Raw genomic sequence first — 57,671 nt, forward strand, 5'->3', positions numbered from 1 at the left:
TTTTCTCATATTCTTTTATTTAGCGTATGTGATAGCGTATGTCATACTAAGTGCAAGGAGAAAAGCAATGCTTCTCACTTGCACGAATAGTATGATTTTTCTAATCGTTTATTTTTGTTTTTAAACTAACGTTTATAGAAATACATTATCCTTCCATTAAATAATTGTAATTCTCCTTCTAATTTCTTCGCTAGAAAACGGCAAAATTCATTTGCTTTCCCTTTATCACCAAATGTTGCATTAGAGGGTAAAGAAATTTGAATGAAAGATTGTTCATTTTCTATTCCAACACCGACATAAATTGAGTCATATCGATCATGACTGGATTGAAGCTTTAATGTTGTTGCTGATGTATCTAAAATTTCATAAGGAAAAGCGGTATTTGTATAAGCGTAATTAATTTGAACTCCGGTTTGGGAAGTAACTGTTTTATAGTACTGAAAAAGTTGTTTTATATCATCTGTTGAAACAGAGTGTTGATTGGATTTAGGTACAAGCGTAATAAAGGCATGTTGCATATAAGTTCCCCCTAGCTTAGTAGAATAATATCATTCTACAACCTACTGAATTTTTTGACAATTAAAAGGAGTATTGCTTTTTTTGTTTAATATTATGTATGAGTAGGAAAGGTGATGTAGAGAGGTGGAAACCAATGTTTGAAAAATTGTATGATGAGCATGAAAGTGTGAAGGTACGATTTTTAGGATTTATGACACATGATACTCGTTATGACTTTGGGATTGTTTATACAAATATGTTTTTTGGAAAGCCACTCATTGTTTGTATGCAAACGGGAAGGTCTACTTTACTGGGACAAGATGATGTAGAGAATGTGCAATATATGCAGGAAATTTTCAAGTTAGGATCTCAAGAGGAAGCAGCGGAGTTAGCTCAGTTTTTTAAATTTCTCGTTCCATCTACTTCATTGCATGCAGAATATGAAGAATAATTAATTTGAAACAGTCGTACGTATAAATATGGCTGTTTTTTTGTGTTAATATCGCATACTAATTTAAAATTAAAATATTTAATGTGTTATACTAAAAACCTATTGACGTAAAAAGTATAACATATTAAAATGAAGACAGAAAGTTAAGCGGTTACAAAAGTTTTTGGGATTATAAACTTAGGGGGAAATGAAAAATGGGAACAATCGTATGTCAAGATTGTGAAGGTACAATTGCACACTTCGAGGATGAGAAAGTAACGGTACTTTACGGGAAATGTGGATCTTGCGGATGTGATCACACAGAGCATACAAAAGCCCAATAATTGATAGGACATGGACAACTGAAAGTTTTTAGGACCATAAACTTAGGGGGAAATGAAAAATGGGAACAATCGTATGTCAAGTATGCGAAGGAACAATCGCACATTTTGAAGATGAGAAAACGACAGTACTTTACGGGAAATGTGGTACAAATTGTGATTGTGCTAATAGAGATAATGCGAAAGCTTAATGATAAATAAGTAGATTACTATTAAAAATCAGGGGGAAATGAAAAATGGGAACAATCGTATGCCAAGTATGTGAAGGAACAATCGCACATTTTGAAGATGAAAAATCAACAGTATTATATGGGAAATGTGGATCTCATTGCGAATGTGACCATAAAGAACATACAAAAGCTTAATTATTAAAAAAAGCGCCTACATGTGTAGGCGCTTTTTTTAATAAATTGTAGTTGTATGGCCAACTGTAGCAACGATTGCATCATCTCTAATCGGAATAAACCCTATGGCTGTTTGTGGTGTGTTTGGAGAGGCGTATTGACTCATTATACGGCTATCAATACGAGTAATAGTATCGGTCAAAAAAGCTGAAATAAAAGCGTAAGGGACGCGTCGTTCATTTAATGAGTAGATAATTTCTTCTTTTGTTTTTACACCTACGCCATGTCCGTAAAAAAAGAAATTTCCTAGATAGATTGTGTTTTCTCCTTGCCACTCAATCGTAGCTGGATTCACTTGTGGGTTTTTAAAGTAAACGAGATCGCCAGGAACAAGGTCGCCACCTGTTTTTGTTATGAGTTTTAAATCTTGATCGTAGTCCCAAGTATAAAGTAAAAGATTTGCAAAGAGGCGATTGAAGGTTTCTTCCTCATACAATGATAGTAAAGCTTTGTAAAAAATAATTATCATAGCGGTTGCGCATTCAGTCCCATATAGTTTCCCGTTTTTGAAAATATCTTGTATGGCAATAGAAGGTGGTATATTTGGAAGTAGTTGGAATCCCCCTAAAGATGTTCTTTTCCAAAACTGGGGGTTGCAAAAGGATTGTTGAAACGTACGAAACTGAAATCCACTTTGAAAAAGTTCTAATGCAGAAATAATAATATTAACTCGCAAATTTAAATCAAAGCTGAGTTCGTCAGCAGTTCGGAAGGAATAAACTTCTTGATTTCCTGCCATTATGGATAAAATTTGTTGCTTCTCAGCTGCAAATGGCTCATATTCATTTGTGATATAAGGGTGTACAATAGAACGACCTATTACAATCATAATGGTATCCCCACCTATACGTTACATTCTTTAGTAGCGTATGAAGAAAGGGAAAAAAGGTGAAAGAAAAGCCTATCAACTGATAGGCTTGTACTCTTTAATAACACGTAATGTTTGTAATGTCATATCTTCAGGACCTTGTACAGGTAAACCTGCTTCTAAATTTTTACGAATATACTCTAAGTTATCTTGTGTAATAATTTCCCCCGGAGTAAAGATTGGAATCCCTGGTGGATAAACCATAACAAAATCAGCTATAATACGACCTGCCGCATTTTCAAATGGAATGACTTCTGTTTCTGAATAAAAAGCATCTCGTGGAGAAAGTGCTAGCACCGGTATTTCTGGAATTTCTACTTGTACTTGAACACCTTTATCTGCCCTATTTCTAAATGTTTCCGCTAAATCTTGTAATGCTGCAATAAGCGTATTTGTATCGCTTTCTGTATCTCCAAAAGTGATAAGACATAGTATGTTGTATAAATCGGAGAGTTCTACTTCAATGTTATATTGCTCTCTAAGCCATACTTCAGCCTGATGGCCGGTAATACCTAAATCTTTCACAGACACAATTATCTTTGTAGGATCATAGTTAAAAGTAGCGTCTGTACCTAACATTTCTTTTCCAGGACAGTAAAGGTGCTCAATAGCATTTATAGCATCACGAACATGTTCAGCTAATTGTATTGTTTGTTCTATGAGCGCTGTTCCTTCTGTAGCAAGACGTTTTCTTGCTACATCAAGAGATGCTAATAAGATGTAAGAAGTTGATGTAGTCGTAAGCATGCTAATAATAGATTGAACATGTTTTACGTTCACAAGACCTTCTTTCACATTAAGAATAGAACTTTGAGTTAAAGAGCCTCCTAATTTGTGAACACTTGTTGCTGCCATATCTGCACCAGCTTGCATCGCTGACATCGGTAATTCATCGTGAAAATGAATATGAACACCATGAGCCTCATCGACTAGTACAGGGATATCGTACGAATGTGCTAATTGTACAATCTGTTCTAAGTCTGCAGCAAAGCCAAAGTAGGTTGGATTAATAACAAGTAAGCCTTTGGCATCTGAGTGTTCTTCAAGTGCTTTTTTGACAGATTGAATTGTAATTCCATGAGAAATACCAAGTTTTGGATCGATTTCAGGATGCATGAAAATAGGTTTTGCACCTGAGAAAATAATAGCTGACATTACTGATTTATGCACGTTTCGTGGTACTAGGATTTTGTCACCAGGACCACAAACGCTCATCACCATTGTCATAATAGCGCCACTTGTACCTTGAATAGAAAAGAAAGTATGATCTGCACCAAATGCAGCAGCAGCTAAATCCTGTGCTTCTTTAATCATACCCTTTGGATGATGTAAATCATCGAGTGGCGCAATATTAATTAAATCAATTGCTAATGCGTTATGCCCAATAAATTCGCGAAATTCAGGATCCATGCCCTGTCCTTTTTTATGACCAGGAATATGGAATTGGATTGGATTTCGCTTACTGTGCTCAACTAAAGCGGTAAACAATGGTGTTTCGTATTGGGACAATCTATACACCCCTTCTTTTTTGTAATATTTATTAGAATTTGTTTTATATGATTTCATCTCATTCTAAAAGGAAAGTAAGGTAATTAACTTTTAAAACGAGACTTGTTTTCCTGCCATTCACAAAATCCTTTTGGATGGTAGTCACACTTTATTTTCTATAAAACAAAAGCATTATATCACCAATAATTATAGATGTATATAAAAAAATATTTTTATGGTGAGTATGTGTAATAGTTATTTCCAAGTCAACTCATAGAGGAAGACAATTCCATTAAAATGAATAAATAGTGTATAATGCAGAGTGGCTATAATGAAGAATAAAAAATTTTCTTTAAGATAGCATAATGAAACACGTAGAAATGATAAATGAGGTGCAAAATGGAATATCAATATCCGTTAGATTACGATTGGTCAAATGAAGAAATGGTTGCCATTGTGAAGTTTTATGAAGCAATTGAGAAGGCATATGAAAAAGGAATTAGAAGAGAAGAATTAATGGGATTATATCGTCGTTTTAAAGAGATTGTTCCATCAAAAGCAGAAGAAAAGAAAATTGATAAAGAGTTTCAAGAAGTAAGTGGATATTCTATATATCGTACTATTCAAAGGGCGAAAGAAGTCGAAGAACAAAAGCTTGTAAAAATGTAAAAATATTTTGAAAAATAAAAACTGAAGTGATATAATGTGATAACAACTAAAAACGGACAATATAAATTGTCCGTTTTCTACTATCGATTACAAAGTGCATATAAAGGAAGGAGTGATTGCATCGTAGATTCAATCTTAGCAAGGAATTGTTCGTTGGTCATTGCTGAAAACTCCTCTGGTGATATATGAATACCAACTAATAGTTCTGCTTTTTTCACAGTAGCTAAACGTTCAATCATCTTTTGTAAGTCTTCTGTTTCAAGCGTTTTATGCAATTTTACACTTGGTTTAGTATGGTCAATGGACCAAACGAAGTCATTTGGAATATTTGTTTTTAAATCATTTAAATGTTCTAAGAAGGCGTGAGCCGTCTCCACTTTTTGTGGACACTCATAGATTAAACCAAAGTATATGAAGGCGTGAGTACCCCATAAACCAATTTGAAAATGTGGTAGCATTTTATATCCTCGTTTATTTGTTGAAAAAGCAACCCAAGTATCGTTTGGTGGATTGACTTTGCGGCGTGCATGTTTTGCGACATGATAAAAAAAGTTCTCATCAGTTTGTTTGGATAAATACTCTGCAAACTGTTCCCCTAAAGCTTCTAGCTTAGGATGAATGTTCGTTTTAATTGCAATCATTCGTTCTTCGAGACCATCAACTGTAAAGACATCAAAATCAGTTGATTTGAATGTTTGTAGTGTCATGATTGTTCCTCCAACTCCTATTTTGTTTTTATTTTAGCATAGCTTGTACTATTCATAAAAAAAACAGCACAAAAAAATTTAAATAAAAAAATATAATTTTGTTGCATAGATGATTTATCCAACATAGTATAGTATAAAACAAAAAATCAGAAAATTGAATTAATTCTAGTCCGAGGGCAGACGAATATTGGGAGGAGGCAAATAATATGAGACAGGTGATTAATGCGTTAAAGAGAACAGATGCTGAAAAGAGAATACCGGTGCTACGTTTGGAGCTAGATTATGAATTAGCAACTTTATATGATGCAATGATGGAGGATGACAAACAGAAAAAAGAAGAGTGCGTACAAAAATTAGAAGTGTTGAGACTTGAAATGATTCGTTTAGAAGCGTAATAATAGTATATGTATAAAAAATTAGTTGGTGCGAACCTTATAAAGGGTTCGTTTTTTCTGTGAACAGTATAGATCGGAGTGTTTAAACATGCAAGAGGTATGGAAAGATATCGATGCACACGCCAAACGGTGGATTCGAGATGCAGGAGAGCGCTTAATGGCATCACTGAAACAAGCACTTATTATAGAAACGAAATCAAATGCAGCTGATTTAGTAACAAACATGGACCGGGAAATAGAACAGTATTTAATTGGGAAAATTAAAGAAACATTCCCAACCCATAATATTTTAGGAGAAGAAGGCTATGGAGATGAGATAACTTCTTCTGACGGGGTTGTTTGGTTAATTGATCCAATTGATGGTACAATGAATTTTGTACATCAAAAAAGAAATTTCGCAATTTCAATTGGAATTTATGAGAACGGTATCGGAAAAATTGGTCTTATTTATGATCCTGTTCATGATGAATTATATCATGCGGTAAAGGGAGTTGGAGCGTTTTGTAATGATACGCCAATTCCTCTATTGGAAAAAGGAACAGTAGAGAATGGTATTATAGCTTTAAATGCGATATGGCTTACCGACAATCCATTGCTTAATATGGAAAGTATGATGGCACTTGTTAAGAAAGCAAGGGGTACGAGATCATATGGCTGTGCAGCATTAGAAATGGTATACGTTGCAACGGGAAGAATAGATGCATATGTAACGCCGAGATTATCACCATGGGATTTTGGTGGGGGGCAGATCATAGTTGAGGAAGTTGGAGGAAAGGTGACAACATTCTCCGGAGCTCCGCTGTCTATTATAGAGAAAAGCAGTGTATTAGTTGCAAAACCGGGAGTATATGAGGAAGTATTATCATTTATATCGCAGTAACAAAAAAAGTAAGAGGCTATATACAAGCTTCTTACTTTTTAACATTATTGCGATTTACGCATTTTTCTTTTTGTTACAAAACCATATCCAACTGTAACAAATGTGCCGATAATGCAAATAATAATACCAATGGGACTATTTTCAGCAACCATAATGCCGATACCGATTAAGAAAATAACACCGATAATTGCAGTTAATAAAAAGCGATATTGAATGTGTTCCATTTCTTCACCCTCCAATCTCATTTTACTTTCACAAAAGTAAGAATACAACTATATTTTCATTCTTGATTTTATTTTGATTGCCATTGTATCCCCTTCGCTCTTATAATAGAGAAGGATTAAAAAGACATTAGGAGTTGGACATGTTGAAAAAACGACAAGATTTACGAAATATAGCAATTATTGCCCACGTTGACCATGGTAAAACAACACTTGTTGACCAGTTATTACGTCAAGCGGGGACGTTCCGTGCGAATGAACATATTGAAGAACGCGCAATGGACTCAAATGATCTAGAAAGAGAACGCGGTATTACAATTTTAGCGAAAAATACTGCGATTCACTATGAAGATAAAAGAATTAACATTTTAGATACACCTGGTCATGCGGACTTCGGTGGAGAAGTAGAACGTATCATGAAAATGGTTGATGGTGTTCTACTTGTTGTTGATGCATATGAAGGTTGTATGCCACAAACACGATTTGTTTTAAAGAAAGCTCTTGAGCAAAACTTAACACCAATCGTAGTTGTAAACAAAATTGACCGTGACTTTGCTCGCCCTGACGAAGTAGTTGATGAAGTTGTTGACTTATTCATCGAGCTTGGTGCAAACGAAGATCAATTAGAGTTCCCAGTTGTATTTGCATCAGCAATGAACGGAACAGCAAGCTTAGATTCAAATCCAGCAAATCAAGAAGAGAATATGAAATCATTGTTTGACACAATTATTGAACATATTCCAGCACCAGTGGATAACAGTGAAGAGCCACTTCAATTCCAAGTAGCACTTCTTGATTACAATGACTATGTTGGTCGTATCGGAGTTGGACGCGTATTCCGCGGTACTATGAAAGTAGGACAACAAGTTGCATTAATGAAGGTTGACGGAAGTGTAAAACAATTCCGTGTAACGAAATTATTTGGTTACATTGGATTAAAACGTCAAGAAATTGAAGAAGCAAAAGCTGGAGATTTAGTAGCTGTTTCAGGTATGGAAGACATTAACGTTGGTGAAACAATATGCCCAGTTGAGCATGAAGAGGCTTTACCATTATTACGTATTGATGAGCCAACACTACAAATGACATTCCTTGTAAATAACAGCCCATTTGCAGGTCGTGAAGGTAAATACATTACATCTCGTAAAATTGAAGAGCGTCTTCGTTCACAATTAGAAACAGATGTAAGTTTACGTGTAGATAATACAGATTCTCCTGATGCGTGGATCGTATCTGGACGTGGTGAGTTACATTTATCTATCCTAATTGAAAACATGCGTCGTGAAGGTTATGAACTACAAGTATCTAAACCTGAAGTAATTATTAAAGATGTTGATGGCGTAAGATGTGAGCCTGTAGAGCGCGTACAAATCGATGTGCCTGAAGAATACACTGGTTCTATTATGGAATCAATGGGTGCACGTAAAGGTGAAATGTTAGATATGGTGAATAACGGAAACGGTCAAGTTCGCCTTACTTTCATGGTTCCAGCACGTGGTTTAATTGGTTACACAACAGAATTCTTAACATTAACTCGTGGTTACGGTATTTTAAACCATACATTCGATTGCTACCAACCAGTACACGCTGGACAAGTAGGTGGACGTCGTCAAGGTGTTCTAGTTTCACTTGAAACAGGAAAAGCATCACAATACGGTATTATGCAAGTTGAAGATCGCGGTGTAATCTTCGTTGAACCAGGTACAGAAGTATATGCTGGTATGATTGTTGGAGAACATACACGTGAAAATGATTTAACAGTTAACGTTGTAAAAATGAAACAACAAACTAACATTCGTTCTGCAACGAAAGACCAAACTTCAACAATGAAAAAACCACGCTTAATGACTTTAGAAGAGTCATTAGAGTACTTAAACGATGACGAGTTCTGTGAAGTGACTCCGGAATCAATCCGTCTACGTAAAAAGATTCTTGATAAGAGCGAGCGCGAAAGAGCTGCTAAGAAAAAGAAATCTGTAGAAGCGTAAAAACAAAAAAACAACTACCTTTCCAAAAGGTAGTTGTTTTTTTGTTTTATTTATTTTTAGAATATTTATTCTTTTTTGTGGACAGTATTTTTTTTGCGAGTTACTCTTGTATTAAGTGTATAAAGAAAACTTGTTTTTATAGCTAGGGGGGAAGAGTGTGTTAGAAAGGATGTCTTTTTTGGCTAAATTATGTAAGGTGGATGAAAATCCAGAGTTAGGAATGTGGTTACTTTATGGAACGATTATTATATTAAGTGCTCTCGTTTATAATTTAGGATTTGCTAGAAAATTATCTGTACTAAAAAATATCGTGATATATATTTCTTTAGCAATTGGATGTACAGTGTTAACCTTTTTTGCTGTATTTTTACCTGTTGGGGAGGGGCTTGTTGTAGCAGCAATTGTACTAGGAATTTATAGATTGCGCTTACGTCAAGCAAAACAAGAAAAAGTAGGATGAGGGGGAATTAATGACATGCGTTCAGTACAAGATGCACTATATAATTGGTTAACGATTAAAACAGTTGCGGAAGCACGCCCCGATGATAGTGCTGCGAAAGAAACGTATTTGTTATTTCAAAATATGATATATGAAGAACATAAATTAAGGGATGTGGAAGTTAAAAAGAATGAGGAAATGTATTTGATTACATATGAAATTGATGGGGAAAGAAAATCTGTGAGATTTCCATTAGAAGCTATTGATTGTTTTTTGGATCAGATGAATCGTGAACCTGAAAAATATAAATAAGTCCTTATCGATATGATTAAGGACTTATTTATATTTTACCAATCGTCTTCAACTTTTTTATCACGGTATAATCGGAAATTACCACTTGCATGACGTTCCATCGTACGCTCTGCAATTCGTTCCGAACATTCCATGCACATATATGTATGAATAGGGCGATTACGCAGTTTTTTTGCCGTAGGATTTTCGTCATCTAACATATCTTTTTTATCACAGATCATACATTTGACTCTCATTTCGTCACCTCAATACGAATTCTATCGGTATAAGTATATCATGGAAGTATGATGTTTTTGAATAATAGGAGGAAAAAATAATATTTTCGCAATTCGAAAAATAAGTTATGATAAGGATATATTAAGTATATTTGGAGGTGGAAATATGGCGAATGTAGTAGAGCCTACATTAACAGATGATTTAGTACAAACGTTCCGTAAAGAATGTATTGTTATGGTAGCAACAACAGATTTCGAAAAACAAGTTCCTAACGTAAGTGCTATTTCTTGGGTGTATGCAGTGAGTGAAACTAGTATTCGATTTGCGGTAGATCAACGTTCACGTATTGTGGAAAATATAAGGCGCAATCCGGGAGTGGTATTGACTATAATGGCGAATGGATCCGTATTTTCCATAAGTGGTGCAGGTGAAATTTTGACAGATAGAATGGAAGGCATTCCTCTAAAATTAGCTGTAATAGAAGTAAGTGTGCAAGAAGTACGTGATGTTATGTTTTATGGAGCAAAACTTGCAATTGAACCAAAATATGAAAAAACATACGATCTTCGGGCAGCAAAAAAACTGGATAACCAAGTGTTGGTAGGGATAAAAGAATTATAAGTGAGATGAATAAGAAAATTGTTCATTAACTTTTGGAATCAGTTATTGTGATTTAACGTTAATAATTAAAATTAAAAGTAATATATTGAATAGAAATGAATAAAAAATAAAGAAAAGGTTTAATTGCTATAATTTTCGATTCTACCTCGTTTATACGGTACATATAATTATAACAATGGTTCGTCCATATTTTATGGATGAAACCCTTGTTCTACAAATTTAAAAGTGGAGTCAGGGGGTAACAGGTTGGATAAAATTTATGTGTTAGATACGAATGTACTTTTGCAGGATCCTTTATCTATTTTTTCATTTGAAACCAATGAAGTAGTGATTCCGGCAGTTGTATTAGAAGAGGTTGATTCGAAGAAACGTTATATGGACGAAGTAGGACGAAATGCTCGTTATGTATCTAAGTTAATAGATAAATTTCGTGAAATAGGAAAGCTGCATGAAAGTATTCCGCTAGAAAACGGCGGTACATTTCGTATTGAATTAAATCATCGTTCATTTGTTCAACTACAAGATATTTTTGTAGAAAAAACAAATGATAATCGAATTTTAGCAGTAGCGAAAAATCTATCTTTAGAAGAACAAGAAAAAGAGGACGGGAAGTCTGTTATTTTAGTAAGTAAAGACGTGCTCGTAAGGGTAAAAGCTGATGCAATTGGATTGAAGGCTGAAGATTATTTAAGTGATCGCGTAATTGAAGTAGATAATATATATTCAGGTTTTTTAGAAGGGTATATATCAAAAGAACAATTGGATTATTTTTATGAAAAAGGTGAATTACCTTTATCTGAAATTGCAAATCATCCTTTTTATCCAAATCAGTTTGTGGTAATGAAGGATGCACTTGGGGGTTCTAGTTCTGCACTTGGCATTGTAGATCACTTAGGTAAGAAGGTGAAGAAACTTATTTTTCACAATGAGCAAGTGTGGGGGATACGACCACGAAACGTGCAGCAAATAATGGGATTAGAATTGTTGCTTCGCGAAGATATTCCGCTTGTAACGTTAACGGGGAAAGCTGGTACAGGAAAAACGTTACTTGCGTTAGCTTCGGGATTAATGCAAACGGAAGATTTAGGGTTATATAAAAAATTACTTGTTGCAAGACCAATTGTTCCAGTCGGAAAAGATATCGGTTATTTACCAGGAGAAAAAGAAGAAAAGTTAAGACCATGGATGCAGCCGATTTTTGATAATCTAGAGTATTTATTTAATACGAAAAAGCCAGGGGAATTAGATGCTATTTTAGCTGGAATGGGTTCGATTGAAGTAGAGGCTCTTACTTATATACGTGGCAGAAGTATTCCAGACCAATTCATTATTATTGATGAGGCACAAAATTTAACGAAGCATGAAGTGAAGACGATATTAACGAGAGTAGGAGAGAAAAGTAAGATTGTATTAATGGGAGATCCTCAGCAAATCGATCATCCATATTTAGATGAATATAATAACGGTTTAACATACGTTGTCGAGAAATTTAAAGAGCAACGTATTAGTGGTCATGTAAAGTTTGTTAAAGGAGAGCGCTCGAATTTAGCTCAACTAGCAGCGGATTTATTATAAAAAGGAGTGAGCTTCAGCTCACTCCTTTTTTTAGTATACTCGTTAAATAATTGTGAATTTACGGATGTTACGGATTGGATTTTGTCTATTAGATCCATCATTGAAATATAGATGTACAGGTCCGTCCTCTTTTAATGGTTTTCCTTCTTTTGAAAAACCAAGAATGGCCTTGTTGACCGTTTCTAATGGTAGTGTAATGGTAGTATCTACTGTTTCAATTTCAACTTGCATAGCGTCCTCTAAAATTTCGGCGTTAGCAAGAAATGGATGAAATGGTATACCAAATGTCCCAGTAATCAGCTGTTCTTTTTTATATTTCTTTACACTTTGTTGTATTGGCGGGAAGGCAGCACCATCACGGATTTCACGATCCCAATGTTCTGAAGTGTTCTTTAAGTAAGCTTCTAGTTCAGACGTGTTTTCTCTAGTTTCATCAAAGTAAGTTGTCAAATCTACTTTTCGATCGTCAAAAATCCAAACAGTTGGATCAATAGTGATTGGAAAACGTACTTTTCCATTAATAAATAAAATTTCGCTCATTGTTGTTCCCCCATTTGTGTTATACTCCCACTTTTCAGTATAATAGTATTAGACACTGTTGTCACAAAAAATGTTTCTATTGCAATTTATTAAAACTATCGCTAATATTAATAGATATGAGAGAGTAGGACGGAAACGGAGGGAATCAATTTGGCGTCTGAGACAGTATCAAATCATCAGGAAAAGGCACTAGCCCTTCTACAAGCGGATGCAGAGAAGATTTTAAGACTTATTAAGGTGCAAATGGACCATCTTACAATGCCGCAATGTCCATTATATGAAGAAGTTTTAGACACACAAATGTTTGGACTATCCCGCGAGGTCGATTTTGCGGTTCGCCTTGGTCTTATTGCAGAAGAGCAAGGGAAAGCAATGTTAGGAGAGCTCGAACGTGAGTTATCTGCACTTCATGAAGCATTTACAAACAAACAACAATAACGGGTTCAAATAAGGGGGCTCAAACTAAAACAGTTTGAGCTTTTTATTTGTATAATAAAGCAGGAAGAACGTATATACATATGGAATACAACAATAATTAATTTGAAACAGAGAGAGGAAATGAAATGAAAAGAATATGGAAATCAATGGATTATTCATTATTACTTCCTCTTGTTATTTTATGTGTGCTGGGAGTCATAATGGTATATAGTTCTAGTTCCATTGTTGCGATTTCGCGGTTTGATAAACCAGCAAATTTCTTTTTTAAAAGACAATTACTTACTTTAGTTGTTGGGACAATGGTATTAATAATTATGGCTACTATCCCATATAAAGTTTGGAGAAAACGAATTTTTTTGTTGGGGAGTTACGGTGCTAGTGTTGCCTTATTAGCGGCAGCTGCCTTTTTCACTAAGTCAGTAAACGGTGCAAACGGATGGATATTTGGAATACAGCCTGCGGAATTTGTGAAGATAACAGTTATTCTCGTATTGGCTCATTTTTTTGCGAAAAGGCAAGAAACAAATACGTCCGTTTTCAAAGGATCGGGACCGGTACTTTTAGGTATTGGTTTAATTATGTTTTTAATTTTAAAGCAAAATGACTTAGGTACTGATATGTTAATTGCGGGAACGGTAGGAATCATGTTTCTTTGTTCAGGAGTTAGTGTTAATTTATGGATAAAAAGATTCTTATTAACGTCTATAGTATGGGTCCCGATGTTGTATTTTATTGGGAATTATAAATTAAGTCCATACCAAAAAGCGCGATTTTCAGTTTTTCTGGATCCATTTAGCGATCCGCAAAAGGATGGATTTCAATTAATAAATTCATTTATTGGAATTGCTTCAGGCGGGTTAAATGGTAGAGGATTAGGGAATAGTATACAAAAGTATGGTTACTTACCAGAGCCACAAACGGATTTTATTATGGCGATTATATCTGAAGAACTAGGCTTTATAGGTGTAGCTATCATTTTAATCTGTTTATTGTTAATTATCATTCGCTCATTTAGAGTGGCGCAAAAGTGTACAGATCCATTTGGAAGCTTAATAGCCATCGGAATTGCAAGTTTGTTTGGAGTTCAAACGTTTATCAATGTCGGTGGTATGTCTGGATTAATACCGCTTACTGGGGTACCGTTACCTTTTGTTAGTTACGGCGGAAGTTCCTTGTTAGCCAATCTACTTGCGATGGGGATATTATTGAATATTGCTAGTCATGTGAAAAGACAAGAAAAACAACAAAATGAGTTAGTTAAAGAAAGAGAACAAGGTGGACCGCATCTTGTAGTTGTAAAATAAAAACACATTGTGCTGTAGAGCACAATGTGTTTTTTTATTTAAAGTAATTTCAAATGTGATATATTAATTGTTTTTATATCCAAAAAATATATCACATTAAAACAAATGTGATATACAATTAGGTTGTTCGAAAAGGAAGAGGTATGCTATACTATTTTTGTGAAACAAATTGCACAGAAAACTTATCATTTGTTAAAAAATAAGGTATGATGGATAAAAATAAAGTGAAACTTTCTAAGTATAATATAATGTGGAAAGTGAAGAACTTCACGCTTTTTATGGTGTGTATATATTTTATCTCTAAAGTGGTAGGAAAGTAGAGGGGGAAAATCATGACAAAGCTGCAACGTATTCAAAAAGTATTGGTAGCTAACCGTGGAGAGATTGCAATTCGTGTGTTTCGAGCTTGTTCGGAACTTGGATTAAAAACAGTTGCAATCTATTCTAAAGAGGATAGCGGTTCTTATCATCGCTATAAAGCCGATGAGTCCTATTTAGTTGGGGAAGGGAAAAAGCCAATTGATGCTTATCTAGATATTGAGGGCATTATTGAGATTGCGAAAAGCAATCATGTAGATGCAATCCACCCTGGATATGGTTTCTTGTCAGAAAATATCCAATTTGCAAAACGTTGTGAAGAAGAAGGAATTATCTTTATTGGTCCGAAAAGTGAGCATTTAGATATGTTTGGAGATAAAGTGAAAGCAAGAACACAAGCGCAGCTAGCACAAATTCCGGTTATTCCTGGTAGTGATGGCCCAATAGATTCAATAGAAGAAGTCGAAGAGTTTGCTGAAAAGTATGATTACCCGATTATTATTAAAGCGTCCCTTGGTGGTGGCGGTCGAGGTATGCGTATAGTACGAGCTAGTGAAGAATTAAGAGAATCGTATAATCGCGCGAAATCAGAAGCAAAAGCAGCCTTTGGTAATGATGAAGTATACGTTGAAAAATTCGTTGAAAAACCTAAACATATAGAAGTACAAATTTTAGCAGATGAAGAAGGCAGTGTTGTTCACTTATTCGAGCGTGACTGTTCTGTGCAACGTCGCCATCAAAAAGTTGTCGAAATCGCACCAAGCGTTTCGCTTTCAGATGATTTGCGTCAACGTATTTGTGAAGCTGCTGTGAAGTTAACGAAAAATGTAAACTATTTAAACGCAGGAACGGTAGAATTTCTTGTAAAAGGTGATGAGTTTTACTTCATAGAAGTAAACCCACGTGTTCAAGTTGAACATACGATTACAGAGATGATTACAGGAGTGGATATCGTTCAATCGCAAATTTTAATAGCTGATGGACATGCATTACATAGTAAAATGGTAGGTGTTCCGAAGCAAGAAGAAGTGGTTGTGCACGGATTTGCAATCCAATCTCGTGTAACGACTGAGGACCCACTAAATAATTTTATGCCGGATACAGGAAAAATTATGGCGTACCGATCAGGCGGTGGCTTTGGTGTTCGTCTTGATACAGGTAATAGTTTCCAAGGTGCAGTTATTACACCGTACTACGATTCTTTACTTGTAAAAGTTACGACTTGGGCTCTTACTTTTGAACAAGCTGCTGCAAAAATGGAACGTAACTTAAAAGAATTCCGTATTCGTGGTATTAAAACAAATATTCCATTCCTAGAGAATGTAGTAAAACATAAAAACTTCTTATCAGGAGAATATGATACGTCGTTTATTGACGCGTCACCTGAACTGTTCTTATTCCCGAAACGTAAAGACCGCGGAACGAAAATGTTAAATTACATTGGTTCAGTAACAGTAAATGGTTTCCCGGGAGTAGGGAAAAAAGAGAAACCAATTTTCCCGGATGCTCGTATACCAAATGTAGTACACTCAGAGCCGATACAAAATGGAACAAAACAAATTTTGGATGAGCGTGGAGCGGATGGATTAGTAAAGTGGGTTCAAGATCAAAAACGTGTACTTTTAACTGATACAACATTCCGTGATGCGCATCAGTCACTACTTGCAACTCGTATTCGTACAAAAGATTTACATCAAATTGCAGAGCCGACAGCGAGAATGTTACCGAACTTATTCTCAGCGGAAATGTGGGGCGGTGCAACGTTCGATGTTGCGTATCGTTTCTTAAAAGAAGATCCATGGGAACGATTACTAGATCTTCGTGAAAAAATGCCGAATGTTTTATTCCAAATGTTACTTCGCTCTTCAAACGCAGTTGGTTACAAAAACTATCCAGATAATTTAATTCAAAAATTTGTGGAATGTTCTGCTCAAGCTGGCATTGATGTATTCCGAATTTTTGATAGTTTAAACTGGGTAGAAGGTATGAGAGTTGCGATTGATGCTGTACGAGATACTGGCAAAATTGCAGAAGCGACAATGTGTTATACAGGAGATATTCATGATCCGTTACGTAGTAAATATGATTTGAATTATTATAAAAACTTGGCGAAAGAATTAGAAGCATCAGGTGCTCATATATTAGGTATTAAAGATATGGCAGGTTTATTAAAACCTAATGCTGCATACGATTTAGTTTCTGCATTAAAAGAGACAGTATCGATTCCGATTCACTTGCACACACATGATACGAGCGGAAACGGTATATTAACGTATACGAAGGCAATTGAAGCGGGTGTTGATATTGTCGATGTAGCGGTGAGTTCAATGGCAGGTCAAACGTCACAACCAAGTGCGAACACACTATACTACGCATTAGGCGGAAATGAAAGACAACCAGATGTTAATATAGATTCATTAGAAAAACTATCTCATTACTGGGAAGATGTACGCAAATACTATGCACCGTTTGAAAGTGGTATGAATGCACCTCACACAGAGGTATATATGCACGAAATGCCGGGTGGGCAGTATAGTAATCTTCAGCAACAAGCAAAGGCGGTTGGTTTAGGAGATCGCTTCGATGAAGTGAAAGTAATGTACCGTCGTGTGAATGACATGTTTGGAGACATTGTAAAAGTAACGCCATCTTCAAAAGTTGTTGGTGATATGGCATTATTTATGGTTCAAAACCATTTGACAGAACAAGATATTTTAGAGCGTGGACATGCTTTGGATTTCCCAGGATCTGTTGTTGAAATGTTCTCTGGTGATTTAGGTCAACCGTACGGTGGTTTTCCGAAAGAATTACAAAAGATTATTTTAAAAGGGAAAGAGCCGTTAACAGTAAGACCGGGTGAATTGTTAGAGCCAGTAGATTTTGATGCTTTAAAAGAAGAGTTATTCCATAAACTTGGACGCGAAGTAACGATTTTCGATGTAGTTGCGTACGCGTTATATCCGAAAGTATTTATGGACTACGAAAAAGTTGCTGAGATGTATGGTAATGTATCTGTGCTTGATACACCGACATTCTTCTATGGTATGAGACTTGGTGAAGAAATTGATGTGGAAATTGAGCAAGGTAAAACATTGATGGTTAAACTAGTATCAATTGGAGAACCTCAGCCGGATGGAAATCGTATTCTTTACTTAGAATTTAACGGACAACCACGTGAGATTGTTGTGAAAGACGAAAGTGTGAAAGCAACAGTTGCACAACGTGTGAAAGGAAACCGTGAAAATCCAAACCATATTAGCGCAACGATGCCAGGAACGGTTATTAAAGTAGTTGTAAAAGAAGGCGATGAAGTGAAAAAAGGCGATTCTATGGCAATTACAGAAGCGATGAAAATGGAAACGACAGTTCAAGCGCCGTTCAATGGTAAAGTGAAGAAAGTATATGTTAACGATGGTGATGCAATTCAAACGGGTGATTTACTTATTGAATTAGATCACTAAAATAAGGAAAGAGCTGTGTAAATACAGCTCTTTTTTTATTGCAAAAAATCCCTTGCCGATTCGGCAAGGGATTTTAGTTTTAAATTATTTTGTTTGTTTAGAAGTTGATTCGGATTCTTTTGCGTTCACTTTACTTCTTGTTCCTAACATAACTAAATAGCATAATACAGCAAACAAGCAAGAAATGAATAGGGAATGTAATAATGCCATTGCTAAACTAGCATTTGTATATACAACTAAAATCCCAACAATAGCTTGAAGTGTTACAAGAATAAAGGAAATAATCCATCCCCAGTATACTACGCTTTGTTGCTTATATTGACGAATAGCAATAATCATTGCGTATAGTATCCAAAGGAATATTAATATCGCTGCAGCTCTATGCCCCATTTGAACCCACTCATGTAATTGAGTCGGCCATGGTCTATTTTTACTACATAAAGGAAAGTCTGGACAGGCTAAGCTAGCTCGTTCGTGACGTACTAAAGCCCCTGTGTAGACGACGATATAACTGTAAATTGTTACACCATAAATGTGAAATTTCATTTTTTTATCCATAATAAGTGAACGTGCATCAAATTTCTGATCAATTTCAAAAATAAGACACGTTAACAAAATAACAGAAGCGAATGAAATTAAGGAAATACCAAAATGGATAGCAAGTACAGCTGGCATTTGACCCCAAACAACGGCTGCCGCTCCCATTAATGCTTGTGCAACTAAAAATACGAAGGATAAAATTGCTAACGTTTTTGTTTCGCGCACATGTTTATAATACTTCCAGGATAAAATACAAAGGAGAGTGACAAGTATTCCTGCTGATCCTGATGTAAGGCGGTGACTTAGTTCAATAATAGTTTCCATCGATAAATTAGATGGAACTAACTCACCATTACAAAGCGGCCATGATTTACCGCAGCCTTGGCCAGAACCTGTTTTTGTAACTAAAGCGCCTCCTAATAATACTACTAATAAATCAAGACTTGTAATGACTGCTAACCATTTAATAAAGCGTTGCAATCTCTTTCACCATCTTTCTGCTATGAAGTTATTGCGAAATATTTTCATTCCATTATGTATAGAATAAAACGCGCTAGTTCCTATGATATATAAAAAATAATAAAATAGCAAAGAAATGGAGGGGGAAGACAAAGGGGAGAAAAAGGGTGTGAAAATAGAATTTATAAGGGAATTTTTAGGAGGAAAATAGGCTATTTTGAAAAGAAATGGGGAGAATACGTGTTAAATATGACAAAATAGTTTATTATAGAAAGTAACATCATGTTATGATAAGGATAAGTAAGAAGTAAGCTTTTTTATATTCGACACAAAAAGTTCATGTTTTCTTCACAAAATGTTCGGGAAATATGATTTAATATATTGGAGTATGGGCGTAGATTAGTAGTAGAATGGGTTAACAATATTTCTACTGTAATAATATTGCTATATAGAAGCGAATTATTTCATTCGAAATAGGCGCAAAAAGAAAGATGAAAGTTTTAAGAGGGGGTTAAAGTGATGAACCATGCAACAAGTGAGCTGCATGATGAGTCAGCTGTAACAAGTGTACCCGAAACAACTCGGTTACAAGATTTATCAGCGCTCGTTAAAATGGGGATTGTAAACTCAAATACACTTACTGTATTTACAGGATTTTGGTTGGCGTTACACTTTAATGGATTAAGTGTGATGGACAATCTGGATAAGCTATTTTTTACAATCGTTGGTTCCGGATTAATTATGGCAGGGGTATGTTGTTTAAATAACTACATTGATCGAGACATCGATCCGTTAATGGAAAGAACAAAAACCCGTCCAACGGTTACAGGAAAGTATAAACCAGGTTTTGCACTTACATTTGGACTAGTTATATTACTACTTGGATTTGTATTCTTATTATTAACAACACCGATGGCAGTATTAATGGGATTTATTGGTGCCTTCACATATGTTGTTTTATATACTTTATGGACAAAGAGAAAGTATACGCTAAATACTGTTGTAGGTAGTATTTCTGGAGCAGTTCCACCTTTAATTGGATGGGCAGCAATTGATCCATCTTTAGGCCATCCAATTGCTTGGATGTTATTTTTAATTATGTTTATTTGGCAAATCCCACATTTCCTTGCGTTAGCGATGAAACGTGTTGATGAATATCGAAATGCAGGAATTCCAATGCTTCCTGTAGTTCATGGATTTGAAATTACGAAACGCCAAATTATGATTTGGACAGTATGTTTATTACCACTACCATTTTATATGAGTGGACTTGGGATAACATTTATGGTACTTGCAACATTGCTTAACATCGGATGGATCGTTTTAGGATTTTATGGCTTCCGTAAGAAGGATGACATCAAATGGTCCGTACAAATGTTTGTTTATTCCCTAAATTATTTAACAATCTTATTTGTATCAATGATTGTAGTTACATTCTTCTAAGACAACGACATAATTGGATTTCTTTACGTTGAGATTTACTTTACTTAACTATAAAGTACAATCTAATTCACAAGGAAAGTGGGGGTTGTTTGTATGAAGAAACAGTGGCGACTGCTTTCGTTCGTTTCACTGCTGGCTTTACTGTTAGGGGGATGCGGTAAAGCCTTTCAATCTACTTTAATTCCGCAAGGAGAAGTAGCAAAAATGCAATATGATCTGCTCTTACTAGCGAGTGCGATCATGGTAGGAGTAGTACTAGTAGTTACTATTATTTTCTTGTATGTAATTGTGCGTTTCCGACAAAAGAAAGGTCAGGAAGATTATATTCCAGAACAAGTTGAAGGGAATCACAAACTAGAAATTATATGGACAGTTATTCCGATTATTCTTTTACTAATCTTAGCTGTTCCGACGGTTACATATACATTCAAACTTGCTGATGTAAGTGCGATGGAGAAAAAGAATATTGATAAAGATACGATCGTTGTTGATGTAACAGCGAATCTTTATTGGTGGGAATTTTCTTATAAATCAGAAAAAATAGTAACTTCGCAAGATTTAGTTATCCCCACAGGTAAGAAAGTGTATTTGAATTTGAAGGGTGCCGATATTAAACATTCATTCTGGGTTCCATCTTTAGCTGGTAAAATGGATACAAATACAGACAATGTAAACAAAATGTGGTTAAAGGCAGATAAATCGGGCACTTATAATGGTTTTTGTACAGAGTTTTGCGGCCCGTCACATTCTTTAATGCAATTTAAAGTGAAAGCTTTAGATGAAAGCGAGTACAAAAAATGGCTTGCTGATATGAAGAAGATTGATGGGAAAAAAGAAGTAGCTTCAACAAAGGCGCAAGAGGGCCAAGAAATATTTAATAAAAGCTGTATTGGTTGTCATGCAGTTGGATCTAATGATAGTAGACCACCTTCCGCTCGTATCGCACCAAACTTAGCAAACTTTGCTGATCGTGATACGGTTGCTGGTATTGCCGAAAATAATGAAGAAAACTTAAAAAAATGGCTGAAAGATCCTGAAAATATGAAGCCAGGAAATAAAATGACTGGTAAATATGGCAACTTAACGGATGATCAAATTGATGCATTAAATTCATACTTACAAACGTTAAAGATTGAAAAGTAAAGAGGGATTATTCGCGAAGGGGAGGTTGAAAACGTGAGCTCTGTAGCAAAAAAACAGGGGATGGGTGCTGTCATATGGGATTATTTAACGACAGTAGACCATAAAAAGATTGCCATTCTCTATTTAATTGCAGGTGGATTGTTTTTTATAATAGGCGGAATAGAAGCACTATTTATTCGCCTTCAATTAGCGATTCCTAACAACGCTTTTCTTGTTGGGGATGCTTATAATCAAGTATTAACGATGCACGGTACAACAATGATTTTCCTCGCAGCTATGCCACTCGTGTTTGCATTTATGAACGCCGCCGTGCCACTTCAAATTGGTGCGCGTGATGTAGCGTTCCCGTTTTTGAATTCACTCGGATTTTGGTTATTTTTCTTTGGTGGAGTATTTTTAAATTTAAGTTGGTTTTTAGGTGGAGCACCTGATGCAGGATGGACATCTTATGCATCATTAGCTTTAGCTTCTAAAGGCCATGGTGTTGATTTTTATGTACTCGGCTTGCAAATTTCAGGTATTGGTACATTAATTGGAGGTATTAACTTCCTTGTTACAATCATTAATATGCGTGCGCCAGGAATGACGTATATGCGTATGCCAATGTTTACATGGACAACGTTTGTAACATCTTCACTTATATTATTTGCTTTTCCGCCGTTAACTGTAGGATTAGGACTTTTAATGTTAGATCGTTTATTTGGAACAAGTTTCTTTAATCCAGCATTAGGTGGGAACACAATTATATGGGAGCATTTATTCTGGATTTTCGGTCATCCGGAAGTATACATTCTTATACTCCCAGCTTTCGGAATATTCTCAGAAATCTTCGCGACATTTTCGAAAAAACGATTATTTGGTTATTCATCGATGGTGTTTGCGACAGTATTAATTGGATTTTTAGGATTCATGGTATGGGCGCATCACATGTTTACTGTTGGCCTTGGTCCAGTTGCAAATGCTATTTTCTCAGTTGCGACAATGGCAATTGCGGTTCCGACAGGTATTAAAATATTTAACTGGCTCTTTACAATGTGGGGCGGAAGTATTCGTTTTACAACACCGATGATGTGGGCGGTAGCTTTTATTCCATCATTCGTAATGGGTGGAGTTACAGGCGTTATGCTTGCATCTGCACCAGCTGATTATCAATTTCATGATAACTATTTCGTAGTAGCGCACTTTCATTATGTAATCGTCGGTGGTGTTGTATTTGGTTTACTTGCAGGGGCTCATTATTATTGGCCACTGATGTTTAATAAAATATTAAATGAAACATTAGGTAAGATAACATTTTGGTTATTCTTTATCGGTTTCCATTTAACATTCTTTATTCAGCATTTCCTTGGATTGATTGGTATGCCACGTCGTTACTACACATATCTTGAGGGGCAAGGATTGGAAATGGGGAATATGATTAGTTCTATTGGAGCTGTGTTTATGGCTCTTGGAACGATTGTTCTTCTATTCAATGTAATAAAAACAACTGTATCAAAAGAGAAGGCTGGTCGTGATCCATGGGATGGACGTACACTAGAATGGACAATGCCAGCACCTACACCGGAATATAATTTCAAACAATTACCATTTGTTCGCGGGTTAGATCCGTTTTGGATTGAAAAACGTGAAGGTAATAAAGAGATGACGGCGGCGGAACCAGTTGGTGATATTCATATGCCAAATGCTTCATTTTCACCATTTATCATTTCTCTAGGCTTATTCATAGCGGCATTCGGTGCAATGTATATGCAAGGTGGAAAAGATAAGTTCTGGTTATTAGTAGCAATTATTGGTTTAATCATTACATTTGGCGCAATGTTCCTTCGTTCAGTAGTCGATGATCATGGATATCATATTCATAAGGAAGATTTAGAGGATAAGGGGGGCAAGGCATAATGCATGTAGATGAAAAATTAACGAATGAAACATTTCCAGCAGAGCCTGAAAAAGCAACCCTTGAGGGGAAAAATAAGTTTGTCGGTTTTTGGTTATTTCTTGGAGGCGAAACAGTATTGTTCGCTTCCTTGTTTGGCACATATTTAGCATTAAAAAACTCTACAAATGGTGGACCAACATCTCAAGAGATGTTTCAAATGCCGCTCGTTTTCATTATGACGATGCTTTTATTAACGAGTAGTTTAACGAGTGTATATGCGATGTACCATATGAAAAACTTTAATTTTAAGAAAATGCAACTTTGGCTACTTGTAACAGTGTTGCTTGGCTTAGGGTTTTTGGGATTTGAAATATATGAGTTTTATCATTATACACATGAATTTAAGCATACTATGAGAAGTAGTGCATTTGGCTCTGCATTTTATGCTCTTGTTGGTACACATGGACTTCACGTATTGTTTGGATTGTGTTGGATTTTAACATTAATCTTTAGAAATGCGAAGCGTGGTTTAAATTTATACAACGCACCAAAGTTTTATGTTGCATCAATTTATTGGCACTTTATTGACGTAGTTTGGGTGTTTATTTTCACTGTAGTATATTTAATGGGAATGGTGGGATAAACAATGGCGATAAGACAAACAAATAATCCTAAGGTGGATCTTGTTTATCGGAAGAGAAAAAGTGCAGAGGAGATGAAGCACCAAGTTATTACGTTTGCGCTAATGATTTTCCTGACATTAGTTGCATTTGTAGCGGTAGCATATCCAAAAACTTTTAGTCCAACCTTCTCTGTTCCGTTTATTTTACTATTGGCAGTGGTGCAAGTAATTTTTCAATTGTATTATTTTATGCATATGAGCCATAAAGGGCATGAGGCTGCAAGTTTCTTTCTGTATTCTGGCCTGTTAATAGGATTAATTACAATTTTAGCTTTTATGACAATCGTGTGGATTTGAAAAGTGAAGAATAAGGGGGCTTGTGTTGTCACAGCCCCCTCTTCACATTATGTGGAAGGATAACCATTAGGAAGGTGGGGGTGACAATGAGTAACTTATGGATATTTGGCTTTCAAGCTTTATGGAGTCCATTCTTTTTATTATTTATGCTTTCGATTCTTATTGGATACTTCTTAATTATTGGACCATATAGAACTCGATTTGAAAATGCGACGAAGGTAAGTAAAAAGCAAATTTTTTATTTTACGTCTGGAATTGTTCTTTTGTATTTTGTAAAGGGTGGACCTATTGATTTAATTGGCCATATTATATTTAGTGCACATATGTTTGAAATGGCAGTCATGTATATTGCAGTTCCGCCTTTATTATTACTTGGTATACCAGTTTGGTTATATCGTTATATTACTTCTTTTAAGCTAGTTCAAATTGTGTTGAAAATTTTTGCTAAACCGCTTATTGCATTGTTTGTATTTAATGGACTGTTTTCTTTTTATCATTTGCCAGTTGTTTTTGATGCAGTAAAACAAAGCCAAATTGCCCATCCGATTTGCCTCGCTATATTATTTTTTGCGGCAATCATGATGTGGTGGCCGATGTTAAATCCGTTACCAGAATATCAAACGTTAAGTGATATAAAGAAACTTGGTTATATGTTTGCTAACGGTATATTATTAACGCCAGCTTGTGCATTAATAATTTTTGCAACTGCACCGTTATTTGCAACGTATACGGATTCAGCTGCTTGGATGAAAGCGATGGAACTATGCGTACCTGCGGGAACTTTATCAGAATTAAATATAACTGGACCAGAATTTTTGCACTGGATGCCAGTAGTACAAGACCAACAAACGGGCGGTATCATTATGAAAATTGTCCAGGAAATAGTGTACGGTACGATTATCGGCTATGTATTCTTTAAATGGGCGCGTAGAGAACGCGAAAAGGATAAGGAGCAGTTGCAACAATTGCCGCCATATTTACAGACTAAGTAAAAAAGTGTATGGGATTCCATATGCTTTTTCTTTTTTAGTTTTAGCTTTAGGTATTTATAAAAGATTGAAATTTCAATCTTTTCGTGTTAAGTTAGTGTTGGCGTATACTAAAAGTGGATATAAAATTTACTACTAGCTTTCATGCGTAATAATTCCATATGTAGTGCAAGTTTTTTAGAGAGTTACAAATTTATATTGTTATCTTTAATAAACACGAACTATTTTAAGGGGGAATTTAAATGGGTAGTAGCGGAAGTATGGTAAAGCCGATTAGTGGTTTTTTAACAGCGTTAATTCAATATCCAGTACCGGTAGTAGAGTCACGTGCAGACATTGATAAACAAATTAAACAAATCATAAAAACAATTCATTCAACTAAATCAGGTTATCCTGGATTAGAATTAATAGTATTTCCCGAATATAGTACACAAGGGCTCAATACAAAAAAATGGACTACAGAAGAGTTTTTATGTACAGTGCCTGGGCCAGAAACAGACTTATTTGCTGAGGCATGTAAAGAATCTGAAGTGTATGGTGTTTTTTCTATAATGGAAAGAAATCCTGATGGTGGAGAACCTTATAATACAGCGATTATTATTGATCCACAGGGTGAAATGATTTTGAAGTATCGTAAGTTAAATCCTTGGGTGCCGGTCGAGCCTTGGAAAGCTGGAGATTTAGGCTTACCTGTTTGTGATGGACCTGGAGGGAGTAAATTAGCTGTTTGTATTTGTCATGATGGCATGTTCCCTGAAGTAGCCCGTGAAGCAGCCTATAAAGGTGCGAATGTCTTGATCCGTATTTCCGGATATAGCACACAAGTTAGTGAACAATGGATGTTAACCAATCGTTCAAATGCATGGCAAAATTTAATGTATACATTGTCAGTGAACTTAGCGGGTTATGATGGTGTATTTTATTACTTTGGTGAAGGACAAGTATGTAATTTTGATGGGACTACTTTAGTGCAGGGGCACCGAAACCCTTGGGAGATTGTTACTGCCGAAGTATATCCAGAGCTAGCAGATCAGGCTAGATTAGGATGGGGGCTCGAAAATAATATATATAATTTAGGCTCAAGGGGATATGTAGCGACTCCTGGTGGAGTGAAAGAGAACCCGTATACGTTTGTAAAAGATTTAGCTGAAGGTAAGTATAAAGTTCCCTGGGAAGATGAGATTAAAGTGAAAGATGGATCCATTTATGGGTATCCAGTTAAAAAGACGATTCATTCTTAAGGAAGATAAATAGAACAAGCGCATCATATTGATGCGCTTGTTCGGTTTACTCAATAATTTGAAATTCTTTTAACTCTTTTTCGACATTTTGTAGGAGTTGTTCGCTTTTTTGGAGTACATTTGTTGGGAAAGTCTCATCATCACCATATTCAACACCGTGAGGATAATAATGTTTTCCTAATAAGGGAGGGAGTAGTTTTACTTCAGCGTGTCTGCTGCCAATGTCGCCTTCAACAGCAACTCCGCGCACTCGTAAGTAATAAATATCCTTTAATATTTCAAATTTATAATCGTATGTAACTCTTTCGTAATCCCACTGTCCAGCTAGTACAAAATGGTTCTTTTCCATAATCTCAGTTAAAAGGGATAAATCAACGACGGCCCCATTAAATTTCGTATTTGTAAATTGCATATAATACCTCCTTTTTTAATGTTACATCATTATTTTTATAATAGTATGAATAATAAGAAAGTGCAATTCATATTGAGAGAAAAGGGATAATCCAGACTTTTTTTGTGAAAATATGATATAGTGAAAAGAGTACGGTACACACAAAAAAGGAAATAAAAGGATTTGTGTATATCTCAATTTTATGTTTTGTGCAGGAGGTATATCGTTTGAAGAAATTATTGCGTATCGTAATGATTACATTTTTAATTTTAGCTGTTGATTTATACGGGAAATTACTCGTTTCACAATATATATTAACCCCATCTCAATCAAAACAAGAAAATAAAATTGTGAAAAAGAAAAAACAAGTCGATGAGGACTCCTCAGACACTGTTTTAAATATGATTGGTGGAGATTCTGAAAATCTATTGGCAAAGTGGGGAGAACCAGCTCGAATAGAGCCATCTGCTTACGGTTATGAATGGTGGGTGTACAATCAAGATTTAAATCAGTACGTTCAATTTGGAGTTGCTGAACGTAAAATTGTAACAGCGTATGTTGCTGGTGAACAAGTTAAGGTACCGCCTTATTATATAAATGAAAAATATGAAGATGTATACAAAAAGAATCCGCTCTCGCATGAGATTTCATTAAAAAGAGGGAAGAATAGTTATCAATTTGAGTTATCTGATACGGAAGTAATGGAACAGCCGTTAGTACCTGTAGAAGATGGATGGGCACAATTATATTTTGATCATTTCACACATGAACTCGTTGGTGTTCGTTATATGGATGATGAAACGTTATTGCGCCAAAGACCGTATCAGCTTGTTTATTCAGGTGAATTAATAGCAGAACAACCATTAACACCAGAAAAGATGAAACAAGTAGAGAATGGGAATATGCAACAAATTTTTGATTTAACAAATATTATTCGAAGTCGTCATGAACTACCATTGTTAACGTGGGATCAACAAACAGCAGATGTTGCTATTGGACATAGCAAAGATATGAAAGACAATAATTACTTTTCACATGATTCACCTACATTAGGTACGTTAGGAGATCGTTTACAACGAGGACGAGTAGGGTTTCAGCTTGCTGGTGAGAATATAGCGGCACAACATAGTGATGGAATTGCGGCGGTACAAGGTTGGTTAAATAGTGAGGGGCATAGAAAAAATTTATTTAATGAACAATTTACCGGATTAGGTGTTGGGGTATTTGATAAATTTTATACGCAAAACTTTATTCGAAAATAAAGTGAAACTTTAAGTAGTGTAAAAAAAGGTGCATGAATCGTCTAAAAATAGGCGAACCATGCGCCTTTTTTTTCTTACAATATAAGTAGATATACATGAAGAGGTGAGGATTATGCCAACAACAAAAGGACCGTTACATCCATCGGTTCAACAGTTTAAAGAATTTGTAAACCATCACCCTAAAATGGTTCATGACGTTAGAAGTGGTCAAAAAACTTGGCAGCAATTTTATGAAGAATGGTACTTACTTGGTGAGGAAGATCCAATATGGGCAACTTATAGACCTGATGGAGCGCCTGCCTTTTCTTCAGTAAAAGAAAATAAAAAAGAGAAGGAAAAAGACAATCGAACTGAAGAGGAAAAAACTGCTGATGTGATGGGACAAATGCTTTCTTTTTTTAAAAAGCTAGATGTGGAACAAATGCAGCATCATTTAGCTAATGTGACGAGTGCTATCGGGAGTGTGCAACAAGTTATTCAACAGTTTCAAGGAAGTCGCACGCAACAAGAACAAAGTACTTCCAAAGAAAATAATCCATTTTTCTTTCAAAAGGATTAGGGGGAAAGATGATGAGAGAAGAACTTATGGAGTTTATAAAGGCTGATGAGGACTTATCGCGTTATATTAGGGAGCAGCCATACTGGTATAGGAAGTTAACCCGAAATCCTGAAGAAAAAGAAGCTTTTGAGTTGGCTGCTATGCAACATTTCAAAAAAACGATACCAGATAAAGTAGAAAAATTTCAAAATCAATTGGCGGTTGCTTCGATCATGATTGATATGTTTCAGTATATGAAGCAGCAAAATACGACATAATTGGAAGGGAAAACTATGTCCGTCATGCAGAACTTTTGTTACAATAGAAGCGGATTATTTAAAAAAGGAGTTGCAGCATGACGGAAATTTGTTTAGTACGACATGGACAAACTGATTGGAATTTTCAAGAGATTATTCAGGGGCGTGAAGATATTCCACTTAATGAAGTTGGGAAAAAGCAAGCGAGTCAAAGTGCGGCTGCTTTGCAAGTAGAATCGTGGGATATTATTATAAGTAGTCCGTTAATTAGAGCACAAGAAACGGCTAAGGAAATCGCAGAGGCAGCTGGATTACAATCCATTTTATTAGATGAACGATTTGTTGAACGGAATTTTGGAGAAGCTTCAGGGAAGCCGGTTGCAACTGTTAGAGAGTTAATTGCGGAGGGTAAAGTAGAAGGTATGGAGTTAGATAAAGAAATTGTAGCTCGTTGCTTTGCTGCTTTAGAAGATGTTGCAGTAACTCATTCTGGTAAACGTATTATTATTGTTGCTCATTCACATGCGATAAAAGCTATTTTACATGCAATTGCACCAGATGAAATTACGTTTAAGACCCCGTTAAAAAATGCATGTATTAGTTATGTGAAAGAAAACGGCGGAGAATGGGATGTTCTTAAATATAATATTGCGGAACATATTAATGTATAAGCGTATCTGAGATTGTTTGAAAATAGTTAGAGTCATATCTTTCTTTTAAGTGAGTCACTTCAATTAGTAGTTCTATTCTAAATGTGGTATGATGAATACTCGGAGGTGTCTCTCATGATTGTAGCGACGCTAGAAAGCGTATTAATATTAGATAAGGCAGAGCAGCTTGCAAAAGCGATCATCTGTTCAGATATAGCAGAAGATTATCGTAAGTGTTATAAAGAATTGCATGAGGATGTGGAAGTTCAGACATTAATTCAGCAATTTACAGCGATGAAGGAACGATATGAGGAAGTGCAGCGTTTTGGGAAATACCATCCTGACTATACTATCGTGTCAACAAAAATGAGGGAATTAAAGCGTTCTGTAGACTTGCATGATAAGATTGCAACCTTTAAACGAGCAGAAACTGCTTTACAAAAGTTATTAGATGAAGTTAGTGTAGCAATTGGTTCTGAGGTATCCTCTTCTATTAAAGTTCCAACAGGAAATCCATTTTTCGATGCTGGTGGCTGTGGCGGAGGTTGCGGTACTGGCGGAGGTTGCGGTTGTAAAAAAACGGGGTGATGTACCCCGTTTTTTAGAAGATGTAAGAAAACGTATACAGAGTTTGTTTCATTATGTCATAAATTTCTGGTTAGTTTTCAAAAAATATAAAATATAAGTTTTTAAAAGGAGAAGATGGAGAAGATTATGTTCGGGCAACGACAAAGTATGATTGTTTATTTACATTCATTGAAACATGCCAAGATTTTAAGAAAATATGGTAACATACATTACATATCAAAACGATTAAAATATGCCGTTGTATATTGTGATATGGAACAAATTGAGCATATGATGCATAAGTTGAATAAACTTCCTTTTGTGAAAAAGATAGAACAGTCGTACCGTCCGTTTTTAAAAACGGAATTTGAAAATTCCCGTCCTGATCGGGCAAAAGAATACGATTATAGTTAAAGTAAAAAAATCCCCTGCTACGTTTAGCGTGGGATTTTTTTACTTTAAATAAAGTGTTATTTCATTGGAGGAATGAAATTATTCATTCGTAAAATACCAATTAGATGATTGAAAAATAGTTCTTTTTCTGGGAAAGTTGTGGACGGTTTTACAGTAAATGTGGTCACTTTTTTTCCTAGTTTTTCTGCCATCTCTTCAAATAAAATGACACGTTTACTTTTTTTATTTTCAGGCATAGGAATACCTTCACGACATATGTATAATGGTTGGAAATCACCAGTAGTGGTCGGTTTTAATATTACAACAAGCGAGCATACTTTCTTTTCGTTTTTAATTGTTTCAAATTGTAACATATGTGTTATACGTTCTTGGTTTGCTTTGGCAATTTCAAGTAATTCATATAAATCAGAGTAGCCTTCTCCAAGTTCTATAAAGCGTTGAATCATATCTTTTCCTCCTCTTTCTTTTACTGTACCATCTCACTTTTTAAATGAAAAGTAGACAAAGAAAAAAACCCTGCAAAGCAGGGCCCTTCTTATACTAGTATGTACTAGTAAGAAGGCAAAGGGAGAGGAGAAACCGGAGGAAGAACTTATGGGGAAACGTAAGTCTTCTCCGCGGTTGGCAACAACATCGAAGGTGATGTTGTTATAATTATTTATGTCCAATCTAAATGAAGATATACATAATGAATTTAAATTTTATGTTTGGCTTTTTATTTTTCTTTTTTTTATTTTATGATAGGATAAAAAAAGATAAAGTGAAACTTTAATCAGTGGGGGCATCCCCGCTGATTATTAGCCTTCACTAATCGGGCGTTTACGGGCAGTTAATTTCCCACCTCACTTTTTGTTCTAACCGAATTTTGAGTTGGGAGTTTTACTGCCCGTTAATGCGGGGGAAAGTGGAATTAATGTACATAATGGGTTTGTGTTAGCGAATGGCGAGATAAATACATAAAAAATGACGAGCGGTTATTTTTAGAGAAAGTTTCTTATGGATAGGTGAAAGTTACATATAGTTTTGCAGCGGTTACTGAAGTGGGAAATTATTTTATAAGCGCTCGATAGATTGAAATAAAGGTAGTGACAACAGATGAGAGTAGTTTCAGGAAAATGTAAAGGGCACCCACTTAAAGCGGTTCCCGGCAATACAACACGTCCAACGACGGATAAAGTAAAAGAATCTATTTTTAATATGATAGGCCCTTATTTTGATGGTGGTACCGCTCTTGATTTATTTGGCGGTAGTGGTGGCCTTGGAATTGAGGCTATAAGTAGAGGGATTGAAAAAGCGATTTTTGTTGATCGAGATAGTAAAGCGATAAAAGTCATTCATCAAAATTTAGAAAGTTGTAGAATACATGAACAAGCTGAAGTGTATCGAAATGATGCAGAGCGTGCGGTGAAAGCGCTCATAAAGCGTGAAATGTCATTCGATCTTATACTAATAGATCCTCCATATAAAGATCAAAAAATTGTATCTTTGATTAGTGTGATGGATCAACATGGATTGCTACATAGAGATGGATTAATTATGTCAGAGCATGGTAATGATGTTGTTTTACCTGATTCTATAGGGAATCTTGTAAAAGTAAGAGCTGAAAATTATGGGATTACAGCAATATCGATTTATAAGTATGAAGGTGAGGAGACAGAATGACAAGTATAGCTATTTCTTCAGGGAGTTTTGATCCAATTACCCTTGGGCATCTTGATATTATTAAAAGGGGAGCAAAAGTGTTTGATGAAGTGTACGTAGTTGTTTTAAACAATTCATCAAAAAAACCATTCTTTTCAGTTGAAGAACGTCTAGATTTAATTCGAGAAGCAACAAAGGATATCCCAAATGTAAAAGTGGATTCGCATAGCGGGCTATTAGTGGAGTATGCAAAAATGCGTAATGCAAATGCAATTTTACGTGGTTTACGAGCGGTTTCTGACTTTGAATATGAGATGCAAATTACTTCTATGAATCGAAAATTAGATGAAAATATTGAAACCTTTTTTATAATGACAAACAACCAATATTCATTTTTAAGTTCGAGTATTGTGAAAGAAGTTGCGAGGTATGGAGGAAGTGTAGTAGATCTTGTGCCTCCTATTGTAGAGCGTGCTTTAAAAGAAAAGTTTCAAACCCCGTTAAAGTGAACGGGGTTTTTCTTTATTCATGCGTAAAAACAATAAGATAACATATAAGTATAAACAAAATAATGTGAAAATCGGTCCGTAGTGTACAAAAGATGTCCAAATTTCAAGTAGTGTAGAAGAATGATTGGATAAAAATACGGGAATATCTTTTTCCATAGGTGAGAAAGAACTTACTTTCTCATAAAAAGGTTTCCAAAATATAAACGTAAAAATAGGAGCAAGAATACTTTGGATAAGTCGTGCGAAAAAATATGGCTTAAATCGGATATCCGTTTCAGCTAGTATGCTAGCAACTTGTGCCTGAATTGAAAGGCCGCTAAATGCTAAAATGAAGCTTGTTACCATCGCTTGTTGCAGAAGGGGTGTTTCATTTATTTGACTAATCATTTGGCTTCCGAGTGTCATTTCAAAAATACCTGATAATATCGGAATACTAAAATCAGTACTTAGTTGGAAGAATGATAAAATATGTTGCATAATAAAAGAAAGAGTTGCTGTAATATGGAATACAGTAATCATTTTGTTTAACACAGAAAATAAAATAATAAATCCGCCAATCATAAGTAATGTTTGAATGGAAGAAACGATAGCGTCCCCAAGTAATTTTCCTATTGGTCTTTTTTCTTGCAAGCGTGTTTGGTGAAGGATTGAAAAAGGGTTTTGAAAAGGACGTTTTTTAGTAGTTTGTTTATCATTTGTGTAAGATGTGTTATGCCCGTAAAAACGCATTATTAATCCGACGGCAAAGTTGCTTAAATAATGTGCAGCAGCTAGTACGATTCCTAATTTCGGATTATTGAAAAAACCGATAGAAACAGCTCCAAAAATAAAAAGTGGATTAGAAGAGTTTGTGAAAGATACGAGGCGCTCGGCTTCAATTTGTGTTATTTGATCGCTTTTACGCAGTCTAGCGCTTAATTTGGCGCCAGCAGGGAACCCTGAGGCCATGCCCATTGCCCAAACAAATCCACCTATTCCTGGAACGCGAAAAAGTGGTCGCATGAGTGGTTCTAATATAACGCCTATAAATTTTACAACACCGATACTAATTAGAAGTTCCGCAATGATGAAAAACGGTAATAGTGAAGGGAATACAACTTCCCACCATATATTTAACCCTCGAATGGAAGCTTGCAAAGCAGCTTGGGGGTGGAGTACAAGAGAAAAGGTTAAAAATAGTGTTGATATGGTAAGGAAAGCGGTTTTCCATTTTTCATACATGTAAGTAAATCCCCCTTTGTCCCAAAAAACGTTCATTTCAGTATACGTGGATACGTGGTGAATTTAGACCATAAGTATGAAAAAGGGATGAAAAAAATTAAAGGGTGAGAAAAATGAAAGAACCGAAGATTGGTTTAGCGCTTGGATCTGGAGGAGCGAAAGGATTTGCTCATATTGGCGTTATAAAAGTTTTAAGGGAAGCGGGTATCCCGATTCATATGATTGCAGGGAGTAGTATGGGGGCCTTAATAGGTACATTTTATGCAGCTGGCTGTAACGTTGAACGATTGTATAAATTGGCGACTGTTTTTAAGAGGAAATACTATTTAGATTTCACGGTACCAAAAATGGGGTTTATTGCTGGTAAACGTGTCAAAGATATGATTAAAATGTTTACATATAATAAAAATTTAGAAGAGTTAGATATCCCGACAGCTGTTGTGGCTACTGACATATTGAAGGGGGAGAAAGTGGTTTTTACAAGTGGTCCTGTTGCAGATGCGGTGAGGGCTAGTATATCTGTCCCTGGAGTGTTTGTGCCAGAAAAGGTAAATGGACGATTATTAGTAGATGGTGGAGTGATTGATCGCATCCCAGTTTCGGTTGTAAAAGAGTTAGGTGCCGATATTGTTATTGCTGTTGATGTATCTCCGATTAAGGTGAATGGTGAGGTTACATCTATTTATGATGTAATTATGCAAAGTATTGAAATTATGCAGCATGAGCTTGTAATGAATCGGCAAATTGCATCAGATTTAATGATGCGACCAGCTGTGGAACAATTTAGTTCACGTGCTTTTACAAACATTGAAGACATTATTCGAGTCGGAGAAGTAGAAGCAGAAAAACATGTTTCAAATATTTATTTATTAATTGAGCAGTGGAAGGAGAAACATAATGTTTAAGCGTTTTCGGTTTATATATGCAATCTTAATAGGTGTGATATTGGCGATGTTACTTGTTTATGTGCGTTTACCGTACTATGTAACAAAACCAGGAATGGCTGCGAAATTAGAGCCGTATGTCCAGGTTGAGGGTGGAACAAAAGAATCTGGTGATTTTATGCTTGTAACGGTTTCGATGGGGCCGGCAAATGTGGTGAATTTAATAGCGGCACAATTTAATAAATATACACATGTTTCGAAGGCGGAAGAAATATTGCAAAGGGGCGAGAGTGATGAAGAATATCAATTCCGCCAAAATTATGCAATGAAAGACTCGCAAAATGCAGCAATTTATAATGCGTATAAACAAGCGAATCGTACTGTTTCTTTTGAAAATAAAGGTGTATTAGTTGCTGGTGTAGCGAAGGGTATGCCGTCAGAGGGGAAGCTTAAGCTTGGAGATATCATCATAGCTGTCGACGGAAAAACATTCGAAAAGACGGATCAATTTATTGAGTATATGACAGGGAAAAAAGAAGGAGATACAGTAAATATTGAGTACATGCGAGGCGGAAAACAGTTAAAAGAAAATTTAAATGTAAAGACAATTCCTAATGGAAATGGCCGCGTAGGTATAGGTGTCTCTATCGTGACGGAAAGAGAGTTAGTAGTAGATCCGAAAGTGAAAATTGATTCCCATGAAATAGGTGGGCCATCAGCAGGCTTAATGTTTACATTAGAAATATATAATCAACTTGTGGAAGAAGATTTAACAAAAGGACATGAAATTGCTGGAACAGGTACAATTAATGAAAAGGGAGAAATTGGCCCAATTGGTGGTATACAGCAAAAAGTGGTAGCTGCTAGTGATGCGGGTGCTGAGGTGTTTTTTGCGCCAAATGAAAAAGGTGCGGAGAAATCCAACTATAAAGATGCACTTGAGGCTGCGAAAGATATTAAAACAAAAATGAAGGTTGTACCAGTGGATACGCTGGATGATGCGTTGAAGTATTTGGAAAAAATGGGTGAGAAAAAATAAACCTCTCTGAAATAGAGAGGTTTTTCTTATAGAAACGTTGTAGTTGTTTCATCGTAACGAATTGGATGGTGTGTTACGTCTTGTTTTAGTAGTTGTGTCCGTAATGGTTCTTGCATGATAGAGAAATATACAGAATTTGCTCTTCGCTCTATATGTAAAGTAGGATGGTCAAAACTTTTTGTATGAGTAAGGATTGGAAGTTCTATTTTTTTCTTGTTTTTTGAAATATAAGTTTGTCCTTTTTGTGACATGCCGAGTAGACGAATATACGGTGCATGTTGTTCTATATTTGCCGTATGCATCTCTTCTTTTGTCGTGTTTGTTAAAATATGTGTACAGGCTCTTTGTAATCTAGTCCATGTATAACGTTTTGTTTTTAATGCTTCCATGAATGAGTGGAAGGAAGAGCTGTTTTGTATTTTTGATAAAATACGATGCTCTAAACCTTCTTCGATTTCATATATATGTCGTAAGTCCCCTGGAGACATCGTCATAAGTTTGTATTTAAAAAATGAAAAGTATTGTTCCCAATTATGTAATATCCCGAAGTTTTGTTTATAAGTTGCTAAAAGAGAAGCGGTTGCTTTCGGGATAAAAGGCTCAATTTCTGTAAATGAACCATTTTCGCTAAAGAGTTGTTTACGAATACTCGTTGCACTTGCGATATGTTGGTTGCTAAATGTTTCATCGTGATAATGAGATGCATATCTTTTTATAGTTTGTGCTTGTATAGAACTATTTTGCGCCAGAATTGCTTTTATGTATTGAAAGCCTAAAATGTTATTTGGTTGTGACATATCGATGTTTTTTTTGGATGGTAAAATGTGTAGAAAGGCTTCAGATGTAGCTTTGGCGTAACTATTACCTGCGCTCATAAATTGCTTTACGAGACGATTAAAAGTCGCTTCTTCGTTTTTTTGTACAGAGATGGTATTATAAAAATTTTCGATTTGTCCATCTTCACTCCCAAAACAAATTTCAGAAACGCGTAAGGCATTTAAGATGGAAATAGCACCATTTGCAAAAGTTTCAGCTTTTTGTGTTGCAAATGCGTATGGAAGCTCTACAATAAGGTCTACACCGCTTGCTAAGGCCATTTTAGTGCGATACCATTTGGAAATGAGTGCGGGCTCACCACGCTGCAAAAAAGGGCCACTCATAACGGCAATTATAATATCAGAGTGTGTTAACTTTTTTGTTTGTTGCACATGATAATCATGACCGTTATGAAAAGGGTTATATTCAACGACAATACCACTGGCTTTTATGATAATCTCTCCTTTCGATGTAGCATCTTTTTGGAAAACATGATACTCTATATATTATTTACTATGATGACTTCATTATAGTGTAAAGAAAAAACATTGACAAATATAAAATGGCTAGCTATAATTTTGTTTGTTGCCTTGAGGTGATATGATATGAAATGGTCCATCCATCAATTGAATAAATTGAGAAATAAAGGATTGACATTGGATGAGATGGTAGATGTAAGTGAGCTAAAAGAGGTCGAGAAAGATATTCGTGAAATTAATCCTGTTCATGTAACAGGAAGAGTTGATTTTGGCTCCGGGAAGTTTACGTTCCATCTACATATAACTGGAAGCATGGTTTTACCATGTTCTCGCTCTTTAGTAGATGTGACATTACCATTTGACATTAAAACAACTGAGGTGTTCCAAACTTCAGAAGAAGAGTTTGAAACAGAAGCTGAAATTCATTGTTTAGAAGGAGAAGTACTTGACTTACTGCCCGTAATCAAGGAAAATATACTTTTGGAGATTCCAATGCAAATTTTCAGTGATGATGTTTCTGGTGGAGCACCGATGCAAGGTCAAGACTGGCAAGTGATTTCGGAAGAAAACAAAGAAAAGGCTGTTGATCCAAGATTGGCAGGACTTGCAAAGTTTTTTGACAAATAATCGGAAGACTGGTTTAGGCCTTCATATGAAAATAATTATTTCTTTTAAGGAGGTGGGAAGAATGGCTGTACCTTTTAGAAGAACTTCTAAAACAGTAAAAAGAAAGCGTCGTACGCATTTCAAATTATCAGTACCTGGTATGGTAGAGTGCCCAAGCTGTGGTGAAGCGAAATTAGCTCACCGTGTATGTAAAGCATGCGGTACTTACAAAGGTAAAGAAGTAATCAGCAAGTAATTGCGGGAAAATAAACGTAGAAGATATCTTCTGCGTTTATTTTTTTTGTTTTATTCTTTAGTTGTTGTATTCTATCTTTTCTAGTAACTGCATATGCTTAATAAAAAATGCATAGGGAGGACTAGAGAGATGGCGACAACAAGACAAGATGCTTGGACTGATGATGAAGATTTGCTTCTGGCAGAAGTAGTACTCCGGCATATTCAAGAAGGTGGAACGCAACTTTCTGCCTTTAAAGAAGTGGGAAGACATTTGTCTCGTACACCAGCAGCATGTGGATTTAGATGGAATTCTTACGTGAGAAAGCAATATAAAGAACGTATTGAAGAAGCGAAACAACTTCGTAAAGTAGAAAATTATGAAGTGAAAGAGACGGAGGTATTAGAGCCTACGTCAATTACACTGAATGATGTTATTGATTTCTTGCAAAATTATAAAGATGAAAACTCTTTAATGGTGTTGCAAAAACAAGTTGAATCGCTACAAACAGAGAGAGAACGACTTCTAGAGCGATTATCAGTATATGAGGAAGAGTATAGAACATTACTTGATTATATCGATCAAAAAAGAAGTGTAATGGTAGCGGAAAGAAATAGTGTTCGTTCGAATGGAAAGTTAGAGAAGTTAAAGAAATAAAAACAGCTGTTACGCAGCTGTTTTTTTATTTCTTATGCAGATTCCTCGTTTGTAATCGCATTCATATTTGTTTCTGGATGCCAAATATAAAAATCACCATTAGTTACTGATACAGGTTGGAAATTTAATTTATCCCAAAAACCAGCCGAATGGATACGTGCTATCGTTTTAACTGGGAACTGTAGTTGTTTTGCATAATTCACAAGCATTTGTCCAAATCCTTGTTTTTGAAAAGTTGGTAACACTTCAAGTTTATAAAGTTCTAGGTAAGGGCCAGTAATTTCAAATGGTTCGCCACCATCCCTTTTCATATATAGACTCATACGTGCGATTAGTGATCCGCCATAATAAATACCATAAAATGGTGATTCGCTATTGTTTTCAATAATGTTTGCTTGTAACTCTTCCAACATAGATAGTTCTAGAGCTCCGCAACCTTTAAATTTTTTAAATTCATCTAATGTTTTATAATTGATGAGCAAGCGCTCAACTTTTGGGAATCCCATTACATCACATCCTTTTCTTATCTTGTTGAATCCAGAAAAGTAAAAATATTTATAATAATATTATAACTTATTTTTTTATTTTTATGAAGAAGATAGTATATTTCTTTTATTATTTTTTTGAGGATTTGCTAAACTAAGAATAGAAGCACGTTAATAAGTAGTATATACATAGTGAAAGAAGAGGTTGCGTTTATCTGTTAGGAGTCAGTGCAAGCGTAGGATGTATGCATGTGAATTAGAAAGATATAAAGGGAGGGAAGGCAAGGAAATTTAATATGAATTCCTTGGGTGAAAATGAAAATTGGAATTGTAGGATCAGGTGCTATTGGTCTATTATATACATTTTATTTACAAAAAAGTAATCAAGATGTCACGTTGTTTACAAGGACGGCTAAGCAGGCTGAAGAATTGAATAAAACAGGTGTAACTTGTATTAGAGATGGGAAACGTGAAACGGTATTTCCATCCATTTTACCGATAGAATATATGTTAGATCAGAAGTTAGATTATACATTTATTGCTGTGAAGCAATACCATATAAATGACATATTACCGTTTGTGCAAGGAGAATCATCATTAATCTTTTTGCAAAACGGAATGTCGCATCTTCATGCTATACAGAAAATAAGGAATGAGAATATAGCTGTTGGTATTGTAGAACACGGTGCGAAAAAAGAAGAAAGGTATACGGTCCATCATACTGGAATAGGTATAACGAAGTTTGGGGTAGTGCGCGGTCCATCTTTATATTTTAAAAAAGTATTCGATTATTTTCCTTTTGCTCATTTTCCAATTCAAATAGAGGCTGATTGGAAAGGTATTATGTACAAAAAATTAGTAGTAAATGTATGTATTAATCCATTGACAGCGTTATTGCGGGTTCAGAACGGTGAGTTAATTACGAATCCTTTTTTTTATCAAATGATGGAGCAAGTATTTAGGGAAGTTGCATTTCTTGTTAGTGAAGAACAAGAAATGGTATGGGAAATGGTACGAGGTATATGTGAAAGAACGTCTCATAATACATCATCTATGCTAGCAGATGTAAGAGCGAATAGACAAACGGAAATCGATGCGATTGTTGGATATGTGTTAGAGGAAGCTAAGAAACAGCAACGACCAGTTCCGACACTTCAATTTTTGTTCGATGCAATAAAAGGATTAGAAGTAAAAGAATAAGTGTTATTCTTTGCTTTTACGTGAAACATTGACTACAATGTGGATTGGTGAGAGAACTGGATACGAAAGGAAGAATTATATGGAGATAAACGAAATCTCTGTTCCGCAACAAGGTATTGTAGCGGACTATATGAACGGTAAAAAAGAGATACAGTCGTGTTTTGATTATATGTTAACAGAAGTTGCTTTTAAACAACGTTTACATGATTTGCGTGAAAGGAAGTTTTTCCGCCAAGAGTTAGTAGCGCATTTATTAGAATATAATACAAAATTGCAAGCGGGAGAATCTACAATTCAAAATGTAAAAGCGCTTGGAGATGAAAATACATATGTTGTTATAGCTGGACAACAAGCGGGGTTATTAACTGGACCGCTTTATACAATTCATAAAGTTATTTCAATTTTACAGCTTGCAAAGGAAAAGGAAGAAAGTTTAGGCGTTAAAGTCGTTCCTGTATTCTGGATTGCTGGTGAAGATCATGATATGGATGAGATTAATCATACTTTTGTAACGAAAAATAAAAAAATAAAAAAGACTATTTTTCATGACCGTAATCCGAAAAAGGCGAGTGCTTCTGAGTCTGAACTGTCTGTTGAAGATTGTAGAAAATGGATGGAAGAGATTTTTAAAACATACCCAGAAACGAATTTTACAAAGGATGTATTACGATTTGTAGATGATGCTTTGAATAAATCGAATACGTATGTAGATTTCTTTGCTTACCTTATTACAAACATGTTTGCTAATTCTGGTTTAATTCTTGTTGATTCGCATCATCCTGAATTAAGGAAGTTAGAGGTTCCATTCTTCAAACGTATTATAAGCAAGTATAAAGAAGTGCAAGAGGGGCTTCACAATCAGCAGGAAGTAATTAAAGAATTAGGGTATAAACCAATTATTGAAACAAAGTCTAATGCAGTGCATATATTCATGGAAATCGATAATGAGCGAGTGCTGCTTGAAGACAATCAAGGAAAGTTTGTCGGAAAAGATGGGACACATTCTTTTTCATATGAAGAATTGATTGAAGAGTTGGAGAGAAGTCCAGAGCGTTTTAGTAATAATGTTGTAACACGTCCTCTTATGCAAGAGTATGTATTTCCTACGCTAGCGTTTATTGGAGGTCCAGGGGAGATAGCTTATTGGAGTGAACTGCAACAAGTATTCCATACTGTTGGTTTCCAAATGCCGCCTGTCGTCCCTCGTCTTACAATGACTTATATAGAGAGAGATATAGCAACAGATTTAAATGATTTACAGTTGCAAGAAAATGATCCGTTTTTACATGATGTAGATAAATTACGTGAAAACTGGTTGTCTGATCAAATAGAGGAACCAATCGACGATCGATTTGTAGAGGCGAAAAAAGAAATTATTGATATTCATACATCATTACAACAGTTTGTGAAAAAAATAGATCCAGGATTAAGTGAATTCGCAGGGAAGAATGAGTTGAAAATTAATGAACAAATTGAACTGTTAGAAAGAATGTTGAAAAGAAATGTTGAGAAAAAACATGAAGTTCAACTAAATAAATTCCGCCGTATACAATGTGCAATTCGTCCATTAGGAGCTCCGCAAGAGCGCGTGTGGAATGTATGTTATTATTTAAATCAGTTCGGTTTGGATTTCGTTGATCGAGTGATGGAGAATTCATTTTCTTGGGATGGAAAACATCATGTTATAAAACTATAGAATCTTGCTCTTTGGAGCAGGATTTTATTTTTATTCTGTTGAATTTACTGTGAAGTGAAATTTTTCTGAATTATCATTTTATAACTGGTAGAGATTGTATATATGTAGGATACTTAAATATATGACAAAATCACACAAAATGTAAACGTATTATTCTCTTTTTCGACAGTTTTTTATTTAAATTCCCGCAAAAAATGATAAAATTTAGTATATAATAAAAGAAAATAGCGATTTGTATAGTATGCTGCCTTTGTTGGTAAGTTAACTGAGTCGTTCTTTAGTAGTATTTCGTTCTCTGATCGTGAGAAATACGTTTAGAGGAAGAAATACATTTAACATAAATTAATTGGAAAAAGAGTAGGTGCAACAATGTTTAAACACGTAACAGTACTTTTGAAAGAAACAGTAGACGGCTTAGATATAAAGCCAGGTGGTACATATGTAGATTGTACACTGGGGGGAGGAGGACATAGTTCTTATTTATTATCCCAATTGACTGATGGGGGAAAATTAATTGCTTTTGATCAAGATGAGATAGCGATTCAAAATGCAAAAGAAAAATTTTCTTCATACGGTGAGCAGTTTATAACGGTAAAGAGCAATTTCCGTTACTTATCTGAAAAACTACAGGAATTAGGCATAACAGAGGTAGACGGTATTTTATTCGATTTAGGTGTTTCATCCCCACAATTAGATACACCAGAGCGAGGCTTTAGTTATCATCATGATGCACCGTTAGATATGCGGATGGATCAAGATGCCCCATTAACAGCATATGATGTTATAAATAGCTGGTCATATGAACAACTCGTAAGAATTTTCTTCCAGTATGGTGAAGAGAAATTTTCAAAGCAAATAGCAAGAAAAATTGAAGCGTATCGTGAAAACAAAGCTATTGAAACGACAGGAGAATTAGTGGAACTAATAAAAGAAGGTATTCCGGCTCCTGCGCGTAGAACTGGTGGACATCCTGCGAAGCGAGTTTTCCAGGCAATCCGTATTGCTGTAAATGATGAATTGAAAGTATTTGAAGAAGCGTTGGAATCTGCTATTGAGATGGTCAAGCCTGGTGGAAGAGTTAGTGTTATAACATTCCATTCATTAGAAGACCGTATTTGTAAAACAACATTTAAGCGAAATAGTACAACGCCGCAATTGCCGCCAGGGTTACCAATTATCCCAGATGAATTTAAGCCGAAATTAAAGCTTATTACAAGAAAACCGATTTTACCTTCTGATATAGAGCTGGAAGAAAATAATCGAGCGCGTTCTGCGAAGTTGAGAATCGCTGAAAAACGATAAAAAGGAGAGAGAGGTATGACTAATTTAGCTGTAAAGTACAAACAACAAGCGCAAGAAGAGGTACAAATTCAAACGCCCCCACAGCAGATGGTTAAGCCGAAGGTTAAAGCAAAGATTACAAGGGTCGAAAAACTGATGTATGTAGCGTTTATTGGCTTTTTATTGTATGCCTGTGTAGCGTTTATTGGGAATAAAGCAGGGCTTTATCAAGTTAATGTAGAAGCAGCGACGATTGAAGAAAAAATTGTACAGCAGCAAAAAGAAAATCAAGAATTGCAGGCTGAAGTAGAGAAGCTAAGTCGCTATGAACGAATCGCTGAAGTTGCAAAAAAACATGGGCTAGAAATTAATGCGAATAATGTGAAAGGCCTCAAGTAAGGCAATAGGTGTGAAGGAAAGATGAAGAAAAATATGACTAAATTTCATACCAATAAAGGAGCAGGTTATTTTATGATATTTTTCCTCCTGCTCTTTTTGCTGTTATTAGCCCGATTTTTTTACATACAAGCGACAGGAACAGTGCATAATCAGGATTTGGATGAACTTGCTAGGCAAAAACATAGTAAAACAGGAGTTCTCGAAGCGAATCGAGGAACGATTTATGACCAAAATGGTCATGTGTTAGCGCAAGATGCAAACTCTTATAAACTTGTAGCTGAATTAAAAGGTGCGAAACCTGTTGAGAATAAAGAGGATACTGCAAAGAAAATTGCGGGAGTACTAGGAAAAGGCGAAGAGGATATTTTAGCTGCATTAAATAAGGAAGGCAGAAGTCAAGTCGAATTTGGAACACTAGGCAAGGATTTGACGAGAGAACAGAAGAAACAAATAGAGGCACTGAATTTGCCGGGAATATCTTTTATTACAGAAAATGCAAGAGTGTATCCAAACGGTGATTTTGCGTCTTACGTCATAGGTCATGCGAAACCAAATGAAAAGGGAACTTCGGTAGGACAATTTGGCTTAGAAAAAAGTTTGGATAAATATTTAAGCGCTTCTAACGGAAAGGTAGCATATACAGGCGATCGTAAAGGTGTATCTCTTGATGGTGGCAAAGTGAACGTAGAGGCACCAAAAAATGGAGATAACGTGTATTTAACAATGGATCAACGGGTTCAAAGTTATTTAGAAGATGCGATGAAAGCAGCGAGTAAACAATATGATCCAGAAAGTTTAATAGGGATTGTTGCGGATCCGAAAACTGGAAAAATATTAGCGATGTCTACTAAACCTAGTTATGATCCTAATGATCGTCAAATTAAATATTTCTTCAATGATGCGATTTCAAATGCATTTGAACCGGGGTCAACAATGAAAATTTTCACATTAGCGGCAGCTATTAATGAAGGTGTGTACAAAGGACAAGATTATTATCAGTCTGGTACATATCAAGTTGGAAACCGGAAAATAAAAGATCATAATGGCGGTGCTGGCTGGGGCTCTATTACCTTCGATGAAGGGGTAGAGAGATCTTCAAACGTAGCGTTTGCTATTTTAGGTGATCAAAAACTTGGTCCAGAACGTTTCCGTAAATATATTAATGCTTTTGGGCTAGATGAGAAAACAAATATTGATTTACCTGGTGAAGGTTCTAATACAATTTTATTTGATCAGCAAATACAGCAAGTAACAACGGCTTTTGGACAAGGTTCTACTGTAACGCCAATTCAGCTTGTACAAGCTGCAACGTCAATTGCAAATGATGGGAAAATGATGAAACCATATGCGATTGACAAAATTGTAGATCCGATAACAGGGGAAGTAAAATTAGAGCATAAACCAGAAGAAGTAGGAAAGCCTGTTACAAAAGAAACAGCAGCGCAAGTAAGACAGTTGTTAGAACGTGTTGTTACATCTCCGAAAGGAACAGGAACTGCTTATAAAGTCGATGGATATTCAGTCGGTGGTAAAACAGGGACAGCGCAAATTCCGGATGGAAAAGGTGGCTATATGACAGGGAGAGAGAATTATATATTCTCATTCTTAGGGATGGCGCCGATGGACGATCCGCAACTTGTTGTGTATGTAGCTGTTAAACAGCCGAAATTGAAAGATGATGAGAACGGTGCACAGCCGTTAGCTGATATTTTTAAATATGTAACAAAAAATAGTTTAGAGTATTTAAAGATAAAGCCAAATGAAGTGAAAGATCCGAAGAAACATTTAAAAGAGCAACAAACTGCTGTTCCGGATGTAACTGGTAAAACGATGGCTGAAGCGGGGAAAGCAATTGAAAAAGCAAAACTCCGTCCAATCATACTTGGTGAAGGAAAAGTGCAGCAACAAGTACCGAAAGCAACTGAACAAACATTAAAAGGCGATCGAGTCTTCTTAGTGGGAGATAAGCCAACAATGCCAAATATACAAGGGTGGGCACTGCGTGATGTTATGAATTTGGCGAAAACATTACAGCTTAACTTAAAACCTTCTGGTACCGGATACGTAACTGAACAAAGTGTAGCAGAAGGAACGTTACTGCAACCGGGTACAGAATTAGGTGTAACACTAGTGCCACCACTTGAACCGCAACAAGAAGCAGAAAAACCATAATGGTAAGAAGCAAGGAGTTCTAATTAAATAAGTACAAGCATATATTGGAACAAGCTAGGCGTAAGGGAGGCTTGTTCCAATATGCGTGTATCAAATGTAACGGTTAGAAAAAGACTTATTTTTATACTTATATCAGGTATACTTATTTTCACTATCATCGATATTCGTCTTGGATATGTACAGTTTTTTCTTGGGAATATGTTAACGGATCGCGCGAAAGATTCGTGGAGTCGTAATATTACTTTTGAGCCTGAAAGAGGGAAAATTTTAGACCGAAACGGTGTGGAACTTGCCACAAATAAAAGTGCCCCAACGGTATTTGTAGTACCGAGGCAAATTGAAAAACCAGCAGAGACTGCAGAGAAGTTAGCTGCAGTATTAGGTGTGGAAAAAGACGAGATTTATAAGAGGGTTACAAAAAAGGAATCAATTGTAAGATTAGATAAGGGTGGCAGGAAAATATCGCATGACAAAGCGAAAGAGGTACGAGGATTAAGTTTAAAGGGAGTTTATATTGCAGAGGATTCTATCCGGTACTATCCATTTGGGAATTTTTTATCACACGTATTAGGGTTTGCAGGTAGTGATAATCAAGGTCTTATGGGGTTAGAAAAATATTATGATAAAGAGCTGAATGGTGATAAAGGTCATGTCCGTTTTTTTGCAGATGCGAAAGGACAAAGAATGCCTAATATTGGTGATGATTTCAAAAAACCAGAAGCTGGATTGAACTTAGGCTTAACAATTGATGCGCGTATTACGAGAATTATGGAAAGAGAAATGAATATCGCAGAGTCAACATATAATCCCGACGGTATGATTGCAATTGCAATGAATCCAAAAAATGGTGAGATTTTAGGCATGTCGAGTCGACCGAGTTTTGATCCAGCAGATTTTCAAAGTGTTTCTCCAGAAGTGTATAATAGAAATTTACCTGTATGGAGTACGTATGAGCCTGGTTCAACATTTAAGATCATTACGTTAGCGGCCGCTTTGAATGAAAATTTAGTAGACTTAGAGAAAGATACGTTTTATGATGATGGAGCAGCTGAAGTTGGTGGGGCCAGATTAAAATGTTGGAAAGCTGGAGGTCATGGTAGCCAGACGTTTTTAGAAGTCGTTCAAAACTCGTGTAACCCAGGGTTTATTGAACTTGGTGATCGTCTTGGTAAAGACAGATTGTTTAAATACATTCGCAACTTCGGCTTTGGACAGAAGACTGGAATCGACTTGCAAGGTGAAGGTAGTGGGATTTTATTTAATTTAGATAAAGTTGGTCCAGTTGAGCAAGCAACAACCTCATTTGGGCAGGGTGTTTCTGTTACACCAATTCAACAAGTAGCAGCTGTAGCAGCGGCTGTAAATGGTGGAACGTTATACCAACCATATATAGCTAAGGAATTTATTGATCCGAAAAATAATCAAGTTGTTAGTAAAAAAACACCTGTTGATAAAAGGAAAGTTATTTCCGAGGAAACTTCAGAAAAAGTTCGTTATGCATTAGAGAATGTTGTAGCGAAGGGATCTGGTAAAGGTGCGTTTATTGACGGATATCGTGTAGGTGGAAAAACAGGTACTGCTCAAAAGGTGAAAGATGGTAAATATTTAGAGAATAACTATATAGTATCTTTTATTGGTTTTGCTCCAGCGGATGATCCGCAAATTGTTGTTTATGTAGCTGTCGATAATCCAAAAGGAGTCACTCAATTTGGTGGAGTAGTAGCGGCTCCAATTGTTGGGAATATTCTTCGGGATGCACTTCCTGTTATGGGAGTGAAACCTAGAAAAGAACAAGTTGAGAAAGAATATAAATGGGGCGACACACCAACTGTTGAAGTTCCGAATTTAATTGGCATGAAAAAGAAAGATTTACAAACTCAACTTGTTGATTTGAAGCTAGATATAAGCGGAGATGGAGAGAAAGTAATTAAACAATCACCAGAAGCTGGGGCCAAGGTAAAAGAAGGCTCAAAAATTAGAATTTACTTCGGGAATTAAAGGTAACATAATGTGTTTTATGGTACAATTGGTGGAAGTGAGTTCTTTATAGAAGAGTTACTTAATTTGAGACAGCAAGTGTCTCATTAATAAATAGGTCTATGTATTAGACGATAGTAGCACGTACCTCCTATTTAAATTAACTAGGAGGTAATGTGTTGCTTACTAAAAAAGAGATAAATAAACAATGTAGAGAGGGTTTAGTGAAATGAAGTTGCATACACTTGTATCATGTTTGCATGATTTTCCAGTTGTTCCAAAAGAAAATCCAGAAATCACATCTATTGAAGCTGATTCACGTAAAGTGAAAGAAGGAAGCTTATTTGTATGTATGAAAGGGTATACGGTTGATAGCCATAATTTTGCTAAGCAAGCAGCGGCACAAGGAGCGGCTGCTATTGTTGCGGAAAGACCAATTGATGTTGACGTTCCAGTTGTACTTGTGAAAAATACTTTTCGTTCGTTAGCGGTTTTAGCTGATTATTTTTATGGTCAACCAACACACAAGTTACATTTAATCGGTATTACAGGTACAAATGGAAAGACAACAACATCGCATATTATGGATGAAATTATGCGCGCACATGGTCACAAAACAGGGCTAATTGGAACGATTAATATGAAAATCGGTGATGAAACATTTGAGGTGAAAAATACAACACCAGATGCACTAACACTTCAACAGACGTTTTCAAAAATGGTTGAACAAGGTGTAGATAGCACAGTAATGGAAGTTTCGTCTCATGCTTTAGATCTTGGGCGTGTACACGGATGCGATTATGATGTTGCAGTATTTACGAATTTAACACAAGATCATTTAGACTATCATAAAACGATGGAAGAATATAAACATGCGAAGGGCTTGCTTTTTGCACAGCTTGGCAATAGTTATAATCATAATCGTAAAAAATACGCTGTATTGAACAGCGATGATCCAGTTACGGAAGAGTATATGAGAAGCACAGCGGCAACTGTTGTAACTTACGGTATAGATGTTTCAAGTGACATTATGGCTAAAGATATCGTTATGACGAGCGGTGGTACGACATTTACACTTGTAACACCGTATGAAAGTGTAGATGTTACGATGAAATTAATTGGTAAGTTTAATGTATACAATGTGTTGGCTGCTACAGCAGCAGGGCTTGTTTCAGGCGTAAGCTTACAAACAATTATTGATGTAATTAAAGAGCTTGCTGGTGTGCCTGGACGTTTTGAAGTTGTTGATGGTGGGCAAAATTACACAGTTATTGTGGATTATGCACATACACCTGATAGCTTAGAGAACGTTCTAAAAACAGCGAAACAGTTTGCGAACGGTGATGTGTATTGTATCGTTGGTTGTGGTGGTGATAGAGATCGCACGAAAAGGCCAGTGATGGCAAGTGTCGCGGTAGAATATGCAACTCAAGCGATTTATACATCAGACAATCCAAGAAGCGAAGATCCAGTGGCTATTCTAGATGATATGATAAAAGATGCAAAAGGGAATAATTATGAAGTAATTGTTGATCGAAAAGAAGCGATACGTTATGCTATTTCGAAAGCCAAAGCAGAAGATATTATTATTATTGCTGGTAAAGGGCATGAAACGTATCAAATTATTGGTAAAGAAGTTCATCATTTTGACGATCGTGAAGTTGCTAAAGAAGCAATTACAGGGCGTCTAAACAACGAAGAGTAACAACGTGAGAGGAGGACTACATGTGCTTGAGCAAGGTTTATTAGTAACGGCAGGGGTAGCATTCTTAATTTCTGTTGCCCTTTCGCCACTGTTTATTCCATTTTTAAGAAAATTAAAGTTCGGACAGAGTATTCGTGATGAGGGACCGAAGTCACATCAAAAAAAATCAGGGACACCAACGATGGGCGGTATTGTCATATATGTATCTATGATGGTAACGACCTTAATTATGGCAATTAAGTTTAATCATTTACGTGCAGAGGTTTCGTTACTATTATTGGTGACATTTGGTTATGGATTAATTGGTTTTTTAGATGACTACATAAAGGTAGTTAAGAAAAGAAACCTTGGTTTAACATCGAAACAAAAATTACTAGGACAGCTTATTATTGCAATTGCGTTCTTTTTAATTGGAAAAGGGCAAGCATTTCACACATACATTATGATTCCAGGAACGGATGTTAAGTTTGAACTAAGCTGGGCGTATTTTGTTCTTGTATTATTTATGCTTATTGGTGGGTCGAATGCAGTTAACTTAACTGACGGTTTAGATGGTTTATTATCGGGAACAGCCGCTATTGCATTTGGAGCGTTTAGTATTATTGCTGTGGCACAAGAGCAATTCGGAGTAGCAATATTCTGTATGGCAGTTGTAGGAGCTGTACTTGGATTTTTAGTATTCAATGCGAATCCAGCGAAAGTATTTATGGGAGATACGGGTTCCTTAGCTTTAGGTGGAGCGATCGCAGCTGTAGCAATTTTACTAAAACAAGAATTGTTACTTGTAATTATTGGTGGAGTATTCGTAATGGAAACTTTATCTGTTATTATTCAAGTCATTTCGTTTAAAACAACCGGAAAGCGTGTCTTTAAAATGAGTCCATTACACCATCATTATGAATTATGTGGTTGGTCAGAATGGCGCGTCGTTGTGACGTTTTGGTCTGTAGGATTTTTATTAGCTATGTTAGGAATTTATATCGGGGTGTGGATGTAATTGAAAACTGTAACTGAATTTCAAAATAAAAATATTCTTGTATTAGGCATTGCAAAAAGTGGTTATGCAGCAGCTACCTTGTTACAAAAATTAGGGGCAAATGTTATTGTAAATGACGGAAAGCCTTTAGCAGAAAATACGCTTGCTGCAGAATTACAAGCAAAAGGAATGGACGTTGTATGCGGGGGGCATCCTTTGGAATTATTAGAGAGAAATATTTCTCTTGTAGTAAAAAATCCAGGGATTCCGTATTCTAACCCAATATTAGTTGCTGCGAAAGAAAAGCAGATTCCAATCGTTACGGAAGTTGAATTAGCATACCGTATTTCAGAAGCGCCATTTGTTGGTATTACGGGGTCTAACGGTAAAACGACGACGACAATGCTTACGTTTGAAATGCTAAAAGAAGGACGAAAGCATCCTATTATTGCAGGGAACATAGGCACTGTAGCTTGTGAAGTAGCACAGGATGCAAAAGAGAATGAAGTTGTAGTTACAGAACTTTCATCGTTCCAACTGATGGGAGTAGAATCGTTCCAGCCTAAAATCGCTGTGTTTTTAAACTTATTTGAGGCCCACTTAGATTATCATGGGACGAAGAAAGAATATGGTTTAGCAAAAGCTAATATTTTTAAAAACCAAACAGAAAACGATTATAGTGTAATAAATGCAGATGATGCAGATGTGATGGCTTTATCTGCTTATAGTAAAGGTCAAAAAATACTATTCTCGACAGCGAAAGAAAATGAAGATGGTGCGTGTATAAAAGATAACGCTCTTTATTTCAAAGATGAAAAAGTTGTTGAAGTAAGCGATATTGTTTTACCTGGTCAGCATAATTTAGAGAATATTTTAGCTGCGATGAGTATTGCGAAACTATTAGGTGTTTCTAATGAAGCTATTACGGTTGTGTTAAAACGTTTTACAGGTGTAAAACATCGTTTAGAATATGTAACAACTATTAACAACCGTAAGTTTTATAATGACTCAAAAGCGACGAATATGTTAGCGACTGAGAAAGCTTTATCTGCGTTTACACAACCAATTGTGTTATTAGCAGGTGGGCTTGATCGTGGAAATGAATTCGATGATTTAATTCCATATTTCAAAAATGTAAAAGCGCTTGTAACATTTGGACAAACAGCACCAAAATTAGTAAGAGCAGCAGAAAAAGTGGGATTAGATATAATTGAAAGTGTCGACACTTTAGATGAAGCAGTAGTGAAAGCTTATGCTCATTCTACGGAGGGCGATGTAATTCTTCTTTCCCCAGCATGTGCAAGCTGGGATCAATTTAAAACATTTGAAGAAAGAGGAGACATTTTTATACAAGCTGTGCATAAACTTATATAAAGTAAATCAAAACATCAGTAGGCTAACACCTACTGATGTTTTGTTACATAGGGCAAAAGATTCTGCCTAAAGAGGTGGTGTTCATGGCTAATGAAGAAGACGCCTGATTATATTCTTATTATCGTTACACTTGCGTTGTTAACAATCGGAATGATTATGGTTTATAGTGCGAGTGCGGTTTGGGCCTCTTATAAAATGGGGGATTCATTCTTTTTTGCAAAAAGACAATTGTTGTTTGCGAGTATTGGTGTAGTGGCTATGTTTTTTATCATGAAAATTGATTATTGGGTGTGGCGGACATATTCAAAAGTAATTTTGCTAGTTTGTTTCGTTCTTCTTATTCTCGTTCTAATTCCAGGAGTAGGTCTTGTCCGTGGGGGAGCACGAAGTTGGATTGGAATCGGTGCATTTTCCATTCAACCGTCAGAGTTTATGAAATTCGCGATGATTATTTTTTTAGCGAAATTTTTAGCGGAACGACAAAAGTTAATTACATCGTTTAAACGCGGATTACTACCTGCTCTTAGTTTTGTATTTCTTGCTTTTGGGATGATTATGTTACAGCCAGATCTTGGTACGGGAACGGTAATGGTTGGGACATGTATTATTATGATATTTATCTCGGGAGCAAGGGTCTTTCATTTTGCAATGTTTGGTTTGCTTGGTGTAGCAGGATTTGTAGGGTTAATTGCATCAGCGCCATATCGAATGAAACGCATCACATCATATTTAGATCCGTGGTCGGATCCGCTCGGAAGTGGATTTCAAATTATTCAATCGTTACTCGCAATTGGACCTGGTGGTTTATTTGGGCTTGGACTTGGGCAAAGTAGACAAAAATTTCTTTATTTACCTGAACCACAAACAGACTTTATATTTGCAATTTTATCCGAGGAATTAGGTTTTATTGGCGGTTCATTTGTGTTATTATTATTTAGTCTATTACTATGGCGCGGGATTCGTATAGCATTAGGAGCGCCAGATTTATATGGTACGTTTTTAGCAGTAGGTATTGTGGCGATGATTGCGATTCAAGTAATGATTAATGTTGGTGTTGTAACGGGACTAATGCCTGTTACGGGTATTACTTTGCCATTTTTAAGTTATGGTGGATCAAGTTTGACCTTAATGTTAATGGCAGTAGGTGTATTATTGAATATAAGTCGCCATTCTCGCTATTAAACCCTGTTTAAAAGACAGGGTTTTTCGTATGTGTGGAAAATACAATATGTATATGGAAATAAATACAATTGAATAAGAACAGGGAAGTGGAGGAATTAGTAGTGCGAGTATTAGTAAGTGGTGGGGGTACTGGAGGCCATATTTATCCAGCTCTTGCTTTAATTAGAGAAATAAAAAAATTAAATCCGGAGGCAAGATTTTTATACATTGGTACAGAAAATGGATTAGAGAGTACCATCGTTCCAAAAGCTGGTATTCCGTTCCAATCTATTGTTATAAGTGGATTTAAACGAAAAATATCGTTAGATAATGTGAAAACGGTTATGCGTTTTCTAAAGGGTGTACAAGATAGTAAACGATATATTCGTCGTTTTAATCCGGATATAGTGATTGGAACGGGTGGATACGTATGTGGACCTGTTGTATATGCGGCAGCAAAACTAGGTATTCCAACTATTGTGCATGAACAAAATAGTGTACCAGGTGTAACGAATAAATTTTTAAGTCGTTACGTTGATAAAGTTGCGGTTTGTTTTGAAGCAGCTACAGAACATTTTCCACAGTCAAAAGTGGTAATGACAGGTAATCCGCGAGCATCAGAGGTAATGGATCAAAACGGAATGAAAGGGAAACGTTCAGTTGGTCTATCTCTTCCTAAAAAGTCCGTACTTATTTTTGGGGGAAGTCGCGGAGCTAGACCGATTAACGATGCTTTCGTAGAAGCGATTGAACAGTTTGGAAATAAAAGTTACGAAGTATTGTACGTAACAGGTGAAGTGCATTATGACAAAGTGATGGATGCTGTGAAGGAAAAAGGCAATCCGAATAATGTTATTATTAAACCTTTCATTCATAATATGCCAGAGGTACTAACTGGCGTTGATCTTGTTGTTTCAAGAGCCGGAGCAACAACACTTGCAGAATTAACAGCATTAGGTAAGCCGAGTGTGTTAATTCCGAGTCCGTACGTAACAAATAACCATCAGGAGAAGAATGCACTTTCAGTTGTTGATAAAGGAGCGGCGAAAATGTTACTTGAAAAAGAATTAACAGCTGAAACGCTTATTCGTGATATTGATGAGATTTTATTAGATACACAAACATTACAAAATATGAAGCTAGCTGCTAAGCAACTAGGTATTCCTGATGCAGCAAATAAGTTGTATGGAGTAATGAATAAGCTTGTGAAAAAATAACGTTAGGTGAACGCCCTGCATATTACTGTAATAAGGAAACTTAATATTGGGGGAGAGCGTCTATGGAACAATTAGTAAATGAGCTTATAGAAGCAAATGTTGGTCGCGTGTTAGTTAACGAGCCGTTAGCACGTTATACAACTATGAAGATAGGTGGACCAGCTGATATTTTAATTGTGCCAAAGCATGTTGCCGGTATTGAGAAAATATTGCAGTTAGTAAAGAAATATAAAATAAAGTGGACTGTAATTGGTCGAGGTTCAAACCTTCTTGTATCTGATAAAGGGATAGAAGGCGTTGTTATTCGTTTAGGAGAAGGATTAGACCACTTAGAGGTCGAAAAACATAGGGTAAGAGTTGGTGGCGGATATCCCCTTATTAAATTGTCAACATTACTTAGTCGCCAAGGGTTGGCTGGATTGGAATTTGCAAGTGGTATTCCAGGGAGTGTCGGTGGTGCAGTGTATATGAATGCTGGAGCACATAAATCAGACATATCAAACATATTGTCAAAGGCTCTAATTCTATTTGAAAACGGAACAATTGAATGGTTAACGAATAGAGGAATGGAGTTTTCATATCGTACATCTGTATTGCAAACGAAACGTCCTGGTATTGTTTTGGAGGCGGAGTTTCAATTACAGGTAGGAGAGCGTGAGGAAATCGTAAGAAACATGCAAAAGAATAAAGATTACCGCCGTGAAACACAACCGTGGAATCATCCTTGTGCTGGAAGTGTGTTTCGGAATCCAATCCCGTATTTTGCAGGAGATTTAGTAGAGAAAGCTGGGCTTCGTGGCTATCAAATAGGTGGAGCTCAAATTTCTGAAATGCATGGGAATTTTATTATTAATACTGGGGGAGCCTCAGCGCAAGATGTATTAGATTTGATTTCATTAATAAAGCATACAATTAAGGATAAATTTGGTGTAGAAATGCACACAGAAGTAGAAATCATTGGAAGATAACGGTTATTCATTCCGCTCATTATCATTTATGTTATAATAAGAAGATAAGAACGGCATGAGGAACATGCCGTTCTTTATGTTACATAGGGGGATCGTACATGAAAAATAGTAAAGTGATTAAACTACAAGATCGTGTACCAAAATTAAAAAATCAAAAGAAAAAAAACAAAAAAAAAGTTAATCATCGGTTGATTTTATACATATCAATTTTATTTTTATTAGTACTCTTTTTAATTTATTTTCGGTCTCCGCTTAGTAATATAAAAAAGATAAGTGTGTATGGAAATCATTATATGACAGATGACCAAGTAATGAAGGAATCAGGTGTGACATATGATACAAGTTATTTCCGAGTGACAGCACATAAAGCGGAAGAAAATTTAACGAAACGAAAAGAAATTAAAGCAGTAAATGTAAAAAAGCGTTTTCCAAACAAAATTGATGTTCATATTAAAGAATATGTAACGATTGGTTATATAAACAAAGATGGAAAATTACAACCGTTATTAGAAAATGGGAAAACACTTGATGTACTCCCGAATGGAAAACTTCCTGTTGCAGCACCAATTTTTGAACCTTTTAAAGAGGAGAAAATGAAGGGACTAATTGCTGAACTAGAAAAGTTAACTCCGACTATTTTAAGGTCTATTTCTGAAATTCGTTATTCACCGACGAATGCGAATGAAGACCATCTTACTTTATATATGAATGAAGGATATGAAGTGAGCACTACGATTCAAAATTTCGCAAAGCGTATGGAAACTTATCCACTTATTTTAAAAACAATTGAGCCAGGTAAGAAGGTGTTAATTGACTTAGAAGTAGGTGCATATACGAAAGAGTTAGGTGTAGAAGAAAAAAAAGAATAGAACGGTAGTATTCACTGCATTAATATAGAAAAAAGAGAAACGAATGTTCTATCATATGCATACGAATTTACTAGAATGGTTCATTTGATGAAAAATATGTAAAAATTCTTAGATTCATACTAGGATTGGTACAAGTTTCACTTTTCTATGAGTACATCTTAGTGTAGACTTATACTTGGCGGTAATTTTTACACTTGAAATAAAATTATTTCAAGATAAGCAGTTCTTCACAGGTTACTGCGATATTCTTAAATGAATGTTAAATAAAAATAAGAAAAATATAGGGTTAAAAAAGGGAAACGTATAAAGACGTTGAATATTTTTCTTATAAATAGTAAAGTTGCGATTGTTGTTCCATATATTGAGTTGTATGGTATAAATAAAGAAGGAGGTGCCAAAGAATGAACAGCAATGAAATATATGTTAGTCTTGACATCGGTACATCCAATGTTAAAGTCATCATTGGTGAAATGGTTAATGACAGCTTAAACATTATTGGTGTTGGAAATGTAAAATCGAATGGTTTAAAGAAGGGATCGATAGTCGATATAGATGAGACTGTTCGATCAATTAAAAAAGCAATTGAACAAGCTGAGCGCATGGTGGGAATCCACATTGAGCAAGTTGTAGTAGGTGTCAATGCAAACCAGGTACAGCTACTTCCTTGTCATGGAGTAGTCGCTGTTTCAAATGAAGATCGTGAAATCGGGAATGAAGATGTCTTACGCGTTCTAGATGCAGCACAAGTTGTGTCAATTGCTCCAGAACGTGAGTTTATTGATGTGGTACCTCGACAGTTCATCGTAGACGGTCTTGACGAGATTAACGATCCACGTGGAATGATCGGTGTAAGATTAGAAATGGAAGGTACACTTATTACAGGATCGAGAACCTTACTACATAACTTACTTCGTTGTGTAGAAAAAGCAGGTCTTGAAATTGTTGATATTTGTCTTCAACCTTTAGCGGCTGCAACAGTTGCTATATCTTCGGATGAAAAAAATAGAGGAGTAGCCCTTGTTGATATGGGGGGAGGATCTACGACTTTATCTATTTTTAAAGATGGAGAGTTACAAGCGACAAGCGTATTACCATTAGGTGGAGACCATATAACGAAGGATATTGCGATTGGGTTGAAAACTTCAACAGAAAATGCAGATCAAATTAAGTTGAAATATGGACATGCTTTTTATGATACAGCATCGGAAGAAGAAATGTTTACGGTTCCTATTATGGGAAGCG

General features: G+C 35.8%; 63 protein-coding genes (2 of these 63 running past the window's edge). 50 read left to right on the forward strand and 13 right to left on the reverse strand.

Translation table 11 applies throughout. The annotated features are described in order from the left end of the window. Positions 1-124, forward strand: the 3' portion of a protein-coding gene (locus tag JDS98_RS17405) for a hypothetical protein (RefSeq protein ID WP_000705227.1). The gene continues 104 nt to the left of window position 1, outside the view; only the last 124 of its 228 coding nucleotides appear in the window; its start codon lies off the left edge, out of view; its stop codon occupies positions 122-124. Between the two features lies 1 nt (position 125). On the opposite strand, the gene JDS98_RS17410 is transcribed toward JDS98_RS17405, so the two are convergent. Further along, positions 126-518 carry a DUF1885 family protein gene (locus tag JDS98_RS17410; RefSeq protein WP_001163290.1) on the reverse strand — a complete coding sequence of 131 codons (393 nt, stop codon included), beginning with the start codon at positions 516-518 and terminating at the stop codon, positions 126-128. Positions 519-652: 134 nt separating this feature from the next. Here JDS98_RS17410 and JDS98_RS17415 point away from each other — a divergent pair, with 134 nt between their 5' ends. The 4 genes from JDS98_RS17415 (at position 653) to JDS98_RS17430 (ending at position 1,634) form a co-directional block, all read left to right on the forward strand. Then, on the forward strand, positions 653-949 hold the full coding sequence (locus JDS98_RS17415) for a DUF3055 domain-containing protein (RefSeq protein ID WP_000462031.1): 297 nt from the start codon (positions 653-655) through the stop codon (positions 947-949). A 194-nt stretch (positions 950-1,143) separates the two neighbouring features. Then, complete coding sequence (locus tag JDS98_RS17420; protein WP_000536778.1) at positions 1,144-1,272, forward strand: GapA-binding peptide SR1P; 129 nt, start codon at positions 1,144-1,146, stop codon at positions 1,270-1,272. Between the two features lie 59 nt (positions 1,273-1,331). Further along, positions 1,332-1,460 carry a GapA-binding peptide SR1P gene (locus JDS98_RS17425; RefSeq protein WP_000536788.1) on the forward strand — a complete coding sequence of 43 codons (129 nt, stop codon included), beginning with the start codon at positions 1,332-1,334 and terminating at the stop codon, positions 1,458-1,460. A 45-nt stretch (positions 1,461-1,505) separates the two neighbouring features. Continuing rightward, a complete protein-coding gene (locus tag JDS98_RS17430; protein ID WP_000536785.1) occupies positions 1,506-1,634 on the forward strand; it encodes a GapA-binding peptide SR1P in 129 nt (42 codons plus the stop codon). Positions 1,635-1,671: 37 nt separating this feature from the next. Here the strand turns inward: JDS98_RS17430 and JDS98_RS17435 are convergent, their stop codons facing one another. Together JDS98_RS17435 and speA are read right to left on the reverse strand one after the other, a co-directional pair. After that, positions 1,672-2,502, reverse strand: a complete 831-nt coding sequence (locus tag JDS98_RS17435) for a protein-glutamine gamma-glutamyltransferase (protein ID WP_000635336.1) — start codon at positions 2,500-2,502, stop codon at positions 1,672-1,674. A gap of 75 nt (positions 2,503-2,577) precedes the next feature. After that, entirely contained in the window at positions 2,578-4,050 is a 1,473-nt protein-coding gene (gene speA, locus JDS98_RS17440) for an arginine decarboxylase (protein ID WP_000084886.1), read from the reverse strand. 378 nt (positions 4,051-4,428) lie between these two features. Between speA and JDS98_RS17445 the strand changes: the two genes are divergently transcribed. After that, positions 4,429-4,698: a UPF0223 family protein gene (locus tag JDS98_RS17445; RefSeq protein ID WP_000456544.1), complete on the forward strand. Its 270-nt coding sequence runs from the start codon at positions 4,429-4,431 to the stop codon at positions 4,696-4,698. 80 nt (positions 4,699-4,778) lie between these two features. Here JDS98_RS17445 and JDS98_RS17450 read toward each other — a convergent pair whose 3' ends face one another. Next, complete coding sequence (locus JDS98_RS17450; protein ID WP_087969772.1) at positions 4,779-5,405, reverse strand: YktB family protein; 627 nt, start codon at positions 5,403-5,405, stop codon at positions 4,779-4,781. Positions 5,406-5,611: 206 nt separating this feature from the next. Here JDS98_RS17450 and JDS98_RS17455 point away from each other — a divergent pair, with 206 nt between their 5' ends. Both JDS98_RS17455 and JDS98_RS17460 read left to right on the forward strand, forming a co-directional pair. Further along, positions 5,612-5,800, forward strand: coding sequence for a hypothetical protein (locus tag JDS98_RS17455; RefSeq protein WP_001250164.1), 189 nt, complete (start codon positions 5,612-5,614; stop codon positions 5,798-5,800). Positions 5,801-5,888: 88 nt separating this feature from the next. Then, a complete protein-coding gene (locus tag JDS98_RS17460; RefSeq protein ID WP_001158712.1) occupies positions 5,889-6,680 on the forward strand; it encodes an inositol monophosphatase family protein in 792 nt (263 codons plus the stop codon). A gap of 44 nt (positions 6,681-6,724) precedes the next feature. Here JDS98_RS17460 and JDS98_RS17465 read toward each other — a convergent pair whose 3' ends face one another. Continuing rightward, positions 6,725-6,904, reverse strand: coding sequence for a DUF5325 family protein (locus JDS98_RS17465; protein WP_000400129.1), 180 nt, complete (start codon positions 6,902-6,904; stop codon positions 6,725-6,727). A gap of 140 nt (positions 6,905-7,044) precedes the next feature. Here JDS98_RS17465 and typA point away from each other — a divergent pair, with 140 nt between their 5' ends. From typA to JDS98_RS17480, 3 genes are all read left to right on the forward strand, one after another. Next, complete coding sequence (gene typA / locus JDS98_RS17470; RefSeq protein ID WP_199634163.1) at positions 7,045-8,889, forward strand: translational GTPase TypA; 1,845 nt, start codon at positions 7,045-7,047, stop codon at positions 8,887-8,889. 157 nt (positions 8,890-9,046) lie between these two features. Further along, positions 9,047-9,349 (forward strand): YlaH-like family protein, encoded by a 303-nt coding sequence (locus JDS98_RS17475; RefSeq protein WP_199634164.1) that lies wholly within the window; start codon positions 9,047-9,049, stop codon positions 9,347-9,349. 15 nt (positions 9,350-9,364) lie between these two features. Continuing rightward, entirely contained in the window at positions 9,365-9,640 is a 276-nt protein-coding gene (locus JDS98_RS17480) for a hypothetical protein (RefSeq protein WP_001258146.1), read from the forward strand. A gap of 35 nt (positions 9,641-9,675) precedes the next feature. Here JDS98_RS17480 and JDS98_RS17485 read toward each other — a convergent pair whose 3' ends face one another. Next, the gene (locus JDS98_RS17485) at positions 9,676-9,876 is read right to left on the reverse strand and encodes a YlaI family protein (RefSeq protein WP_002093346.1); all 201 of its coding nucleotides are present in this window, start codon (positions 9,874-9,876) and stop codon (positions 9,676-9,678) included. 145 nt (positions 9,877-10,021) lie between these two features. Between JDS98_RS17485 and JDS98_RS17490 the strand changes: the two genes are divergently transcribed. Next, positions 10,022-10,477, forward strand: a complete 456-nt coding sequence (locus JDS98_RS17490; protein WP_000024575.1) for a pyridoxamine 5'-phosphate oxidase family protein — start codon at positions 10,022-10,024, stop codon at positions 10,475-10,477. A gap of 246 nt (positions 10,478-10,723) precedes the next feature. Next, entirely contained in the window at positions 10,724-12,052 is a 1,329-nt protein-coding gene (locus tag JDS98_RS17495) for a PhoH family protein (protein WP_000358079.1), read from the forward strand. A 42-nt stretch (positions 12,053-12,094) separates the two neighbouring features. Here the strand turns inward: JDS98_RS17495 and JDS98_RS17500 are convergent, their stop codons facing one another. Continuing rightward, positions 12,095-12,592 carry a hypothetical protein gene (locus tag JDS98_RS17500; RefSeq protein WP_001289791.1) on the reverse strand — a complete coding sequence of 166 codons (498 nt, stop codon included), beginning with the start codon at positions 12,590-12,592 and terminating at the stop codon, positions 12,095-12,097. A 150-nt stretch (positions 12,593-12,742) separates the two neighbouring features. On the opposite strand from JDS98_RS17500, the gene JDS98_RS17505 reads away from it, so the two are divergent. The 3 genes from JDS98_RS17505 (at position 12,743) to pyc (ending at position 18,113) form a co-directional block, all read left to right on the forward strand. Continuing rightward, positions 12,743-13,030 carry an Fpa/YlaN family protein gene (locus tag JDS98_RS17505; RefSeq protein WP_000135695.1) on the forward strand — a complete coding sequence of 96 codons (288 nt, stop codon included), beginning with the start codon at positions 12,743-12,745 and terminating at the stop codon, positions 13,028-13,030. A gap of 125 nt (positions 13,031-13,155) precedes the next feature. Further along, a complete protein-coding gene (locus JDS98_RS17510) occupies positions 13,156-14,334 on the forward strand; it encodes an FtsW/RodA/SpoVE family cell cycle protein (RefSeq protein WP_097880922.1) in 1,179 nt (392 codons plus the stop codon). A gap of 332 nt (positions 14,335-14,666) precedes the next feature. Continuing rightward, positions 14,667-18,113, forward strand: coding sequence for a pyruvate carboxylase (gene pyc, locus JDS98_RS17515; RefSeq protein ID WP_098911560.1), 3,447 nt, complete (start codon positions 14,667-14,669; stop codon positions 18,111-18,113). Positions 18,114-18,197: 84 nt separating this feature from the next. Here the strand turns inward: pyc and ctaA are convergent, their stop codons facing one another. Beyond that, positions 18,198-19,133 carry a heme A synthase gene (gene ctaA, locus JDS98_RS17520; RefSeq protein WP_001188753.1) on the reverse strand — a complete coding sequence of 312 codons (936 nt, stop codon included), beginning with the start codon at positions 19,131-19,133 and terminating at the stop codon, positions 18,198-18,200. 498 nt (positions 19,134-19,631) lie between these two features. Between ctaA and ctaB the strand changes: the two genes are divergently transcribed. The 7 genes from ctaB (at position 19,632) to JDS98_RS17555 (ending at position 26,783) form a co-directional block, all read left to right on the forward strand. Then, positions 19,632-20,555 carry a protoheme IX farnesyltransferase gene (gene ctaB / locus JDS98_RS17525; RefSeq protein ID WP_001015063.1) on the forward strand — a complete coding sequence of 308 codons (924 nt, stop codon included), beginning with the start codon at positions 19,632-19,634 and terminating at the stop codon, positions 20,553-20,555. Between the two features lie 93 nt (positions 20,556-20,648). Continuing rightward, the gene (gene coxB / locus JDS98_RS17530) at positions 20,649-21,698 is read left to right on the forward strand and encodes a cytochrome c oxidase subunit II (RefSeq protein WP_097956937.1); all 1,050 of its coding nucleotides are present in this window, start codon (positions 20,649-20,651) and stop codon (positions 21,696-21,698) included. Between the two features lie 60 nt (positions 21,699-21,758). Continuing rightward, positions 21,759-23,594, forward strand: coding sequence for a cytochrome c oxidase subunit I (gene ctaD, locus JDS98_RS17535; protein WP_170957719.1), 1,836 nt, complete (start codon positions 21,759-21,761; stop codon positions 23,592-23,594). After that, complete coding sequence (gene ctaE, locus JDS98_RS17540) at positions 23,594-24,217, forward strand: cytochrome c oxidase subunit III (RefSeq protein WP_000557861.1); 624 nt, start codon at positions 23,594-23,596, stop codon at positions 24,215-24,217. The genes ctaD and ctaE overlap by 1 nt, the downstream gene beginning before the upstream one ends. A gap of 3 nt (positions 24,218-24,220) precedes the next feature. Continuing rightward, positions 24,221-24,553, forward strand: a complete 333-nt coding sequence (gene ctaF / locus JDS98_RS17545; RefSeq protein ID WP_001007827.1) for a cytochrome c oxidase subunit IVB — start codon at positions 24,221-24,223, stop codon at positions 24,551-24,553. A gap of 86 nt (positions 24,554-24,639) precedes the next feature. Further along, positions 24,640-25,545, forward strand: coding sequence for a cytochrome c oxidase assembly factor CtaG (gene ctaG, locus JDS98_RS17550; RefSeq protein WP_000069006.1), 906 nt, complete (start codon positions 24,640-24,642; stop codon positions 25,543-25,545). 239 nt (positions 25,546-25,784) lie between these two features. Beyond that, positions 25,785-26,783, forward strand: a complete 999-nt coding sequence (locus JDS98_RS17555) for a formamidase (RefSeq protein WP_000535796.1) — start codon at positions 25,785-25,787, stop codon at positions 26,781-26,783. Positions 26,784-26,829: 46 nt separating this feature from the next. Here the strand turns inward: JDS98_RS17555 and JDS98_RS17560 are convergent, their stop codons facing one another. After that, positions 26,830-27,195 (reverse strand): YugN family protein, encoded by a 366-nt coding sequence (locus JDS98_RS17560; RefSeq protein ID WP_001160935.1) that lies wholly within the window; start codon positions 27,193-27,195, stop codon positions 26,830-26,832. Positions 27,196-27,401: 206 nt separating this feature from the next. On the opposite strand from JDS98_RS17560, the gene JDS98_RS17565 reads away from it, so the two are divergent. The 6 genes from JDS98_RS17565 to JDS98_RS17590 all read left to right on the forward strand — a co-directional run bounded on the left by JDS98_RS17565 (position 27,402) and on the right by JDS98_RS17590 (position 30,862). Beyond that, a complete protein-coding gene (locus JDS98_RS17565) occupies positions 27,402-28,436 on the forward strand; it encodes a CAP domain-containing protein (RefSeq protein ID WP_097956939.1) in 1,035 nt (344 codons plus the stop codon). Positions 28,437-28,548: 112 nt separating this feature from the next. Further along, positions 28,549-28,995 carry a YlbD family protein gene (gene ylbD, locus JDS98_RS17570; protein WP_001143329.1) on the forward strand — a complete coding sequence of 149 codons (447 nt, stop codon included), beginning with the start codon at positions 28,549-28,551 and terminating at the stop codon, positions 28,993-28,995. An 11-nt stretch (positions 28,996-29,006) separates the two neighbouring features. After that, on the forward strand, positions 29,007-29,252 hold the full coding sequence (locus JDS98_RS17575; RefSeq protein WP_001206442.1) for a YlbE-like family protein: 246 nt from the start codon (positions 29,007-29,009) through the stop codon (positions 29,250-29,252). Between the two features lie 77 nt (positions 29,253-29,329). Next, a complete protein-coding gene (locus JDS98_RS17580; protein WP_000134952.1) occupies positions 29,330-29,902 on the forward strand; it encodes a histidine phosphatase family protein in 573 nt (190 codons plus the stop codon). A 114-nt stretch (positions 29,903-30,016) separates the two neighbouring features. Beyond that, positions 30,017-30,469 (forward strand): YlbF/YmcA family competence regulator, encoded by a 453-nt coding sequence (locus JDS98_RS17585; RefSeq protein ID WP_000634357.1) that lies wholly within the window; start codon positions 30,017-30,019, stop codon positions 30,467-30,469. Between the two features lie 126 nt (positions 30,470-30,595). Continuing rightward, positions 30,596-30,862: a YlbG family protein gene (locus JDS98_RS17590; protein WP_002093356.1), complete on the forward strand. Its 267-nt coding sequence runs from the start codon at positions 30,596-30,598 to the stop codon at positions 30,860-30,862. 56 nt (positions 30,863-30,918) lie between these two features. Here JDS98_RS17590 and JDS98_RS17595 read toward each other — a convergent pair whose 3' ends face one another. Next, complete coding sequence (locus tag JDS98_RS17595; protein ID WP_000616007.1) at positions 30,919-31,308, reverse strand: DUF7147 family protein; 390 nt, start codon at positions 31,306-31,308, stop codon at positions 30,919-30,921. 649 nt (positions 31,309-31,957) lie between these two features. Between JDS98_RS17595 and rsmD the strand changes: the two genes are divergently transcribed. Both rsmD and coaD read left to right on the forward strand, forming a co-directional pair. Then, positions 31,958-32,524, forward strand: coding sequence for a 16S rRNA (guanine(966)-N(2))-methyltransferase RsmD (gene rsmD / locus JDS98_RS17600; protein ID WP_001266984.1), 567 nt, complete (start codon positions 31,958-31,960; stop codon positions 32,522-32,524). After that, entirely contained in the window at positions 32,521-33,012 is a 492-nt protein-coding gene (gene coaD / locus JDS98_RS17605) for a pantetheine-phosphate adenylyltransferase (protein ID WP_000200597.1), read from the forward strand. The genes rsmD and coaD overlap by 4 nt, the downstream gene beginning before the upstream one ends. Here coaD and ylbJ read toward each other — a convergent pair. Continuing rightward, a complete protein-coding gene (gene ylbJ / locus JDS98_RS17610; protein ID WP_000273078.1) occupies positions 33,004-34,233 on the reverse strand; it encodes a sporulation integral membrane protein YlbJ in 1,230 nt (409 codons plus the stop codon). The two genes, coaD and ylbJ, sit on opposite strands and share 9 nt — an antisense overlap. 113 nt (positions 34,234-34,346) lie before the next feature. Between ylbJ and JDS98_RS17615 the strand changes: the two genes are divergently transcribed. Beyond that, entirely contained in the window at positions 34,347-35,138 is a 792-nt protein-coding gene (locus tag JDS98_RS17615) for a patatin-like phospholipase family protein (RefSeq protein WP_000662585.1), read from the forward strand. After that, positions 35,131-36,156, forward strand: coding sequence for a SepM family pheromone-processing serine protease (locus JDS98_RS17620; protein WP_000476315.1), 1,026 nt, complete (start codon positions 35,131-35,133; stop codon positions 36,154-36,156). The genes JDS98_RS17615 and JDS98_RS17620 overlap by 8 nt, the downstream gene beginning before the upstream one ends. Before the next feature lie 26 nt (positions 36,157-36,182). Here JDS98_RS17620 and JDS98_RS17625 read toward each other — a convergent pair whose 3' ends face one another. Then, positions 36,183-37,424, reverse strand: a complete 1,242-nt coding sequence (locus tag JDS98_RS17625; RefSeq protein ID WP_176280995.1) for a nucleotidyltransferase — start codon at positions 37,422-37,424, stop codon at positions 36,183-36,185. A gap of 153 nt (positions 37,425-37,577) precedes the next feature. Here JDS98_RS17625 and JDS98_RS17630 point away from each other — a divergent pair, with 153 nt between their 5' ends. From JDS98_RS17630 to JDS98_RS17640, 3 genes are all read left to right on the forward strand, one after another. Next, positions 37,578-38,078 (forward strand): YceD family protein, encoded by a 501-nt coding sequence (locus JDS98_RS17630; RefSeq protein WP_000872142.1) that lies wholly within the window; start codon positions 37,578-37,580, stop codon positions 38,076-38,078. A gap of 61 nt (positions 38,079-38,139) precedes the next feature. Continuing rightward, positions 38,140-38,313, forward strand: coding sequence for a 50S ribosomal protein L32 (rpmF, locus tag JDS98_RS17635; protein WP_001984764.1), 174 nt, complete (start codon positions 38,140-38,142; stop codon positions 38,311-38,313). 129 nt (positions 38,314-38,442) lie between these two features. Further along, the gene (locus JDS98_RS17640) at positions 38,443-38,949 is read left to right on the forward strand and encodes an RsfA family transcriptional regulator (protein WP_000246458.1); all 507 of its coding nucleotides are present in this window, start codon (positions 38,443-38,445) and stop codon (positions 38,947-38,949) included. Between the two features lie 32 nt (positions 38,950-38,981). Here the strand turns inward: JDS98_RS17640 and JDS98_RS17645 are convergent, their stop codons facing one another. Beyond that, on the reverse strand, positions 38,982-39,455 hold the full coding sequence (locus JDS98_RS17645) for an N-acetyltransferase (protein WP_000506686.1): 474 nt from the start codon (positions 39,453-39,455) through the stop codon (positions 38,982-38,984). Between the two features lie 294 nt (positions 39,456-39,749). On the opposite strand from JDS98_RS17645, the gene panE reads away from it, so the two are divergent. The 14 genes from panE to ftsA all read left to right on the forward strand — a co-directional run. Next, positions 39,750-40,634 carry a 2-dehydropantoate 2-reductase gene (gene panE, locus JDS98_RS17650; protein WP_033661358.1) on the forward strand — a complete coding sequence of 295 codons (885 nt, stop codon included), beginning with the start codon at positions 39,750-39,752 and terminating at the stop codon, positions 40,632-40,634. 79 nt (positions 40,635-40,713) lie between these two features. Next, positions 40,714-42,330 (forward strand): bacillithiol biosynthesis cysteine-adding enzyme BshC, encoded by a 1,617-nt coding sequence (gene bshC / locus JDS98_RS17655; protein WP_098821806.1) that lies wholly within the window; start codon positions 40,714-40,716, stop codon positions 42,328-42,330. Positions 42,331-42,699: 369 nt separating this feature from the next. Continuing rightward, complete coding sequence (rsmH, locus tag JDS98_RS17660) at positions 42,700-43,632, forward strand: 16S rRNA (cytosine(1402)-N(4))-methyltransferase RsmH (RefSeq protein WP_098911558.1); 933 nt, start codon at positions 42,700-42,702, stop codon at positions 43,630-43,632. A gap of 15 nt (positions 43,633-43,647) precedes the next feature. Continuing rightward, positions 43,648-44,010 (forward strand): cell division protein FtsL, encoded by a 363-nt coding sequence (gene ftsL, locus JDS98_RS17665; RefSeq protein WP_000182809.1) that lies wholly within the window; start codon positions 43,648-43,650, stop codon positions 44,008-44,010. Between the two features lie 21 nt (positions 44,011-44,031). Further along, on the forward strand, positions 44,032-46,182 hold the full coding sequence (locus JDS98_RS17670) for a penicillin-binding protein (protein ID WP_000739951.1): 2,151 nt from the start codon (positions 44,032-44,034) through the stop codon (positions 46,180-46,182). 81 nt (positions 46,183-46,263) lie between these two features. Then, on the forward strand, positions 46,264-48,180 hold the full coding sequence (locus JDS98_RS17675; RefSeq protein WP_001266240.1) for a stage V sporulation protein D: 1,917 nt from the start codon (positions 46,264-46,266) through the stop codon (positions 48,178-48,180). Between the two features lie 208 nt (positions 48,181-48,388). Next, on the forward strand, positions 48,389-49,864 hold the full coding sequence (locus tag JDS98_RS17680) for a UDP-N-acetylmuramoyl-L-alanyl-D-glutamate--2,6-diaminopimelate ligase (RefSeq protein ID WP_000766323.1): 1,476 nt from the start codon (positions 48,389-48,391) through the stop codon (positions 49,862-49,864). A 22-nt stretch (positions 49,865-49,886) separates the two neighbouring features. Beyond that, positions 49,887-50,861 carry a phospho-N-acetylmuramoyl-pentapeptide-transferase gene (mraY, locus tag JDS98_RS17685; protein WP_087969781.1) on the forward strand — a complete coding sequence of 325 codons (975 nt, stop codon included), beginning with the start codon at positions 49,887-49,889 and terminating at the stop codon, positions 50,859-50,861. Beyond that, positions 50,862-52,214: a UDP-N-acetylmuramoyl-L-alanine--D-glutamate ligase gene (murD, locus tag JDS98_RS17690; protein ID WP_098137293.1), complete on the forward strand. Its 1,353-nt coding sequence runs from the start codon at positions 50,862-50,864 to the stop codon at positions 52,212-52,214. It begins immediately after the preceding gene. 90 nt (positions 52,215-52,304) lie between these two features. Then, positions 52,305-53,396 (forward strand): stage V sporulation protein E, encoded by a 1,092-nt coding sequence (spoVE, locus tag JDS98_RS17695; RefSeq protein ID WP_000753526.1) that lies wholly within the window; start codon positions 52,305-52,307, stop codon positions 53,394-53,396. A 101-nt stretch (positions 53,397-53,497) separates the two neighbouring features. Continuing rightward, positions 53,498-54,592, forward strand: coding sequence for an undecaprenyldiphospho-muramoylpentapeptide beta-N-acetylglucosaminyltransferase (murG, locus tag JDS98_RS17700; RefSeq protein WP_001265419.1), 1,095 nt, complete (start codon positions 53,498-53,500; stop codon positions 54,590-54,592). A 62-nt stretch (positions 54,593-54,654) separates the two neighbouring features. Further along, positions 54,655-55,560, forward strand: a complete 906-nt coding sequence (gene murB / locus JDS98_RS17705) for a UDP-N-acetylmuramate dehydrogenase (protein ID WP_000437053.1) — start codon at positions 54,655-54,657, stop codon at positions 55,558-55,560. Between the two features lie 98 nt (positions 55,561-55,658). Further along, positions 55,659-56,429: a cell division protein DivIB gene (gene divIB / locus JDS98_RS17710; RefSeq protein WP_199634165.1), complete on the forward strand. Its 771-nt coding sequence runs from the start codon at positions 55,659-55,661 to the stop codon at positions 56,427-56,429. 401 nt (positions 56,430-56,830) lie between these two features. Next, positions 56,831-57,671, forward strand: the 5' portion of a protein-coding gene (gene ftsA, locus JDS98_RS17715) for a cell division protein FtsA (RefSeq protein WP_001087556.1). It continues 467 nt past the right edge of the window; only the first 841 of its 1,308 coding nucleotides appear in the window; the start codon lies at positions 56,831-56,833; its stop codon lies off the right edge, out of view.

It is taken from the genome of Bacillus cereus group sp. N11, assembly GCF_016483605.1.
Classification (GTDB): Bacteria; Bacillota; Bacilli; order Bacillales; family Bacillaceae_G; genus Bacillus_A; species Bacillus_A toyonensis.

What these genes read in the sequence shown, in the direction of transcription:
- JDS98_RS17410 (WP_001163290.1), bottom strand. Translation starts at nt 518, where the DNA reads ATGCAACATGCCTTTATTACGCTTGTACCTAAATCCAATCAACACTCT.
- JDS98_RS17415 (WP_000462031.1), top strand. Translation starts at nt 653, where the DNA reads ATGTTTGAAAAATTGTATGATGAGCATGAAAGTGTGAAGGTACGATTT.
- JDS98_RS17420 (WP_000536778.1), top strand. Translation starts at nt 1,144, where the DNA reads ATGGGAACAATCGTATGTCAAGATTGTGAAGGTACAATTGCACACTTC.
- JDS98_RS17425 (WP_000536788.1), top strand. Translation starts at nt 1,332, where the DNA reads ATGGGAACAATCGTATGTCAAGTATGCGAAGGAACAATCGCACATTTT.
- JDS98_RS17430 (WP_000536785.1), top strand. Translation starts at nt 1,506, where the DNA reads ATGGGAACAATCGTATGCCAAGTATGTGAAGGAACAATCGCACATTTT.
- JDS98_RS17435 (WP_000635336.1), bottom strand. Translation starts at nt 2,502, where the DNA reads ATGATTGTAATAGGTCGTTCTATTGTACACCCTTATATCACAAATGAA.
- JDS98_RS17445 (WP_000456544.1), top strand. Translation starts at nt 4,429, where the DNA reads ATGGAATATCAATATCCGTTAGATTACGATTGGTCAAATGAAGAAATG.
- JDS98_RS17450 (WP_087969772.1), bottom strand. Translation starts at nt 5,405, where the DNA reads ATGACACTACAAACATTCAAATCAACTGATTTTGATGTCTTTACAGTT.
- JDS98_RS17455 (WP_001250164.1), top strand. Translation starts at nt 5,612, where the DNA reads ATGAGACAGGTGATTAATGCGTTAAAGAGAACAGATGCTGAAAAGAGA.
- JDS98_RS17460 (WP_001158712.1), top strand. Translation starts at nt 5,889, where the DNA reads ATGCAAGAGGTATGGAAAGATATCGATGCACACGCCAAACGGTGGATT.
- JDS98_RS17465 (WP_000400129.1), bottom strand. Translation starts at nt 6,904, where the DNA reads ATGGAACACATTCAATATCGCTTTTTATTAACTGCAATTATCGGTGTT.
- typA (WP_199634163.1), top strand. Translation starts at nt 7,045, where the DNA reads ATGTTGAAAAAACGACAAGATTTACGAAATATAGCAATTATTGCCCAC.
- JDS98_RS17480 (WP_001258146.1), top strand. Translation starts at nt 9,365, where the DNA reads ATGCGTTCAGTACAAGATGCACTATATAATTGGTTAACGATTAAAACA.
- JDS98_RS17485 (WP_002093346.1), bottom strand. Translation starts at nt 9,876, where the DNA reads ATGAGAGTCAAATGTATGATCTGTGATAAAAAAGATATGTTAGATGAC.
- JDS98_RS17490 (WP_000024575.1), top strand. Translation starts at nt 10,022, where the DNA reads ATGGCGAATGTAGTAGAGCCTACATTAACAGATGATTTAGTACAAACG.
- JDS98_RS17500 (WP_001289791.1), bottom strand. Translation starts at nt 12,592, where the DNA reads ATGAGCGAAATTTTATTTATTAATGGAAAAGTACGTTTTCCAATCACT.
- JDS98_RS17510 (WP_097880922.1), top strand. Translation starts at nt 13,156, where the DNA reads ATGAAAAGAATATGGAAATCAATGGATTATTCATTATTACTTCCTCTT.
- pyc (WP_098911560.1), top strand. Translation starts at nt 14,667, where the DNA reads ATGACAAAGCTGCAACGTATTCAAAAAGTATTGGTAGCTAACCGTGGA.
- ctaB (WP_001015063.1), top strand. Translation starts at nt 19,632, where the DNA reads ATGAACCATGCAACAAGTGAGCTGCATGATGAGTCAGCTGTAACAAGT.
- coxB (WP_097956937.1), top strand. Translation starts at nt 20,649, where the DNA reads ATGAAGAAACAGTGGCGACTGCTTTCGTTCGTTTCACTGCTGGCTTTA.
- ctaD (WP_170957719.1), top strand. Translation starts at nt 21,759, where the DNA reads ATGGGTGCTGTCATATGGGATTATTTAACGACAGTAGACCATAAAAAG.
- ctaE (WP_000557861.1), top strand. Translation starts at nt 23,594, where the DNA reads ATGCATGTAGATGAAAAATTAACGAATGAAACATTTCCAGCAGAGCCT.
- ctaF (WP_001007827.1), top strand. Translation starts at nt 24,221, where the DNA reads ATGGCGATAAGACAAACAAATAATCCTAAGGTGGATCTTGTTTATCGG.
- ctaG (WP_000069006.1), top strand. Translation starts at nt 24,640, where the DNA reads ATGAGTAACTTATGGATATTTGGCTTTCAAGCTTTATGGAGTCCATTC.
- JDS98_RS17555 (WP_000535796.1), top strand. Translation starts at nt 25,785, where the DNA reads ATGGGTAGTAGCGGAAGTATGGTAAAGCCGATTAGTGGTTTTTTAACA.
- JDS98_RS17560 (WP_001160935.1), bottom strand. Translation starts at nt 27,195, where the DNA reads ATGCAATTTACAAATACGAAATTTAATGGGGCCGTCGTTGATTTATCC.
- ylbD (WP_001143329.1), top strand. Translation starts at nt 28,549, where the DNA reads ATGCCAACAACAAAAGGACCGTTACATCCATCGGTTCAACAGTTTAAA.
- JDS98_RS17575 (WP_001206442.1), top strand. Translation starts at nt 29,007, where the DNA reads ATGAGAGAAGAACTTATGGAGTTTATAAAGGCTGATGAGGACTTATCG.
- JDS98_RS17580 (WP_000134952.1), top strand. Translation starts at nt 29,330, where the DNA reads ATGACGGAAATTTGTTTAGTACGACATGGACAAACTGATTGGAATTTT.
- JDS98_RS17585 (WP_000634357.1), top strand. Translation starts at nt 30,017, where the DNA reads ATGATTGTAGCGACGCTAGAAAGCGTATTAATATTAGATAAGGCAGAG.
- JDS98_RS17590 (WP_002093356.1), top strand. Translation starts at nt 30,596, where the DNA reads ATGTTCGGGCAACGACAAAGTATGATTGTTTATTTACATTCATTGAAA.
- JDS98_RS17595 (WP_000616007.1), bottom strand. Translation starts at nt 31,308, where the DNA reads ATGATTCAACGCTTTATAGAACTTGGAGAAGGCTACTCTGATTTATAT.
- rsmD (WP_001266984.1), top strand. Translation starts at nt 31,958, where the DNA reads ATGAGAGTAGTTTCAGGAAAATGTAAAGGGCACCCACTTAAAGCGGTT.
- coaD (WP_000200597.1), top strand. Translation starts at nt 32,521, where the DNA reads ATGACAAGTATAGCTATTTCTTCAGGGAGTTTTGATCCAATTACCCTT.
- ylbJ (WP_000273078.1), bottom strand. Translation starts at nt 34,233, where the DNA reads ATGTATGAAAAATGGAAAACCGCTTTCCTTACCATATCAACACTATTT.
- JDS98_RS17615 (WP_000662585.1), top strand. Translation starts at nt 34,347, where the DNA reads ATGAAAGAACCGAAGATTGGTTTAGCGCTTGGATCTGGAGGAGCGAAA.
- JDS98_RS17620 (WP_000476315.1), top strand. Translation starts at nt 35,131, where the DNA reads ATGTTTAAGCGTTTTCGGTTTATATATGCAATCTTAATAGGTGTGATA.
- JDS98_RS17630 (WP_000872142.1), top strand. Translation starts at nt 37,578, where the DNA reads ATGAAATGGTCCATCCATCAATTGAATAAATTGAGAAATAAAGGATTG.
- rpmF (WP_001984764.1), top strand. Translation starts at nt 38,140, where the DNA reads ATGGCTGTACCTTTTAGAAGAACTTCTAAAACAGTAAAAAGAAAGCGT.
- JDS98_RS17640 (WP_000246458.1), top strand. Translation starts at nt 38,443, where the DNA reads ATGGCGACAACAAGACAAGATGCTTGGACTGATGATGAAGATTTGCTT.
- JDS98_RS17645 (WP_000506686.1), bottom strand. Translation starts at nt 39,455, where the DNA reads ATGGGATTCCCAAAAGTTGAGCGCTTGCTCATCAATTATAAAACATTA.
- panE (WP_033661358.1), top strand. Translation starts at nt 39,750, where the DNA reads ATGAAAATTGGAATTGTAGGATCAGGTGCTATTGGTCTATTATATACA.
- bshC (WP_098821806.1), top strand. Translation starts at nt 40,714, where the DNA reads ATGGAGATAAACGAAATCTCTGTTCCGCAACAAGGTATTGTAGCGGAC.
- rsmH (WP_098911558.1), top strand. Translation starts at nt 42,700, where the DNA reads ATGTTTAAACACGTAACAGTACTTTTGAAAGAAACAGTAGACGGCTTA.
- ftsL (WP_000182809.1), top strand. Translation starts at nt 43,648, where the DNA reads ATGACTAATTTAGCTGTAAAGTACAAACAACAAGCGCAAGAAGAGGTA.
- JDS98_RS17670 (WP_000739951.1), top strand. Translation starts at nt 44,032, where the DNA reads ATGAAGAAAAATATGACTAAATTTCATACCAATAAAGGAGCAGGTTAT.
- JDS98_RS17675 (WP_001266240.1), top strand. Translation starts at nt 46,264, where the DNA reads ATGCGTGTATCAAATGTAACGGTTAGAAAAAGACTTATTTTTATACTT.
- JDS98_RS17680 (WP_000766323.1), top strand. Translation starts at nt 48,389, where the DNA reads ATGAAGTTGCATACACTTGTATCATGTTTGCATGATTTTCCAGTTGTT.
- spoVE (WP_000753526.1), top strand. Translation starts at nt 52,305, where the DNA reads ATGAAGAAGACGCCTGATTATATTCTTATTATCGTTACACTTGCGTTG.
- murB (WP_000437053.1), top strand. Translation starts at nt 54,655, where the DNA reads ATGGAACAATTAGTAAATGAGCTTATAGAAGCAAATGTTGGTCGCGTG.
- divIB (WP_199634165.1), top strand. Translation starts at nt 55,659, where the DNA reads ATGAAAAATAGTAAAGTGATTAAACTACAAGATCGTGTACCAAAATTA.